Consider the following 55,799-nt stretch of genomic DNA (forward strand, 5'->3'; position numbering starts at 1 on the left):
ATGCGGCCCCCAAGGTGCCGGACACCGGCCACTTCCGGCTGGTGCTGGAGCGCCCGGGCCAGAAGGCCGAGATCATCGACCTCGACGGCGGGCAGACCGAGTTGTGGCTCAACCCGCCCAAGGGCAGCTACAGCGCCCGGCTCGAACTCATGAGCAACACCGCGGCCGGGAACGTGGTCGCACGCGCCAGGCCGGTCGCCTTCACCGTGCCCTGAGCACCGCGGCCGCCACCTCGGCGAAACCGGCGCCACGCTCGCCCTCGGTGACGTAGCGCGGCAGATGCGAAAGGGCGGCCTCGAACCGGCGGACGTTCGCCACGCCGATGCTGTGCGCGAAGTGCTCGAACATCAACGCATCGTTGGTCGAATCGCCGACGTAGGCCCAGCGCTGCATCTCGTCGTCGAGCCGGCGGCCCCAGAGCTCGCGCACGATCCAGCGGGCGCCTTCGAGCTTGTTGTGCGCGCCGTACCAGCCGTTGACGTGGATGCTGCTGACCGTCGCGTGCATGCCTTCGCTGCGCATCAGTGCGACCACCGCGGCGATCTGCGCGTCGTCCAGCTGCGTGAACTCGCTGTGGTCGATCGCGATGTCGCATTCGCGGCCCGGCGAGTCGGTGGCGCGCTGCGCGCCGGGGATCTCGCGTTCGATGCGGGCCAGCACGGCCTGCATGCGTGCGAAGTTGCGCGCGCGCGTGGGCGCGTCCTGCTGGTAGCGCTTCTCGATGCCGCCATGGGGCGCGGGCAGCAGCGCGACAGCGCCGTTCTCGGCCACGATGGCGTCCACTGGCCAGACGCCGGCAAAGGGCTCGCTCCAGCCCACGGGGCGGCCCGTGATGGCGACGCGGTGCAGGCCGGCCGCCCGCAGGTCGGCCAGCCCCGCCAGCGCGTCGGGGCTGATCGCGCCTTCGGTCGTCAGCGTGTCGTCGATGTCGGTGAAGACGCCGACCAGCGCACGCCGCGCCGCCAGCGGCCACTCGCTCAGAGGAGTCATCCTAGTGGCCCACCACGCTGTCGCGTGACCCGCGACACATGAAACCGGCGCAACCCGATACCAGGGATACCGCGGAACCGGCTTTGCCGGGCCGCCGGTATCGCCCCCTTGAGGGGGAGGCGCCGCAGGCGCTTCGGGGGTGTTTCATTTCAGGACGCGGTTTGCAGCGCCAGCCCCGCGTGCTCGCGCAGCGGATGGAAGTGGATCTTCGGAAAGCGTTCCTGCGCCAGCCGCACGTCGTAGGGCGAGGTGCACAGGTAGGCCAGCGTGTTGGCCGCGTCGAGCGCCATCCGCGCCGGATAGGCATCGACGAAGGCGCGCAGCTCGGCCGGCGTATCGGCCGTGATCCAGCGCGCGCCGGTGTACTGGCAACCCTCGAGCCGGACGTCGGCGTCGTATTCGGTCTTCAGGCGGTGCTGCACCACTTCGAACTGCAGCTGCCCGACCGCGCCCAGCAGCATCGGACCGCCGACCTCGGGGCGGAACACCTGGATCGCGCCCTCTTCGCCGAGCTGGGCCAGGCCCTGCTGCAGCTGCTTGGTGCGCAGCGGGTTCTTGAGGATCACGGTCATGAACAGCTCGGGCGCGAAGAAGGGCAGTCCGGTGAACTGCAGCGAGGCGCCGTCGGTGATGGTGTCGCCGAGCTGCACGCCGCCGTGCGTCGTGAAGCCGACGATGTCGCCCGCATAGGCTTCCTCGACCGCCTCGCGCCGCTGGCTCATGAAGGTCACGACGCTGGTCGGACGCAGCTCCTTCGCGGTGCGCTGCACCTTGAGCTTCATGCCCGGCGTGTAGCGCCCCGAGGCCATGCGGACGAAGGCGATGCGGTCGCGGTGGTTGGCGTCCATGTTGGCCTGCACCTTGAACACCACGCCGGCGAAGTCCTTGTGCTCGGGCCGGATCTCCTTGACCACCGGCTGCCGGTTGACCATCGTGGTGCTGACGCGCGGCTGCGGCTGCGGCGCCAGGTCGACCAGCGCGTCGAGCACCTCCATCACGCCGAAGTTGTTGACCCCGGAGCCGAAAAACACCGGCGTCTGCTTGCCGGCCAGGAAGGCCTCGCGGTCCCAGCTGGGCGAGGCACCGGTGGCCAGCTCCATGCTTTCCGTCGCGTGGTCGAACTCGCGGCCGAAGCGCTTGTGCAGCGCCTCGCGGTCGGTCAGCGGGATCGTTTCGAAATCCTGCGGCAGCTTTTCCTGGCCCGACTCGAACACCGTCATCGCCTGGGTGCGCAGGTTGATGATGCCGCCGAAGCTCTTGCCCTGGCCCACCGGCCAGGTCATCGGCACGCAGGGCATGCCGAGTTCGCGCTCGATCTCGTCGAGCAGTTCGAGCGGCTCGCGCACCTCGCGGTCCATCTTGTTGACGAAGGTGATGATCGGCGTGTCGCGCTGGCGGCAGACCTCGATCAGGCGCCGGGTCTGCGCTTCCACGCCGTTGGCGGCATCGATCACCATCAGGGCCGAGTCGACCGCGGTCAGCACGCGGTAGGTGTCCTCGGAGAAGTCCTTGTGGCCCGGCGTGTCGAGCAGGTTGATGACGTGGTCGCGGTAGCTCATCTGCATCACCGACGAGGCGACCGAAATGCCGCGCTGCTTCTCGATCTCCATCCAGTCGGAGGTCGCGTGGCGCGAGGCCTTGCGCGCCTTCACCGAGCCGGCGATCTGGATCGCGCCCGAGAACAGCAGCAGCTTCTCGGTCAGCGTGGTCTTGCCGGCGTCGGGGTGGGAGATGATCGCGAAGGTGCGGCGGCGCTTGGTTTCGGAGGCGAAGGTCATGGGGGTGAACGCGGTGCGCGCTCACGGGCGCGGGCTGCTGAAGGCAAAACCCACGATTTTACCGTTCAGGCATTCACATCGGGGGTGTGAAGCCTTTGCGGCCCACCAGCATGCTCGATGCGGTCGGCCTGCCGTCCTTCACCTGGGCGGTCACCGTGACCTTCGCGCCTTGGACCACCAGCGCCGCCTGGTCGTCCTGGGCTGGCTTGAAGGTGACGATCGGGGTGCCGCGCGGGACGATGACGGTCTTTTCGCCGTCCTTGTACCTGAGCACCAGCTTCTTGCCGCCTGGAACCGTCGCCGGCGCCGCCGCGAGCGCGGAGACGGTCGCGTTGGTCATCGTTCCGTTGGGCATGTAGTCCCAGGGGCGGAAGCCTTCGCCGGTGCCGCGCATGGCTTCCGGAAACACGAGCACCTCGACCGCCCGCTGGGTGCCGTCGGGCTGCGGCAGCGAACCCGCGCCGACGAAGCTGTTGGGCTTGATGGCGGCCATGTCGAGCGGGAGCACTTCGAGCACGCGCATGTCGGCGGGTCGCACCAGGGTGACGATCTCGCCGCTGCGGTCCTTGATCGTGAGCGAGTTCGCGTCGACGTGCGCGATGGCGCCGCGCACGCGCACCGTAGGCTCCGCCGCCGGGGCCTGCGCCGGGGCGGGCAAAGACAGCGTGGTCGACGCGGCCATCGCGAACGAAGTGGCAAGGATCTTTGCTTTGGACATGAGGAGCGGCCGGACGGGGCGTTTTGGGGGTGGGATTGGCAGTCTAGGCCGAACCGAAAGGCGCTGCTTGCGGGCTTGCCTGCGTCACACGCTAAAATACGCCGTTCCGAGGAGCGTTGCAGCGCCGACAGGCGTGAGGCTCGGACCATCATCGCAACCACGCTCACCCGCTGTTCTCGCGGTGAGTCCATTCCCCGAACGCAGTGGCATCTTTCAAGCTTGCTTTGGAGCCAACATGAGCGCAGTTCTCAAACCGTCCCCCGTTTCCACCGTCGACCAGGCGATCGCCGATCTCTCCCTTGCCGCCTGGGGCCGCAAGGAAATCCGCATCGCCGAAACCGAGATGCCCGGCCTGATGGCGATCCGCGAAGAGTTCGCCAAGGGCCAGGCGCTCAAGGGCGCGCGCATCACCGGCTCGCTGCACATGACGATCCAGACCGCCGTGCTGATCGAGACGCTGCAGGCCCTCGGCGCGACCGTGCGCTGGGCCTCGTGCAACATCTTCTCGACCCAGGACCACGCCGCCGCCGCCATTGCCGCCGCCGGCACGCCGGTGTTCGCGATCAAGGGCGAGTCGCTGGAAGACTACTGGGACTACACCCACCGCATCTTCGAATTCGGCCCCAAGGGCTCGGCCGGCGAAGGCCCGAACATGATCCTCGACGACGGCGGCGATGCCACGCTGCTGATGCACCTCGGCCAGCGTGCCGAGAAGGACCAGAGCGTGCTGGCCAACCCGACCAGCGAGGAAGAGCGCATCCTGTACGCGGCGATCAAGGCCAAGCTGGCGGTCGATGCGACCTGGTACACCCGCAAGTCGGCCGAGATCATCGGCGTGACCGAGGAGACCACCACCGGCGTGCACCGCCTGAACGAGATGTCGGCCAAGGGCACGCTGCTGTTCCGCGCCATCAACGTCAACGACTCGGTGACCAAGAGCAAGTTCGACAACCTCTACGGCTGCCGCGAATCGCTGGTCGACGGCATCAAGCGCGCCACCGACGTGATGATCGCCGGCAAGGTGGCCTGCGTGGCCGGCTACGGCGACGTCGGCAAGGGCTCGGCCCAGGCCCTGCGCGCCCTGAGCGCCCAGGTGTGGGTGACCGAGATCGACCCGATCAACGCCCTGCAGGCCGCGATGGAAGGCTACAAGGTCGTGACGATGGAGTACGCCGCCGACAAGGCCGACATCTTCGTGACGACCACCGGCAACAAGGACGTCATCACGCACGACACGATGGCGAAGATGAAGGACCAGGCCATCGTCTGCAACATCGGCCATTTTGACAACGAGATCGACGTCGCCTCGATCGAGAAGTACGAGTGGGAAGAGATCAAGCCGCAGGTCGACCACATCACCTTCCCGGACGGCAAGAAGATCATCCTGCTGGCCAAGGGCCGCCTGGTGAACCTGGGCTGCGGCACGGGCCACCCCAGCTTCGTGATGTCGTCGTCGTTCGCGAACCAGACCATCGCCCAGATCGAGCTGTTCACCAAGCCCGACGCCTACCAGGCCGGCAAGGTCTACGTGCTGCCCAAGCACCTCGACGAGAAGGTCGCTCGCCTGCACCTGAAGAAGGTCGGCGCCATGCTGACCGAGCTCACGGATGCCCAGGCGGCGTACATCGGCGTCGACAAGAACGGCCCGTACAAGCCCGACACCTACCGCTACTGAGTCCCAGGCCTTGCGTGCCGATCAGTTGCTCGTCGAACGCGGCCTCGCCGCTTCGCGCTCGCAGGCCGTCCGCCTGATCGCCGGCGGCTTGCGCTGGCGTGACGGCGCCGACTGGCGCGTCGTCGGAAAGAACCGCGACGAAATCCCCGAAGCGGCCGAGCTCGAACTGCTCGACGCCGCCGAGGCCCGCTACGTCTCGCGCGGCGGCCTCAAGCTGGAAGGCGCGCTGGCCGCCACCGGCATCGACCCGCGCGGCCGGCGTTGCCTCGATGTGGGCCAGTCGACCGGCGGCTTCACCGACTGTCTGTTGCAGCAAGGCGCCGAGCATGTGGTGGGCGTCGACGTCGGACACGGCCAGCTGCATGCGCGCGTGCGCGACGATGCGCGCGTGACCGCGGTCGAGGGCGTCAACGCCCGTACGCTGACGGCGGATGCCTGGGCCTCCGAGTCCGCCGACGATGAAGTCGTCGATCAGGATTTCGGCCTGATCGTCGGCGACCTCTCGTTCATTTCACTCACGCTGGTGCTGCCCGCGCTGGTGCCGCTGCTGGCGCCCGATGGCGACATGCTGATGCTCGTCAAGCCGCAGTTCGAACTGCAGCCGGGCCAGGTCGGCAAGGGCGGCATCGTGCGCGAGCCCGCGCTGTACGCCGTGGTCGAGCAGCGCTTGCGCGATACCTGCGCGGCCCTCGGCCTGCGCGTCGTGCGTTGGCTCGACAGCCCGATCGAGGGCGGCGACGGCAACCACGAGTTCTTCATCCATGCTGTTCATGCGGACGGCCAACCAGGAGCCGGCCGTGCGCCTTCCGCTGAGCTTTGAATTCTTTCCGACCAAGACGCCCGAGGGCGCGGTCAAGCTGCGTGCCGTGCGCCAGCAGCTCTACGCGCAGGAGCCCGAGTTCTGTTCCGTGACCTACGGCGCCGGCGGCTCCACGCACGAAGGCACCTTCGGCGCGGTGCGCGAGATCCTGTCCGAGGGCGTGGATGCAGCCTGCCATTTCTCCTGCATCGGGGCCACCAAGGCGACCGTGCGCGAGCAGCTGGCCGAGCTCAAGGCGATGGGTGTCAAGCGCCTGGTCGCGTTGCGCGGCGACCTGCCCAGCGGCTACGGCCTGGGTGGCGAATTCCACTACGCGAGCGATCTCGTGGCCTTCATCCGCGAAGAGACCGGCCGCGATTTCCACATCGAGGTGGCCTGCTATCCCGAAGTGCACCCGCAGGCGCGCTCGCCCGAGGCCGACCTGCAGGCCTTCGCGGCCAAGGTGCGCGCGGGCGCCGACTCGGCGATCACCCAGTATTTCTTCAGCGCCGAGGCCTATTGGCGCTTCGTCGACGAGGCGCGTGCGCTGGGGCTTTCGACGCCGATCGTGCCCGGCATCATGCCGATCACGAGCTCGACGCAGCTGATGCGCTTCTCGGACGCCTGCGGCGCCGAGATTCCGCGCTGGATCCGCTTGCGGCTGCAGAGCTTCGGCGACGACACGGCATCGATCAAGGCCTTCGGCCTCGACGTCGTCGCGGCCTTGTGCGAACGCCTGTGCGCAGGCGGCGTGCCCGCGCTGCATTTCTACACGATGAACCAGTCGGTGGCCACGCTCGGTGTGCTGCAACGGCTGGGCTGGGCTGCATGACATTGCGCAGCGGCCTGGCGGCGCTGCTCGCGGCCATGCTGCTCGCGGCCTGCGCGGTGCAGCCGGCGTCGCAGGGCGATGCGGCAGGCGGCGCGCCCCAGGGTCGGTTGCGACCGCTGGCGAAGCAGCCGGCCCTGCCGCCGGGCGCGCCGCCGCGCTCCGCGGTGCCGTCGGTGCGCTACGAACTCGCAGTGTCGGGTCGCGGCGAACTGGGGCCCGACGACGGCATTCCGGGCGACGAGGGCGGGCGCGAGATCTTCGAGCGCGGCGGCGCTTCCTGGTACGGCATCCAGTTCCACCAGCGGAAGACCGCGAGCGGCGAGCGCTTCGACATGACTGCGCTCACCGCGGCGCACAAGACGCTGCCGTTCAACACGCGTGTCTGCGTGCGCAGCCTGGTCAACGGGCGCGAGGTGCTGGTGCGCGTCAATGATCGCGGGCCCTACGCCTCGGGCCGCATCATCGACCTGAGCCGCGCCGCGGCCGAGGCCATCGGCATGCTCGGGATGGGCATCAAGACGGTGGCGCTGTCGATCGCGGACCAGGAGACCGACCGCTGCGGCGGCACCGAGGTCGGGCCGGCGGAGGTGCCTCTCCAGGCTGCCCAGGATCCGGCGCCCAGCAAGCCGACGCGAAAAGTCCCGCCCCGCAAACGCCGCTAAATTGCATCGGCCGGCGCAGCCAGGCCCGTTCGTGAAACACCGCGGAACCGGCTTCGCCGGGCCGCTGGTGTTGCCCCCGGCAGGGGGTGGGCGCCCGACACGAAGTGCGGGCAACCTGGGGGCGAGCCCCAGCTACCCGCCGCTGTCGAGCGAAAAAGCGGCGTTCCGGTCCTGCGCCAGCCGCTCGGCCATCTGGGGCAGGGCGGCCGCCAGCAGCGGCTTCAGCGTGTAGGGCGGATTGATCAGGAACATGCCGCTGGCGGGCAGGCCCGGCCGGTGCGTGGCGCCCGCCGCATCGGTCGTGATCTTGCTCGACTTGACCGTCAGCGTGGCGTGCAGCCACGACTTGCCGGCCTTGGTGGCCATGGTCTTGAGCCGGCGCGGCAGGTCGTGCGCTTCCGGCCTCGGGATGATCGGGTACCAGACGGCGTAGGTGCCGGTGGCGAAACGCTTGAGCGCCTCGGCCACGAAGTCGAGCACCCGGGCGTAGTCGCTCTTGATCTCGTAGCTCGGGTCGCACAGCACCAGTGCGCGGCGCGAAGGCGGCGGCAGGAACTTGGTGGCGCTGCCGAAGCCGTCGTCGCGCAGTACCGAGATCTGGCGCCCGGCCTCGAGCTGGGCGATGTTGGCGTCGAGCGTGCGGGCGTCGGTCGGGTGCAGTTCGAACAGCTTGAGCTTGTCGTGCTCGCGCAGCAGGTGATGCACGATGAAGGGCGAGCCCGGGTAGACGCGCGCGCCGCCGTTGGGATTGAAGTCGCGGACCACCTCGAGGTAGCGCGCCAGGGCGTCCGCGAGCGGGGCCTGCGTTTCGGCGGCGGGCTTTTTCGGCGTTTTCCTGGCGGGTGACGCGCCCGGCACGGGTGCCGGTGCGGCCTTGGCGGGCGCCAGCAGCCGCAGGATGCCCTCGGCCGCTTCGCCGCTGGTGCCGGCGTAGTCCCCGTCGAGGCGGTAGAGGCCGGCGCCGGCGTGCGTGTCGACCACGGTGAGCGCTGCCTCTTTTTCGAGCAGATGGTCGAGGGTGGCAATCAGCACCGTGTGCTTGAGCACGTCGGCGTGGTTGCCGGCGTGGAAGGCGTGGCGGTAGCTAAACATCCCTGGATGGTAACGGTCTGGCCGCCCGATATGGGGCCCGATTGCGTCTGAGGGGTGATTCTTCGTATAATCGAGGGCTTCGCAGCGCTTTTGTGGCCCCGCGGCGAAGGAAAAACACCACCTAAGAGATTCCCGCCAGAGGAACGCCGACCGTGGAAAAGGGCCCGCCAAACCCTCTTTCAAAGAGAAACTCATGACCAAAACGTTCAGCGCCAAGCCCGCTGACGTGACGCACGAGTGGTTTGTGATTGACGCGACCGACAAGGTCCTCGGACGAGTAGCCAGCGAAGTTGCTCTCCGTTTGCGCGGCAAACACAAGGCCATTTACACGCCTCACGTCGATACCGGTGACTTCATCGTCATCATCAACGCAGCCCAGCTGCGCGTCACCGGCGCCAAGCCGATCGACAAGGTGTACTACCGTCACTCGGGCTACCCGGGCGGCATCACGGCCACCAACTTCCGCGACATGCAAGCCAAGCACCCGGGGCGCGCCCTGGAAAAGGCCGTCAAGGGCATGCTGCCCAAGGGCCCGCTCGGCTACGCGATGATCAAGAAACTCAAGGTGTACGGCGGTGCAGAGCACCCGCACACCGCCCAACAGCCCAAAGTGCTGGAACTGTAAGGAGCCTTGAGAATGATTGGTGAATGGAACAATGGCACCGGCCGTCGCAAATCCAGCGTCGCCCGCGTGTTCATCAAGAAGGGCACCGGCAAGATCACGGTCAATGGCAAGGACATCCAGGCTTATTTCGGCCGGGAAACCTCCATCATGATCGCCAAGCAGCCGCTGTTTCTGACGAACAATGTCGAAGCTTTCGACATCATGATCAACGTCGCTGGCGGCGGTGAATCGGGTCAGGCCGGCGCGGCGCGCCACGGCATCACCCGCGCGCTGATCGACTACGACGCGACGCTCAAGCCGGTGCTGAGCCAGGCCGGCTTCGTGACGCGCGATGCGCGTGAAGTCGAGCGTAAGAAGGTCGGTCTGCATTCCGCACGCCGCCGCAAGCAGTTCTCGAAGCGCTAAGGCGTTTTGGGCTTACCTCTTGCAATGTCAAGAAACCGCCTTCGGGCGGTTTTTTGTTGGTTGAAGTAGCATTCGTCGATCGGCCGCACTATTCGGCCCCACAGGAGTCCTCTCACAATGAGCGCCGTTGCAGAAACCATCCAGACCCCGGCCATGATGCCCGAGCCGATCGTCTTCACCGACAGCGCGGCCGCCAAGGTCGCCGACCTGATCGCCGAAGAAGGCAATCCCGACCTCAAGCTGCGCGTGTTCGTGCAGGGCGGCGGCTGCTCGGGTTTCCAGTACGGATTCACCTTCGACGAGATCACCAACGAAGACGACACCACCATGACCAAGAACGGTGTGTCGCTCCTGATCGACGCCATGAGCTACCAGTACCTGCTCGGCGCCGAGATCGACTACAAGGAAGACCTGCAGGGCGCCCAGTTCGTGATCAAGAACCCGAACGCCACCAGCACCTGCGGCTGCGGATCGAGCTTCTCGGCCTGATCGCCCGGCGCGTGCCGGCTCCTGCCGTCCGCGCCCCGGCCCCGAAGCCGCCTCCGGGCGGCTTTTTGCTGCCCGCTCCACGCCCCGCATGAATCCTTCCGAATCCCCGCGCAAGAGCCTCCTGTGGCTGGTGGCCGTCGGCTTCTTCATGCAGACGCTGGATGCCACCATCATCAACACCGCGCTGCCGGCGATGGCGGCCAGCCTCGGCGAGAGCCCGCTGCGGATGCAGTCGGTGGTGGTCGCCTATGCGCTCACGATGGCGATGCTGATTCCGGCTTCGGGCTGGATCGCCGACCGCTTCGGGACCCGGCGGGTCTTCTTCTCGGCCATCGTGCTGTTCGTGATCGGCTCGGTGCTGTGCGCGCTGTCGCGCGGCATCGGTCAACTGGTCGCGGCCCGTGTCGTGCAGGGCATGGGCGGGGCGCTGCTGCTGCCGGTCGGGCGGCTGGCGCTGCTGCGTTCCGTGCCGCGGGCCGAGTTCCTGGCGGCGATGAGCTTCGTCGCCATACCGGGGCTGATCGGCCCGCTGATGGGGCCTACGCTCGGGGGCTGGCTGGTGCAGTACGCGTCCTGGCACTGGATCTTCCTGATCAATGTGCCGGTGGGCGTGGCCGGCTGCATCGCCACGCTGTATTTCATGCCCGACCTGCGCGGCGCGCTGCAGAGGCGCTTCGACGGCGTGGGCTACGCGATGCTCGCCTTCGGGATGGTGGCGGTCTCGCTGGCGATCGACGGCGTGTCCGGCCTCGGCCTGCGCGGCGTCGGCGTGATCGTTCTGCTGATCTTCGGTTTTGCCAGCATCACGGGCTACTGGCTGCATGCGGTGCGGCGGCCCGACCCGCTGTTCGAGCCTGCGCTGTTCGGCATTCCGACCTTGAGCATCGGGTTGCTCGGGAACCTGTTCTCGCGCCTGGGCAGCGGCTGCATGCCCTTCCTGGTGCCGCTGCTGCTGCAGGTGTCGATGAACTACTCGCCGCTGAAGGCGGGGCTCATGATGCTGCCGATCGCGCTGGCAGGGATGGCGATGAAGCGCTTTGCGACGCCGCTGATCCTGCGCCATGGCTACCGCCGCGTGCTGGTGGTCAACACGGCGCTGGTGGGCCTGACGATGGCCAGCTTCGGGCTGGCCACGCCGGGCCAGCCGGTGGCGCTGCAGATCCTCCAGTTGCTGGTCTTCGGCGCGGTCAATTCGCTGCAGTTCACCGCCATGAACACGATCACCTTGAAGGACCTCGACGGCAGCATGGCCAGCAGCGGCAACACGCTGCTGTCGATGGTGCAGATGCTCGCGATGAGCATGGGCGTGGCGGCGGCCAGCGCGGTGCTCGGCGGCTACACCGAGGTGTTCGGTCACGCGACCCCGCTGGACACCCTGCACGCATTCGAGGCTACTTTTGCGAGCATGGGCCTGATCACGCTCGCTTCGGCGCTGATCTTCTGGCATCTGCCGCCGGAAGCACGAGCGGTGCAGCCGGCGCAGCCCGAGGTCTCGGGGCAGGGCTGATCAGGCGGGGTAGATGGCGCCGAGCACGCGGGGTCCGCGCGCGCCGGTCACGCTGGCCAGGTTGCCGGCCTCGCCGTTCAGCGTGGCACGCGCCAGCCAGGCGAAGGCGGCCGCCTCGACCTCCTGCGGCGGCAGGCCGCGTTCGGCGGACGACACCACTTCGACCGCCGGCAACAGGGCGCGCAGGCGCGCCAGCAGGTGCAGGTTGAGCGCGCCGCCGCCGCAGACGACCAGCGTCTGGCTGTCGGCGCCGTGGCGCTGCAGGTGCGAGGCGCAGGTGCCGGCCGTGAGTTCGGCCAGCGTCGCCTGGACGTCGGCGGGGCTGGCCTGGGCGGTGCTCAGGTGCGAGGCCAGCCAGTCGGGATGGAACAGGTCGCGGCCGGTGCTCTTGGGCGGCGCCTTGGCGAAATAGGGCTCCGACAGCAGCCGTGCCAGCAGGTCGGGCAGCACCCGGCCGCTCGCCGCCCACTGGCCACCGGCGTCGAAGGGCTGGCCGATGTGGGTCTGGCACCAGTGGTCGAGCAGGGCGTTGCCGGGCCCGCAATCGAAACCCAGCACGGTGCCGCTGCCGGCCGGCAGCAGGCTCAGGTTGGCGATGCCGCCGAGGTTCAGCACCGCCACCGCCTGGTCGTCGCGGGCGAACAGGGCCCGGTGAAAGCCCGGCACCAGCGGAGCGCCCTGGCCGCCGGCCGCCAGGTCGCGGCTGCGGAAATCGGCCACCACCGGGATGCCGCTGAGCTCGGCGATCAGCGAGGCGTTGTTGATCTGAAGGGTGTAGCCGACCTCGTCGAACTCGCCGGGCCGGTGCCGGACCGTCTGGCCGTGGGCGCCGATGGCGGAGACGGCGCTCGCCGGCAGCCCGGCATCCTCCAGCAACTGATGCACCACGCGGGCATAGACCCGGGCCAGCCCGTTGCCGGCCAGGGCGGCGCGGTGCAGTTCGTTGCTGCCGGGCGTATTGAGCGCCATGAGTTCGGCGCGCAAGCCCATCGGGAAAGGTGCGGCCGCGTAGCCCTGCACGGCGATGCCGCCGTTCGAGAAATCCGCCAGCACGCCGTCGACGCCGTCCAGCGAGGTGCCCGACATCAGGCCGATGAACAGTTCAGCCATGGTGCGGGTCGGAAGGAAGCTTGGGCCTTGCCGCCGCGCCGTCAGTCGGCGCTGGCCTGGACCACCGAGAAAGCGGCCGACAGCTCGGTGCGGGTGGCGATCGCGAGCCGCTCGAAGGCGGGACGCGAGGCCGCGGTGATCGGAACGCCGCCGTCCTGCTGAGCGATCTTGGCCGGGTCGTGGTACTCGCCGTTCACCCGGAACTCGAAGTGCAGGTGCGGGCCGGTGGCCCAGCCGGTCGAACCCACGGCACCGACGGCCTGGCTCTGGCTGACGCTCTGGCCGACCTTGACGTCGATGCGGCTCAGGTGCGCGTAGGCGGTTTCCTGGTTGTTGCGGTGCTTCAGGATCACGATGTTGCCGTAGCCGCTCTGCGTGCCGGCGAACTCGACCGTGCCGTCGCCGACCGCGCGCACCGGGGTGCCGGTGGGGGCCGCGAAGTCGATGCCGTGGTGCTGCCGCCAGCTGTTCAGGATCGGGTGCATGCGCATCGCGAAGCCGCTGGTCACGCGCGAGAACTCGACCGGCGAGCTCAGATAGGCGCGGCGCAGGCTGTCGCCGTTGGGGCGGTAGTAGCCGCCCTTCTGGCCGGGCTCCTGGAACCACAGCGCCTGATAGAGCTTGCCGTTGCTCTCGAACTCGGCCGACAGCACGCGCCCGGTGCGCAGCGTCTGGCCATCGGCCTCGAGGGTCTCGTAGACCACCGCGAAGCGGTCGCCCTTGCGCAGCGAGCGGAAGTCGACGTCGCCGGAAAAGATGTCGGCCAGCTGGCCGGCGACCGCATCGGGGATGCGGGCGTCGTCCGTGGCTGCGAACAGGGAGGTGCGCACGATGCCGCTGGCGAGCCGGGAGCCCTGCGCCAGGACGTCGGCTTCGGTGCGAGCCCGGAAGCCGGTGGGGGTCTTTTCGACCACCATCCGCTTGAAGCCGCCGTCGCCGTCGGGAATCCAGCGGGCGCTGAGCTTCTTCAGCGCGTTTTCCTGGGTTGCCTCGGCGGTCACGGTGCGGCCGGGCCGGCTCAGCAGCGCGGCGCGTGCCTCGGCATTGCCGCGCACGAAGGCGGCCGCGTCCGGGTCGGCCAGACCCAGGCGCTGCAGCAGCGCCTCGGCGGTGTCGCTCGAACGGGTGATTTCGGTCCGGAACAGGGTGAAGGTGTGGGCGTCCAGCGCCTCGAGCTGGTCGGCAAAGGAGGTGGCAGGCGCCACGGCCTCGAAGACCTGCTTGACGGGGAGCTCGGCCGCATCGGGGCCGAGGGAGGCGACGGCGAAGGCACCGCCGCCGGCGGACAGCAGCAACGCGGCGATCGCAGCCGTGATCTGCTTGGGGTAGGTCCGGAATGTGTGAGCCACGCGCGAAGCAATCAGCTCCTCGGCGGCAAGAATGCCGTTGATCAAACTTCGAATTCCAGCTCAGGTTCTGCAAATCCGTACTGCGAGGGCCGTGTCGGACGGGCGGCAGGACGGTGCGTTCACAGCGCCGCTTAGAATCCGGCGCTTGGAAAAGTCGGGCTGAGTATAGCTTCGGCCATAGATAAATCAGGCAATAAGCCCAATGAACCCCGCTTTTGTTACAACCACAAGTCTGTCTGACGGCGTAGGACAGGCTCTCGAAATTTCACTCCGTGGAACTGACGAGCTGCTTCCCCAGGACGAGTGGGTGCGCAAGCTCCAGCGGTCCGAAGCGACCGGCGCGCCGCTGCGCATCAAGCTGGGCCTGGACCCGACCGCGCCGGACATCCACATCGGCCACACGGTGGTGCTCAACAAGATGCGCCAGCTGCAGGATCTCGGCCATACCGTGATCTTCCTGATCGGCGACTTCACCACCACCATCGGCGACCCGTCCGGCCGCAACAGCACCCGGCCGCCGCTGACCCGCGAGCAGATCGAGGCCAACGCCCAGACCTACTACAAACAGGCCAGCCTCGTACTCGACCCCTCGAAGACCGAGATCCGTTACAACTCCGAGTGGAGCGACCCGCTGGGCGCGCGCGGAATGATCCAGCTGGCGGCCAAGTACACCGTGGCGCGGATGATGGAGCGCGACGACTTCAACAAGCGCTTCAAGGCCGGCCAGTCGATCTCGGTGCACGAGTTCCTCTATCCGCTGATGCAGGGCTATGACTCGGTGGCGCTCAAGTCCGACCTCGAACTCGGCGGCACCGACCAGAAGTTCAACCTGCTGGTCGGCCGCCACCTTCAGCAGGAATACGGCCAGGAGCCGCAGTGCATACTCACTATGCCGCTGCTGGAAGGGCTCGACGGCGTCGAGAAGATGTCGAAGAGCAAGAACAACTACATCGGCATCAGCGAGGAGCCGAATACCATGTTCGCGAAGGTGCTGTCGATCTCCGACACCCTGATGTGGCGCTGGTACACGCTGCTGAGCTTCAAGTCGCTGGCGGAGATCGCCGCCCTCAAGGCCGAGATCGATGCTGGGCGCAATCCGAAGGATGCCAAGGTGGCGTTGGCCAAGGAGATCACCGCCCGCTTCCACAGCGCCGCGGCGGCCGAGGCGGCCGAGCAGGATTTCATCAACCGCAGCAAGGGCGGCGTCCCCGACGAGATCCCCGAGGTCGCGCTGGCCGGCGCCCCCCTGGGCATCGCCCAGTTGCTCAAGCAGGCCGGCCTCGCCCCGTCGACCTCCGAGGGCAACCGCCTGATCGACGGCGGCGGCGTCCGCGTCGACTCCACCGTGATCAGCGACAAGGCGCTCAAGCTGCCGCAGGGCACCTACGTCGTCCAGGTCGGCAAGCGCAAGTTCGCCAAAGTCACCCTGACCTGAGAGCTGACCGACCGGACAGGGGCCGGCGCAGCCCGGCCCCCGTTGGTGAAACACCGCGGAACCGGCTCCGCCGGGCCGCTGGTGTTGCCCCCGGAAGGGGGTGGGCGGGGCTACACGAAGTGAGCCCCAACCTGGGGGCGAGCAACAGCTACCTTACTTCGATGGTGACCCGGCGGTTGCGCGGCTCGTCGACTTCGTCGGCCGTGCGCACCGCCAACTCGCGTTCGCCGCGGCCCACGGCCTCGATGCGATTCGGCGGGAAGTCGCGCGCCAGGAAGAGCTGCCGCACTTGCAAGGCGCGCGTGAGCGACAGGTTGTCGTTGCGCGCCAGCGTGCCGACCGTGTCGGTATGGCCCGTGACCACGATCTCGCCGCCGCTGCGCGCCAGGGCGGCGGCCAGTGCCTCGTTCATGGCGACCTGCGACGCCGCGGTGAGCACGATGCCGCCGGCTTCGAAATACACGGTGTAGCGCTGCGCCGGCGGCGGCATCAGCTCGAAGAGCAGCTTGTTGTCGCGTTGCAGGCGGTCGGGGTCGACCTTGTCGACCGTCGGCGCACCGTGGGCGCCCCGCTTGGTCGTCGCGCGTTCGTAGGGCTGAGACAGCGTCTCTTCACCGTCCTCGGTGCGCACCAGCACGGCGGACGGCTTGCCGTCGGCCTGGGGCAGCAGCACCACGCGGGTACCGGGGGAGGAGCAGGCTGCAAGGAGGGCGGAAGAAGCAACGGCGAGAAGAAGGAGAAGACGGCGGACTGTCACGGCAGCGGATCCGCCTCGACGATGAAATCGGTGCCGCGGATGCCGATCACCGCGGTTTGCGTCTCGACGCGCACGGCATCGGGGTGGTTCCTGCCGATGAGCCCGGTGACCATCCGCAGGGTCCCGCGCAGCAGCGAGACCAGCATGCCGCCGTCCTGAGTGGTCGAGTCGAAATGGAACTGCTTGAGGTCGAGCCGCGACGACGGGCCGACCACCAGTGTCGTGCCGTCGCGCAGCACCACGCTGGCGCCCGAGTCGGCTCCGGTCTGGAGGCGGTCGATGGGCGCCACGGCGTCGCCGGCGCTCACGGCCCGCTGCTTGCCATCGCCACTGAGCAGCTGGACGTCACCGCGCACCGATTTCACGATGCCGGCGCGTTCCTCGCTTGGCGTGGGCTTGGGCGCTTCGGCCGAAGGGGGGCTGCCTGCACTTGTCTGGGCCGCCGCGCCGGAGACGGCAAGGGCGAGGCCGTACAGGACCATGGTTGACTTTTTATTCACGAACACACTTCCGCAACGATTGGTGACGTTGCGGCCGATGGTACGCGAGGGCGCCGGACCGCGATAATCCCGCAGCGCCGCGTCTGCGCCATTGTTCGCATTTTGCTTTCCCGTTACCTTTCATCCCTTGAAATTCGCCGCGCTGAGTCCTGCCCAACTGCTCCGGGCGTCGATCGGGGTCGCCGTGGTCACGATCCTTCTCAAGGGCGCGGCAGGCTACGTCACCAACTCCATGGGGCTGATCTCGGACGCCATGGAGTCGTTCGTCAACCTTGCCAGCGCGACCTTCGCGCTGGCGATGGTCACGGTCGCCGCGCGGCCGGCCGACGAGGACCATCCCTACGGCCATCACAAGGCGGAGTATTTCTCGTCGGGCTTCGAGGGCATCCTGATCATCGGCGCGGCCATCGCCATCATCTGGGTGGCGGTGCTGCGCCTGCTGTCGCCGCAGCCGCTGGAGCAGCTCGGCTGGGGGCTCGGGCTGTCGATCCTGAGCTCCGCCTTCAATGGCGCGCTGGCCTTCGTGATGTTCCGGGCGGCGCGCACGCACCGCTCGATCGCGCTCGAATCCGATGCCCGGCACCTGGTCACCGATGTCTGGACCTCGGCCGGGGTGGTGGTCGGCATCGTCGCGGTCGGCCTGACCGGCTGGCTCTGGCTCGACCCGGTGCTCGCGATCGGCGTGGCGCTGAACATCGCGCGCGAGGGCGTCAAGCTGGTGTGGCGGTCTTCCCAGGGGCTGATGGACGAGGCGCTTGATCCCGAATCGCTGGCCTTGCTGCATGCGACGCTCGAGCGCTTCGCGGCCGGCGTTCCCGAAGGCGCGCAGCTGCGCTTCGACGACATCGTCACGCGGCGTGCGGGCCAGCGGCGCTTTGCCGACCTGCACATGCATGTGCCGGGCGCCTGGTCGCTGCAGCGCGCCGCGGGCCTGCGCGACGGGCTCGAGAAGGCCTTGATGGACGCTGTGCCCGGTCTGCGCGTGACGATCCAGCTGCTGCCGCTGGGCATGGAAGCGCGCGCCACGCGGAAGGAAGCGACGCCGTGAAGGCGCTGCTGCAGCGCGTGGCGGGCGCCCGGGTCGAGATCGCGGGCCGTACGGTTGGGGCCATCGACGCCGGGCTGCTGGTGCTGCTGTGCGCCGAACGCGGCGATGGCGACGCGCTGGCCGACCGCTTGCTGGCGAAGATCCTGAAGCTGCGGATCTTCGCGGACGATGCCGGCAAGATGAACCGCAGCCTGCAGGACGTCGGCGGTGGCCTGCTGGTGGTCAGCCAGTTCACGCTGGCTGCCGACGCGAGCGGCGGCAACCGCCCGAGCTTCACGCAGGCCGCACCGCCCGACGAAGGGCGGCGGCTCTACGAGTACTTCGTGGCCCGGGCGCGCGATGCGCATCCGGTGGTGGCGACCGGGGAGTTCGGCGCCGACATGCAGGTGCACCTGGTAAATGATGGTCCGGTCACCATCCCGCTGCAGATTCAGTAGGGGTTCCTGATCCCAAGGCGCGCGAGGATCTCGATCTCGTGGGCTTCCATGGCCTCGGCGTCCGCCTCGCCGGTCTCGTGGTCCCAGCCCTGCGCATGCAGCGTGCCGTGCACCAGCAGGTGGGCGTAGTGCGCGGCCAGCGTCTTGCGCTGCTCCTTCGCCTCGCGCGCCACCACCGGCGCGCAGAGCACCAGGTCGGCCATCACGACCGGGGACTGCGCGTAGTCGAAGGTCAGCACGTTGGTCGCGTAGTCCTTGCCCCGGAACTCGCGGTTGAGTTGCTGGCCCTCGTCGGCGTCGACGATGCGCACCGTGATCTCGCCGTCGGCGTCGAGTGCGTGGCGGATCCAGCGGGTGACGCTGTGGCGTGGCAGCGCGGTGCGATGGCGTTCGACGCCCTTGAAGCGGGCGAACTGCAGCGACAGGGAAAGATTCGCGAGCGCCATGTCAGTGGGCCGTGCGTTTGCGCGAGTTGTCGTAGGCGTCGACGATCCGTGCCACCAGCGGGTGCCGCACCACATCGGCGCTCGTGAATCGCGTGATTGCGATGCCGTTGACGCGCTTGAGCACCCGCTCGGCGTCGATCAGCCCGCTGGGCTGGGTCTTCGGCAGGTCGATCTGGCTGACGTCGCCGGTCACCACCGCCTTGGCGCCGAAGCCGATGCGGGTCAGGAACATCTTCATCTGCTCGATCGTGGTGTTCTGTGCCTCGTCGAGGATCACGAAGGCGTTGTTGAGCGTGCGCCCGCGCATGAAGGCCAGCGGCGCGATCTCCAGCGCGTTGCGCTCGAAGGCCTTCTGCACGCGGTCGAAGCCCATCAGGTCGTAGAGCGCGTCGTACAGCGGCCGCAGGTAGGGGTCGACCTTCTGCGTCAGGTCGCCGGGCAGGAAGCCGAGCCGCTCGCCGGCCTCGACCGCGGGCCGGGTCAGCACGATGCGCTGCACCGCGCTGCGCTCCAGTGCGTCGACCGCGCAGGCCACGGCGAGGTAGGTCTTGCCGGTGCCGGCCGGGCCGATGCCCAGCGTGATGTCGTGGTTGGCGATGTTGTCCAGGTAGACGCTCTGGTTCGGCGTGCGCGCGCGCAGGTCGGTGCGCCGCGTGGCCAGCAGGACGGCGCCGTCCTCGGCCTCGGCCATCGCGCCATCGCTGGCCAGGGTGAGCTGGACCACCGCCGGATCGATGGTGCGCTGCGCGATTTCATAGAGCGCCTGCAGCACCTCCAGGGCGCGCTGGGCGTTGACCTTGGGGCCGTCGATCTTGAACTGTTCGTGGCGGTGCGCGATCTTGACGTTGAGGGCTTCCTCGATGCGCCGCAGGTGCGCGTCGAGCGGGCCGCAGAGGTGGCCGAGGCGCGTGTTGTTGGGCGGGGCGAAGGTGTGTCGCAGAATCACGCGGATTTCATTTCAAAAGCGAGAAGGGCACTCATGATAGGCAAACTCACCGGCATCCTGGCCGAACGCAACCCGCCGCAGGTGGTGGTGGACTGCAACGGCGTCGGCTACGAGGTCGATGTGCCGATGAGCACCTTCTACAACCTGCCGGGTGCAGGCGAGCGGGTGTCGCTGCTGACTCATTTCGTGGTGCGCGAGGATGCGCAGATTCTCTACGGCTTCGGCACGGCGCAGGAGCGCGCCGCCTTCCGGCTCCTGATCAAGATCTCGGGCGTGGGGCCGCGCATGGCGCTGGGCGTGCTGAGCGGGCTGAGCGTGGGCGAGCTGGCGCAGGCGATCACGCTGCAGGAGGCCGGCCGGCTGGTGAAGATCCCGGGCATCGGCAAGAAGACCGCCGAGCGGCTGCTGCTCGAGCTCAAGGGCAAGCTGGGCGCGGACATCGCGGTGCCCGCGCATGCCGCCACCGACGCGCAAGCCGACATCCTGCAGGCGCTGGTCGCGCTCGGCTACAGCGACAAGGAAGCCGCGGCCTCGCTCAAGGCGCTGCCGAAGGACGTGGCGGTGGGCGAGGGGATCAAGCTGGCGCTCAGGGCACTGGCGAAGTAGCGCTGCGCGGCCGGCGCCTTCACGGCACCCACCAGTAGCGCAGCGCGTGGAAGTACACGGGCGCGGCGAAAACCACCGAGTCGAGCCGGTCCAGCATGCCGCCGTGGCCTTCGATCATGGTGCCCCAGTCCTTCACGCCGCGGTCGCGCTTGATCGCGGACATCACGAGGCCGCCGAAGAAGCCCATGACGCAGACGGTGAGCGCCATCAGCGCGGCCTGCCAGGGGTTGAAGGGCGTCGCCCAGTACAGCGCCGCGCCCAGCGCGGTGGCACTCAGCACGCCGCCGACCAGGCCCTCCCAGGTCTTCGACGGCGAGAGCTCCGGCGCCACCTTGCGCCGGCCGAAGAGCTTGCCCCAGACGTACTGCAGCACGTCGCTGCCCTGCACCACGATCACGAGGAAGGCGATCAGCAGCAGGTTGCGGCCCTCGAAGCCGGGAATCTGCAGCGTGAGCAGCGCCGGCACATGGCTGATGCAGAACACGCAGACCATCAAGCCCCATTGCACCTTGGACGTGCGTTCCAGGAAGCGCTTGGTGTCGCCGCCGATGGCCGCGAGGATAGGCAGCACGAGAAAGGCGTAGACCGGGATGAAGATCGCGTAGAGCCCGTACCAGTCGATCCAGATCAGCAGGTACTGCACCGGCAGCACGATGAAGAAGGCCGCCGCGATCGCATGGTGGTCGCCGCGCCGGGTGTAGGCCAGGCTCATGAATTCGCGCAGCGCATAGAAGGAGATCAGGTAGAACAGCACGATCACGCCGCCCTTGCCGAAGGCGAAGGCGATGCCGATCACGGCCACCATCACCCACCAGGCGTTCACGCGCGAGTTCAGGTTGTCGATCACCGAATGCGGCTGGCCGTGCGCGACCCGCCACTTGAGCAGCGCGCCGATGGCCGACGCCAGCAGCAGCACGCCCGCGACGCCGCCGAACAGCGTCAGCGTGGTCTGGGAGGAAGGGGATAAGTTCATGGCGCCGGGTCTTCCGCTTTGTCGTATTCGGGGCGCAGGTCGAGCATCGCGGCGCGCGCCCTGGCGATGAAGGCGGCCTTGTCCTCGCCGTCCGCCAGGCGCAGCGGCGTGCCGTAGCGCACCGTGCAGGCCAGCGGGATCGGCACCAGCGTGCCCTTGGGCAGCACGCGCTTGAGGTTCTCGATCCACACCGGCACCAGCCGCACCTGCGGGAAGGCGCGCGCGAGGTGGAAGAGCCCGCTCTTGAGCGGCAGCAGCGTCTCGTCGCCGGTGTTGCGGGTGCCTTCGGGGAACATGATCAGCGAGTCGCCCGAACGCAGCGCCTCGGTCATCTGCTCGACCGGGTTGGGCGTGCCGCCGCCCGCCGCGCCGCCATCCCTGCGGATCATCAGGGCGTTGAAGACGTCCTGGCCGATGAAGCGGCGCAGCGCCGATGCCTCCCAATAGTCCTGTCCGGCCACCGGCCGCGTGAGGGCCCGGAGGTCCGGCGGCAGCGTGGCCCACAGCAGCACGAAATCACCGTGGCTGGTGTGGTTGGCGAAGTAGAGCGTCTGCTCGGCCTTGGGCGTGCTGCCGGCCCAGATGGCGCGCACGCCGGTCAGGAGCCGCGCGAAGACCACGATCAGCCGGGCCGAGGCGATGGCGGCGAGCTTGCGCGGGCCCCCGGAGGGGGAAGAACTCATGGACACTCCTTGGGGATCGGCGGCGCTCGTGCTCAGTCCTGCAGCACGAGCGCCAAGATGAAGACGACCGTCTGCGTGGCCACCACGATGCCGTGGCGCTGCATCAGCTGCCGGGTGCCGAGGACGCGGTCCGGGAGCGGCCGCGTGGCGTCGGCGGCGCGTCGCAGGCCCAGCTTTTCGAGCGCGCCGTCGAGCGCCGGCAGGGTGGCGATGGCGCCGTGCGCCAGCCCCTCGAACAGCGTGGCATCGAGATGCAGGCGCAAGGCCAGGTAGCGTTCGGCCAGCCCGAAGAGGCCGACCAGGGCGAAGGCGGCCCAGGCCACGGCCGGCAGCGAACGCCCGGTCAGGGCCAGCACCACGCCGGAAATCACCGAGAGCGCGAGGCCCCACGACGCGATCGCGGCGCTGGCGCGCAGCAGGCCGGCGGTGGCAACGCACAGGGCGCGGTCGCTGTCATTCATGGCGTGCACGGCCTCCGGCGGACAGTTGTTCGAGCACGGCGATCCAGCCCGCGCGCAGCACGATCTGTGGCCGCGCGCGGCGCACCGCCTCGTGCGCGCCGGCGAGCGTGCCCTCGGCGCCGTGGAGCCCGAGCCAGCCGACCACCGAGGCCGCACTGCGCGAGAACCCGAGCGCGCAGCAGACCCACACCGCCCGGCCGGCGCGGCGTTGTCCCTCGATCACCGCGACCGCCCGGCGCAGGCGCAGCGCCGACGGCACCACCAGGTCCAGCATCGGCACGCAGCGCGCATGCGGCACCTGCGGCAGCTGCAGTTCGGCGCACAGGCTCACGAGCCGGGGTTCGCCGGCGGCGCGCCACTCGGCGACGGTCGGCCGGCGGCCCAGCCGCAAGCCGGGCGCGACCTCGACCGATGCCGGCAGCCGTCGCGTCCAGAGCCGGGCGTTGAGGGCGGCGCCGAGCCGGTAGGGCGCGAACAGCCAGCGTGCCGCCCAGTGCATGCGGCCCTGCCGGTCCATCCGGAAGCCGCGCGCGCCCAGGCCCGCGTAGTTGAGCGCCACCAGGGCCAGCGACAGTGCTGCCCAGCTCAGCCACAGGGCGCTGCCGTGCACGCCCAGCGCGACGGCCAGGCAGAGCAGGGCGCCCGCGGCGTAGAAGCCCGCGAGCTTCCAGCGCTGCGGATCGCGCGCCAGCCGCCACGCGCGCGGCAGTGCGACGACGCGCTCGAGCGGCCACAGCCAGACGCACAGCAGGCCCAGCAGGGCACCGGTCGGGATGTCGATGAAATGATGCTGCCAGGTGGTCAGCACCGAGGCGCAGATCGCGAAGGCCCACAGGTGGAGCACGGCGCGCGCCCAGCGCGAATGGATCAGGCGGCGGTACCAGTCCCACAGGATCACGGCCAGCGCGATGTGCAGCGAGGGGGCCTGGTTGAAGGGCTGGTCGAAACCGCGCAGCGCGTTGAACAGCAGGGCGGGGGCGCCTTCGACCGTGGGCTGTCCGAAGCTGAAGTGCAGCGGCCAGAGCACGAAGCAGCTGACCGCGACCGCCTGCGCGGTGAGCAGCCGCGCCGCGTGCCGGTCCAGCGTGTGGCGGTCTTTCGCGAGAAAGAGCGAGAGCGCGTAGAAGGCGTTGATGGTCCAGTAGGGGAAGATGGTCCACGGCCAGAAGGGCGTGCCCCGCTCCCATTCGAAGACCAGCGCGGGGACGTGCGCGCGCGTCGCGGCCCACCAGTTGGCGAAGCCGTAGCTGATGTAGAAGAGCGGGCCGAGCAGGGCCAGCCACGCGGCGGCGCGTTTCCACAGGCGTGGCCGCGTGCCCGCTTTCATGGCGTCGTGCGCACGGCCAGCGACACCGTGAAGATGCCCCATTCGTCGACCCGCTGGGCGATCTTGCGGAAGCCCGCCTGCGCGACCAGCTGGTCCATTTCGGCCTGCGTGCGGCGGCGCATCACCCAGGCCTCGCCCTGCCGGTGGCTGGTGAGCGCCCGGGCGATCATCTCGAGCTGCGGATGCCAGGGCTGCCCGGTGTAGACCAGGTAGCCGCCTTCCTCGACCGCGTCGCCGACGCCGGCCAGCGAGCGGGTCACCAGCGCGTTGTCGGGGAACAGCTCGTAGAGCCCCGACACCACCGCCAGCGTGGGCCTCGGCCGCACGCCGGCGAGGCTGGCGCGGTCGAAGGCGTCGGCCTGCACGAACTGCGCGACGCCTTCCAGCCCCTTCTCGGCGATCAGCGCGCGGCCGTCGCGCACGTTGATGTCGCTGTAGTCGCGCAGCAGGATCGACGCGGCCTCGACCGGACTGGCCGACACCGCGTCGAGCACGTAGCGGCCATGGCCGGCCGCGATGTCCATCAGGCGCACCTCGCGCTGCTGTCGCGCCAGCAGCGCCATCGCTTCGCGCAGCAGTTCCTCGACATGAAGCTTGCGCTGCCGGATGCCGCGCCAGCCGATCGAATCGAGGTAGGTCCGGTCGATCGAGCGGCCGAGCGGCCCGGCACCCGCGGCCTCGTTGCGATAGACGTAGTCGAGCGTGCTGCCCGAGTCGAAGCCGGTGTCGTGTCCCAGCTTGACGCCGCGCGACAGCAGTCCGCCGAAGCGCAGGCCGGCGCGCGTCAGGGCCCAGTAGGCGCCTCGCGGCGACAGCGGCGACAGCGGCCGGGCCAGCGCCCGCGATTCGTCCGCCGTGTGGCCTTGCAGGTGCGCCGCGCGCAGGTCCACGGGCGGCGCCGGGGCATCGAACAGCTGCAGCACGAAATCGCGGATGGCGCGCACCGCGGGCGCGCGCTCCTTTTCGCCCAGCGTGTCGTGGAAGAAGCCGGGCAGGACCATCTTCGTCTTCACGGCACTGCCGAGGCGCTCGAAGAAGCGGTGCTGCGGCTCGTGGTGCACCACCCAGTCGGCGCCCGAGATCAGCAGCTGCACCGGCAGCGTGATGGCGTTGGCGTCCGCCACCACGCGGTCGGCCGCTTCGTAGAGGCCGAGCAGGATGTTCACCGCGATCGGCCGCGAGATCAGCGGGTCGCTCTCGTAGCTCGCGATGCGTTGCGGGTCGTGCGTGAGGAACTTGGCCTTCACGTAGCTGTTGACGAAGAACAGGCCGCGCAGCTTGTGCATCAGCCCGAGGCCCGCGCGCGCGAAGGGCACGTAGAGCTTGACCTTGAAGGCCGGCGAGGCCAGCGTGAGCCCCCGCACCTGGGGGGCGTAGTCGTGCGCCCAGGTGGCGACCAGCACGGCGCCCACGCTCTGCGCGATCACATGGATGTCCGCCGGCGCGACGCCGTGCGCGCGGCCGATGTGCTCGATGAAGGTCTGCACGTCGCGCACCGAGGTGGCGAAGCTCGGGCTGTAGCCGCGCGGGCCGGGCGACTTGCCGTGGCCGCGCGCGTCCCAGGCGAAGAAGTCGAAGTCGGGCAGCGCGAGTTCGTCGACCAGGTGCGCCATCCGGGCGCCGTGCTCGTGGCCGCGGTGGAACAGCACGATCGCGCCGCGCCGCGCGGCGCCGGTGGCCGGCCAGTGGCGGTAGAACAGCGGGACGCCGTCGTGGGTGCTGAATTGTTCTTCTCGGGGCACGCGCGGGTCGGTCATTCGGATTCCTGGATCAGTGACTGGGTTTGGCGCCGGCTTCCGCGAGGGCGCGGCGGATGCGGTTGCCGATGGTCCATGCCACCCCCGCGGCGAGCAGCGGCATGAGCCACGAAGCCCAGGCCGGCAGCGGCAGGCCCAGCGCCACATAGAGCCCCAGCGCACCGAAGACGAAGGCCCGGTCGCTCTTGCCCAGCGGGCCGTCGTAGCGGCGCGAGGCGCCGACGGTCGGGCCCAGGGCACCGGCGAACTCGCTCATGCCGGCCAGCACGATCACGGTGCCGACCCAGAACGGGCTGAACGGCGCGACCAGGGCGAAGGGAAGATAGAGGGCTGCGTCGGAGATCACGTCGGTCAGCTCGTTGAGGAAGGCGCCGAGGGCGCTTTGCTGGCCGTGCTCGCGCGCCAGCATGCCGTCGACCGCGTTGAAGGCCATGCGCAGCAGCATCCACAGCGGAACCAGCGCGAAGGCCGCAGCGGGCGGGGCGGCGAAGAAGAGCCAGAGCCCCAGCGCCACCGACACCGCGCAGGCCGCGACCGTGACCTGGTTGGCGGTCGCGCCGGCGGCGTGCAGGCGCCCGACCAGCGGCCGCAGCAATGCCTGAAACCTCGGCTTCAATTCATAGATCGACACGCTGGGGGATCCCTCCTGGTCGCGCATTCTGCATGAGCGAGGCGGCTTGCCGCACCGTGGCGGACCCTCGTGCGGCCGTTCGGCCGACTAAACTGTTCCTTCAGCCTATCGCCCCATGACCATCCAGACCGACGACTTCGCCCCGGCCCCGCAACGCGTGGTCTCCGCCGCGCCCGCCTCGCCCAATGAAGAGGCCATCGAACGGGCGCTCCGGCCCAAGCTGCTCGACGAATACGTCGGCCAGGCCAAGGTGCGCGAGCAGCTCGAGATCTTCATCGGCGCGGCGCGCCACCGCGCCGAGGCGCTCGACCACGTGCTGCTGTTCGGCCCGCCCGGGCTCGGCAAGACCACGCTGTCGCACATCATCGCGGCCGAGCTCGGCGTCAACCTGCGCCAGACCTCGGGCCCGGTGCTCGAGAAGCCCAAGGACCTGGCGGCGCTCCTGACCAACCTCGAGCGCAACGACGTGCTCTTCATCGACGAGATCCATCGCCTGTCGCCGGTGGTCGAGGAAATCCTCTACCCGGCGCTGGAGGACTACCAGATCGACATCATGATCGGCGAAGGCCCGGCCGCGCGCAGCATCAAGCTCGACCTGCAGCCCTTCACGCTGGTCGGCGCCACCACGCGCGCCGGCATGCTGACCAATCCGCTGCGCGACCGCTTCGGCATCGTCGCGCGGCTCGAGTTCTACACCGCCGAGGAACTGGCGCGCATCGTGCGGCGCAGCGCCGGCCTGCTGGGCGTGCCGACGGACGACGAAGGCGGCCTCGAGATCGCGCGCCGTTCGCGCGGCACGCCGCGCATCGCCAACCGGCTGCTGCGCAGGGTGCGCGACTATGCCCAGGTGAAGAGCGACGGCCGCATCACGATCGATGTCGCGCACAAGGCGCTGGCGATGCTCGACGTCGATCCGCAGGGCTTCGACCTGATGGACCGCAAGCTGCTCGAGGCCGTGATCCATCGCTTCGACGGTGGCCCGGTCGGGCTCGACAACATCGCCGCCAGCATTGGCGAGGAGTCCGGCACCATCGAGGACGTGATCGAGCCCTACCTGATCCAGCAGGGCTATCTGCAGCGCACGCCGCGCGGGCGCATCGCCACGCTGGCGGCGTACCGGCACCTGGGGGTGGCGCCGCCGCAGCGGGACGGGGACATGTTCGGCAGCTGAGCTTTCTTCAGTCGCCGTTCGCAGCTTCCCAGGCTTCGAAGCGCGGAAGTTCGAACGCCGTGACCCCCGGCGCCGGCCCGGTGAAGGCCTCGATCTCGACCAGGCACGACTGCGCGGCGCAGCCCTGCGACAGGCGCGATGCGCCGATGTCCTGGGTCAGCACGTTCGGGTTGCCATGCTTGTCCAGCGTGTCGGGGTCGCCCGGCGTCACGGGGTCCCACCAGGCGCCGGTGGCCATGCGCACCACGCCGGGCATGACCGCGTCGCTGACCCTGGCGCCGGCCAGGCAGGCGCCGCGCGCATTGAACAACCTCACCAGGGCGCCATCGGCGATGCCGCGCCGGGCCGCATCGTCCGGATGGATCACCACCGGCTCGCGTCCCGCCACCTTGTTCGATCGGCTGTACGACGAGAAGTCGAGCTGGCTGTGCAGCTTGGTGTGCGGTTGATCGGAGATCAGGTGCAGTTGCCAGGGGCTGGCGGTCTTGGCACCCAGCCATTCGCGCGGTTCGCGCCAGACCGGATGGCCGGGGCAATCGTCGTAGTCGAAGCCGGCGATGCGCCGTGACTGGAGCTCGATGCGCCCGCTCGGCGTCGACAGCGGATGGGCCTGCGGGTCGGCCCGGAAGTCCTCCAGCATGACCAGCGGCCTGGACGCCGAGGCGACGCGAAACTCGCCGGCACGCCAGAAGTCGTCGAACGGCGGCAACTCGACGCCCACCTTCCTCGCGCGCGTGGCCGACTCGTCGTACAGATGGCGCAGCCATTCGCCCGCGTTGCGCCCTTCGGTGAACTCGCGTTCGGCGCCGAGCCGCTGCGCGAGTGCGCTGAAGATCGCGTAGTCGTCCCGTGCCTGGCCGGGCGGCGGCAGCACGGCCTTCATTGCCACCAGCAGCGGCTCGCGGGTCGCGAAGCCGATGTCGTCGCGCTCGAGCGTGGAGGTCGCGGGCAGCACGATGTCGGCCATCTTGGCGTGGGCGTTCCAGACCTGTTCGTGCGCCACGATGGTGGCGGGCTTGCGCCAGGCGCGGGCCAGACGGTTCAGGTCCTGGTGGTGATGGAAGGGATTGCCCCCGGCCCAGTAGATCAGTTCGATGTCCGGGTAGACATGGCGCTGGCCGTTGTAGTCGAAGCCCTGGCCCGGGTGCAGCAGCATGTCGGCGATGCGCGCCACCGGGATGAAGGCGCGCACCGCGTTGCTGCCTTGCGGCAGGGTCGGGCCCGGGTACTTGGTGTGCGGGCTGCCCATCGTGTTGGCCGGACCGTAGGCGACGCCGAAGCCGCCGCCGGGCAGGCCGATCTGGCCCAGCACCGAGGCCAGGCCGACCGCGGCCCAGAATGGCTGCTCGCCATGCTCGGCACGCTGCAGCGACCACGCCACGTTGATGAAGGAGCGCGTATCGGCCAGTTCGCCGGCCAGACGGCGCAGGTACTCGGCGGGCACGCCGGTGATCGGCGCGGCCCAGTCGGCGTCCTTCGCGATGCCGTCGCGGCGGCCCAGCAGATCGTCGGCCCAGTGCTCGAATCCGACGCAGTGGCGGCCCAGGAACGACGCGTCGTGGCGGCCCGCGCGCACCAGCTCGCAGGCCAGCGCGAGCAGCGCCGCGGTGTCGGTGTTGGGACGGATCGGCACCCATTCGACGCTGCCCTCGGGCGCGTCGAAGTTGTCTCGTACCGGGCTGAAGTTGACCATCCGGCAACCGGCCGCGGCCAAGCCAGCGAGCCCCGGGCGCAGCCGGTGCTCGGCGGGGCCGCCGGCACTGACCTGCGCGTTCTTTGCCGGGATGCCGCCGAACGAAACCAGGAGCCGGGTGTGCTGCTGCATCACGTCCCAGCCGTGGTGGTGACCCATCAGCTCCTCCATCGACGCGACGATGTGCGGCATCAGCACGCGCGCCGCGCCCAGGCTGTAGCTGTCGACGCTGCGCACATAGCCGCCGATCGTGTTGAGCAGCCGGTGCACCTGGCTCTGCGCATGGTGGAAGCGGCCCGCGCTCGACCAGCCGTAGGAGCCGCCGAATATCGCCTCGTTGCCGTACCGTTCGCGCACGCGCCGCAGTTCGCCGGCGACCAGATCCAGCGCGTGTTCCCATTCGATCTCGACGAAGGCCTCGCGGCCGCGCAGCTCGGGGCGCGCACCGGGGCCCTCGCGCAGCCAGCTGCGGCGCACCGCGGGCCGCTGAACGCGCAGCGGCGAGCGGTAGGCATCCCACATCGCGAGGCCGATCGGCGAGGGATCCGGATCTTCGGCCAGCGCCCTGAGTCCGCTGGGCTGGCCTTCGCATCGCTGCACTTCGTAGACGCCCCAATGCGCCGAGGTCAATTCACGCTTTTGTCTCATCGGGTTGCGGACTCCAAAACATGTCGTTCGGACTCCGATCCTAGAGAGTTCTGCGATTCGGACTCAATGTTCTGATATATGGAAATTCAACGCCAGGCCGGCAATGCGGCGCGAGCGCCCAGCCGCTTCGAGATCTGCGCCGCGGCCTCGACGATCAGCGGCGAGAACACCTTGAGCTGCGCCGGCTTGAAGCGCTCCTTGGGGCCAGACAGTCCCAGTGCCGCCACCACGTTGCCGCTGACGTCCGTGACCGGCGAGGCGATGCCGTACACGTTCTCGTTCCACTCGCCCTTGTTCACCGCGAAACCCTGGATGCGGATGCGCGCCATCTCCTGCAGGAACCTGGCCGGATCGACGACGGTGGTGGCGGTGCTCGGTTCGAGCGACTGCGCCAGACGCTCGAGGGTGGCCGGCGGGCGAAAGGCCAGCATGGCCTTGCCGGTGGCGACGCAGTGCGCCTTGGCCCGGCCGCCGATCTGGGTGTAGGCCCGGACCGGGTTCGGGCTGTCGAGCTTGTGCACGTAGACCACTTCCTCGCCATCGAGGACCGACAGGTGGACCGTCTCCCGGGTCTGCGCGAGCAACTGGTCCATGACCTGCTCCGCATGCAGGCGCAGATCGAGCTTCGACAGGACCGCGGAGCCCAGCTCCCAGAGCTTGATGGCGGCCATGTACCTGCCGCTGCGTTCGTCGCGCACGATGTAGTGCGTGTCGGTCAGGGCCTGCAGCAGCCGGTGCACGTTGCTCTTGGCCAGGTCGAGTGCCGCGGCGATCTCGGTCAGGCCCAGCGCCTTCTCGCTGTGGGCCAGCAGCTCGATGATGGACAAACCTTTGACGAGTGTGTTGTTCATTGTCCTGGGCCCTTGGGACTTGTCCCAATTGGAGTTTCGTAATTTGCAAATTATAAAACCGTAGTTCCATTTCATGGAAACTGTGAAAACATTCGGGTTGAGCCGAGTGCGCCGAACTTCCCGAGGAATCAACTATCTATGACTGCCAGTCTCGTCGTGGGGGCGATCAGCCCCGAAGCAACTCGGTTGGCCGCCGATCGGCTCGGCGCGTTGCTGCACGGCAGCCGCTGCGGCGAAGTGGTGCGCGAACTGGCGCCGCCCGATCCGGGCGGCGAGGATGCGCGGCTGCCGGCGCGGCGCAAGACATCGCTGCTGAACTTCACCAGCCTGCTCGAGATCGCGGCCGTCGAGAGCGGGCGCAGCCACCTGGGCCTGGACATGGCCCAGGCCGACTCGCCGCACGAGACCGGCATCGTGAGCGACCTGTTCGTCTATGCATCGACGGTCGGCCAGGCGCTCGAAGACCTGGTGCGCTTCTTCCCGGTCATCCAGACGGGCACCTCGGTCCGGCTGGTGCGCGAACACGGCATGGCACGCTTCGTCTACGGCATTCAGGACCCCAGCATCGCCGACCGCTTGCAGGACGCGGCATACACACTCGGCAAGGTCTGCCGGTCGCTGCGCCGCGCGACGGGTGACGCCTGGTTCCTCGAGCGCGTCACGATGGGCATGAAGGCGCCGCGCTCGCTGCAGGCCTACACGCTTTTCTTCCGCGCACCCGTGGTCTTCGATGCCCAGGCCACGGCCCTGTGCTTCCCCGAGTCGCTGCTGGCAATGCCGATCCGGACCGCCGACGCCGCGCGCTATGCGCGTTTCTGCGAGCGCATGGCCCGGTCGTTGCCCGCCAGCGAAGACCCTGGCCTGCTGGAGGACGCGCTGCGCGCCTGGATGAAGCATGCGGCGCGCAAATGGGACGCCACGCTGGAGCACGCGGCGGCGGATTTCGGCATCACGCCGCGCACGCTGCAGCGGCGGCTCAAGGACCTGAACATCAGCTTCCTGGACCTGCGCGCGCAGGTCCGCATGGAGACGGCGCGCCGCATGCTGGTCGACAGCCGGCTGCCGGTGACCCGCATCGCCGAGCAACTCGGCTTCAGCGAGCCCAGCGCGTTCACGCGGGCCTTCCGCAGCTATGCGCGGCAGAGCCCGCGCGCGTTCCGCCAGGCGGCGCTCGCGCCGGTGTGAGAAGAGCGCGCGGCGCGGCGGCGCCGATTGTCGTGTCCGGTCAAGTTTTCTCCGGGTCCCGTGGCTACTCTGCCTGCTGGCCTCAAGGAGTCACTTGTGAAGTTCACGTTCTCGCCGTCGCACCAGTTGCATGCGCCCGATGAAATCATCGTGCGCGGCACGGTGGTCCGAAATCTCGAATCGCCTGCGCGTGCCGATGCCTTGCTCGCGGGCCTGCTCGCGAAGGGCCACCGGCAGGTGGCGCCCGGCGAATGGGAGCGGTCGTGGATCTCCGCGGTGCACGACCTGGGCTATCTCGACTTTCTCGAGACCGCCTACGCGCGCTGGCAGGCGCTGCCCAACGCCTCCAGGCTGATCCATGCGCATGCCTTTGCGCACCACAGCGCGAGGGTGCGACCGAGCAGCATCCAGGGCCAGGTCGGCTTCTACCTCGCGGGCGGCTCGAGCCCGATCGCCGACGGCACCTGGCGCGCGGCGCTGGGCTCGGCCCATGCGGCGCTCGAAGCCAGCCGGCTGGTGCTCGAAGGGGAACGCGAGGCCTATGCGCTGTGCCGCCCGCCGGGACACCACGCCTACGCCGATTTCGGCGGCGGCTTCTGCTATCTCAACAACGTGGCGATCGCCGCCAACCATCTCGCACGCCAGCTCGGCCGGGTCGCCATCATCGACATCGACACGCACCACGGCAACGGGACGCAGTCGATCTTCTATCGGCGCGCCGACGTGCATTTCGTGTCGGTGCACGGCGACCCGAACGTGCTGTTCCCGTTCTATGCGGGATACGCGCACGAGCGCGGCGAAGGCGAGGGCGAAGGCCACAACCTGAACCTGCCGCTGCCGCTCAAGTCGGAAGATCCGGCCTGGCTGGCGGCGATCGACCAGGGCATGCGATCGGTGCTGAACTACGCGCCCGCCGCGATGCTCGTGTCGCTGGGATTCGATCCGTTCAAGGGCGACCCGTCGTCCGACCTGGCCGTCAGCACCGAGGGCTTTCGTGCCGCCGGCGAGCGCATCGGCGCCTACCGCGGGCCGGTGGTGCTGGTGCAGGAGGGCGGCTACCTGGTCGACAAGCTCGGCGAGAACCTCGATGCCTTCCTGGACGGCTTCATGCGCGTGCGCAACGCCGCAGCGCACTGAGCCGCACACCCTCCATCAAACCCAACTTCGCGAGACAAGGAACCATGAGCAAAACCGAGAGCGCCGACTGGCACAAGGACATCGCCCACGTGGTGCATCCCTATTCGAACCTGGACGCGCATGCGTCGCGCGGGCCCACGGTCATCACGCGCGGCGAAGGCTGCTATGTCTACGACGAGCACGGCAAGCGCTACCTCGAAGGCATGTCGGGCCTGTGGTGCGCCTCGCTCGGCTTCTCCGAGAAGCGACTGGTGCAGGCGGCGACCGACCAGCTTCATGCGCTGCCGTACTACCACCTGTTCAACCACCGCTCGCACCCGCCCGGCATCGCGCTGGCCGAGGCGCTGACGGCCATCGCGCCCGCGGGGCTGAACCACGTGCTGTTCGCCAACTCGGGCTCCGAAGCCAACGACGCCGCCGTCAAGCTGGTCTGGTACTACAACAACCTGCTGGGGCGGCCGAAGAAGAAAAAGATCATCTCGCGGCTCTACGGCTACCACGGCGTGACGGTGGCCTCGGGCAGCCTCACGGGGCTGGTCCACGTGCATCGCGACTTCGACCTGCCGCTGCCCGGCATCCTGCACACCGATTGCCCGAGCCACTACCACTTCGGCCTGCCTGGCGAAACCGAGGCCGAATTCACGCAGCGCATCACGGACAACCTGGAGCAGATGATCCTGCGCGAAGGCCCGGAGACCGTGGCCGCGTTCATCGCCGAGCCGATCAACGGCTCGGGCGGCGTGATCGTGCCGCCGGCCGGCTACTTCGAGCGCGTGCAGGCGATCCTGAAGAAGTACGACGTGCTGTTCATCGTCGACGAAGTCATCACCGGCTTCGGCCGCACCGGCCGGATGTTCGGCGCCGAGACCTACGACCTGCGGCCGGACATGATGACGGTGGCCAAGGGCCTGTCGGGTGCCTACCAGCCGATCTCGGGCCTCTTGCTGACCGATGCGATCCACGACGCGATGAAGGCCGGCAGCCGCAAGCACGGCGCCTTCGCCCACGGCCTGACCTACGCGGCCCATCCGGTCGCCGCCGCGGTGGCGCTCGAAACGCTCAACATCTATCGCGACCGCGACATCGTCGGCCACGTGCGCGAAGTGTCGCCGCACCTGTTCGAGCGGCTGAACGCGCTCGCGGACCATCCGCTCGTCGGCCAGGTGCGCGGCGCCGGGCTGCTGGCGGCGGTCGAGATCGTGGCCGACAAGGCGGGCAAGAAGCCCTTCGAGCCCGCCGCCGCCATGGGCGCGTGGATCCAGGCCCGGGCCATGGAATACGGCGTGATCGTGCGCGCCATCGCCAACTGCGTCGCGCTGTGTCCGCCGCTGATCGCCGAGCGCGCGCACATCGACGAACTGGTCGACGGTTTCGCGCGCGCACTCGACGACGCGCACCGGCATGCGCGCGAGAACAAGCTCGTCTGACAGCCACCCTGGAGAACGCACCATGAAACGCATCCGACAAATCGCGCTCGTGTTCGGCTGCGCCCTGGCCATGGCCGGCGTGCAAGCCCAGACGCCGAAGCCGGGCGGCACGCTCAACCTGATCGTGCAGCCCGAACCCCCGGGCATCAACCTCGGCAACGCCAAGCTGGGCCCGAGTTCGTTCGTGGGCAGCAAGATCTACGAAGGCCTGATCTCGCTGTCGCCCAAGCTGGAGCCGATCCCCCGCCTGGCCGAGTCGTGGACGATCTCGCCGGACGGCAAGACCTACACCTTCAAGCTGCGGCCCAACGTGAAGTGGCACGACGGCAAGCCCTTCACCTCGGACGACGTGGTGTTCAGCTTCACGAAGTACCTGCCCGCGACCTTCGCGCGGACCAAGCTGATCATGGAGCAGGTCGAAGCGATCACCGCGCCAGACCCCGGCACGGTGGTGTTCAGGCTCAAGCAGCCGTACCCGGCCTTCATGTACATCTTCGAGGCCACCGGCGGGACCATCATGCCGCGCCATCTATACGAAGGCGTGACCGACTACCGCACCACCCCGGTCAACAACACGATCGTCGGCACCGGTCCGTTCAAGCTCGGCGAGTGGCGCCGCGGCGCCTACATCCGGCTGGTGAAGAACCCCGACTACTGGGACAAGGGCAAGCCGCACCTGGACAACCTGTACTTCCACGTGGTGCCCGATGCGGTCGGCCGATCGATCGCCTTCGAGAGCGGCAAGGTCGACGCGATCCGGGCCGGCGACGTCGAGAACTTCGAGATCGCGCGGCTGGCCGCGGCGCCCGGGGTGGCGCTGTCCAAGGCCGGCTGGGAGTTCCTCGAGCCGATGGCCTTCCTGAACATGAACCTGCGCAACAAGCCGATCGACGACAAGCGATTCCGGCAGGCCATCGCCCATGCGCTCGACCGCCAGTTCATTGTCAAGAACATCTTCTCGACCTTCGGCGAGCCGATGAACGGGCCGTTCACCAGCAGCTACGGCTTCAAGGACGCGTCGGTCGAGACCCGCCATGCCTACGATCCCGCCAAGGCGAAGGCCCTGCTCGACGAGATGGGCCTGAAGCCCGGCGCCGACGGCACGCGCGTCGCGCTGCGCCTGCTGCCACTGCCCTACGGCGAGACCTGGCAGCGGCTGGCCGAGTACACGCGCGAGCGGCTCGGCGCGGTCGGCATCAAGGTCAGCATCGTGGCGACCGACGTGCCCGGCTGGTTCTCGCGCCTGTCCTCGGGCGACTTCGACCTGGCCTACAACTTCGTCTACCTGCTCGGCGATCCCGCCATCGGCGTGAACCAGACCTACCTGTCGACCAACCAGCTCAACCGTGGCACGGCGGCCAATGTGGACGGCTACGTCAACCCGCAAGTCGACGCGCTGCTCGTCAAGGCCGAGAACGAGCAGCGGCGCGGCGAGCGCGCCAAGCTGTACTCGCAGGTGCAGAAGACGCTGTCGGAAGACCTGCCGATCCTGTGGACGCACCAGATGGTGATGCCGACCGTGTACCGGGCCAAGGTGAAGAACCTGATCTCCACCGGCCTGGGCATGAACGAAGGCTTCGCCGACGTCTGGATCGACAAATGATGCTCGCGCATTGCGGCTGCGGCAGGTCCTAGATGGAACGCTTCATCTTCTTCGCGCGGCGCTGCGTCAAGGCCGCGCTCGTGATCCTGTTCGTCATCGCGATCAACTTCGCGCTGATCCGCGCGGCCCCCGGCGACCCGGCCACCATCCTGGCGGGCGAGGCCGGTGCGGTCGATGCGGGCTTCGTCGAGCGCGTGCGCAAGGACTACGGGCTCGACCGGCCGCTGCCGGTGCAGCTGCTGACCTACATGAAGCAGCTGCTGAGCTTCGACTTCGGCAACTCCTACCGCGAGAACCGGCCCGTGAAGGAGATCATTCTCGAGAAGCTGCCGGCCACGCTGCTGCTGACATTGAGCGCCTTCGTCTTCTCGATCGCGGTCGGCATCGGCCTGGGCATCGCGGCCGCACGGCGCGCGGGCTCGGCGCTCGATGCGCTGATCACCGCGGGCTCGCTGGTGTTCTTTGCGATGCCGCTGTTCTGGTTCGGGCTGCTGGCGATCGTGCTGTTCTCGGTCAAGCTGGGCTGGCTGCCGCCCTACGGCATGAGCACCGTGGGCGCCGATCTGGCGGGCTGGCGCGCCTGGCTGGATACCGGCCGGCACCTGCTGATGCCGGCGGTCACGCTGGGGCTGTTCTACGTCGCGGTCTACACCCGCGTCACGCGCGCTGCGGCGATCGAGGTCATGGACCAGGACTTCGTCAAGACCGCTCGCGCCAAGGGCGTGCCCGAGGGGCGCATCTGGCGGCGCCACATCCTGCGCAACGCGATCCTTCCGGTGATCACCTTCGTCTCGCTGCAGGCCGGCCACATCCTGGGCGGCTCGGTGCTGGTCGAGACCGTGTTCGCCTGGCCCGGCATCGGCCGGCTGGCCTTCGACGCCCTGTTCCAGCGCGACTACAACCTGCTGCTGGCGGTGTTCTTCGTGAGCTCGGTGATGGTGGTCGTCTTCAACCTGGTCGCGGACCTGCTCTACAGCCTGGCCGACCCTCGCATCGAACTGCAGAAATGAAAGACCTCCTCCTGCGCTTCCTCAAGCAGCCTGCGGGCCTCGCGGGCTGCCTGATGCTCGGCGCCATCCTGGCGCTGGCCTTCGGCGCCGACTGGCTGTACCCGGGCGATCCCTGGGCCATGGTGGCCGATCCCAGCCTGCCGCCGCTGAGCCCGGGCTACCTGTTCGGCACCGACATGCTCGGGCGCGACGTGGCCGCGGGCGTCGCGCACGGCGCCCGCGTGTCGCTCCTGATCGGCGTCATCGCGACCGTGATCGCGGTCGGTGTGGGCACGCTGATCGGCGCCGTGGCCGGCTACTACGGTGGCGTGGTCGACGACCTGGCGATGCGCTTCACCGAGATCTTCCAGACCATCCCGGGCTTCCTGCTGGCGCTGCTGATGGTGGCGATCTTCGGGCCGTCGCTGTACTCGATCGTGTTCGCGATCGGCATCATCTCGTGGCCTTCGGTGGCGCGGCTGGTGCGGGCCGAGTTCCTGTCGATGCGCACGCGCGATTTCGTCAAGGCCGCGGTGCTCGGCGGGCAGTCGGGCCTGCGCATCGTGTTCCGCCAGATCCTGCCGAACACGCTGTCGCCGATCGTGGTCGCGGCCTCGCTGATGATGGCGACCGCGATCCTGCTGGAGTCGGCGATCAGCTTCCTGGGCCTGGGCGATCGCCGCATGATCACCTGGGGCTTCATGATCGGCGCCGGCCGCACCACGCTGCTGCAGAGCTGGTGGCTGTCGGCCCTGCCCGGGGCCGCGATCTTCGTCACGGTGCTCGGGCTCAACTTCCTGGGCGATGCGCTGAACCAGGCGCTGAGTCCGCGGCGCCGGCCTGCAGGAGGACACGCATGAGCGCCGCGCCGGACCGCTCCAAGCAAGCTCGCACCGCAGTGCGCAGCACGGAGGTTGCCCTATGAGCGCGCTGCTCGAGATCCGCGGGCTCAGCGTGGCATTGCCCGCGGGCAGCGAGCGTGCCTACGCGGTGCAGGACGTGTCGCTCGACGTGCAGCGCGGCCAGACCGTCTGCGTGGTCGGCGAGTCGGGGTCGGGCAAGTCGGTGATGGCCAATGCGGTCATGCGCCTACTGCCGCGCAACGTGCTGCGCGTGGCCGCCGGCGGGATCGCACTGGAGGGCCAGGACCTGCTGGCGCTCGACGCCGATGCGATGCGCGCGCTGCGCGGCTCGCGCATCGCGATGATCTTCCAGGAGCCGATGACGGCGCTCAACCCGGTCATGACCGTCGGCGACCAGATCGACGAGGCGCTGCTGGTGCATGGCCGCGGCGACGCGGCCGAGCGCAGCCGGCGGGTCGTCGAGCTGATGGCCGAGATGAATCTGCCCGAGCCCGAGGCGCTGCGCCACCGCTATCCGTTCCAGCTCTCGGGCGGGCAGCGCCAGCGCATCCTGATCGCGATGGCCATGGCGCTCGAGCCGCAGCTGCTGATCGCCGACGAGCCGACCACCGCGCTCGACGTCACGACGCAGGCGCAGATCCTGGCATTGATCCGGCGCCTTCAGGAGCGCCGCGGCCTGGGCGTCCTGTTCATCACGCACGATTTCGGCGTGGTGGCCGATATCGCCGACCAGGTGGTGGTGATGCAGCAGGGGCGCGTGGTCGAGAGCGGGAGCGCCGAGCAGGTGTTGCGGCACCCGCGCCACGTCTACACGCGGCGGCTGATCGATGCCGTGCCGAGGCTGCGCACCGGTGCGCAGCCTGCCGCCGCGGCGCCGGCACCGTTGCTCGAGATCGATGCCGTCTGCAAGAGCTACCGGGCGCGCGGCCTCGGCCTGTTCGGATCGCGCGGGCGCACGCTGGCGCTCGACCGGGTGAGCCTGACGATCGGCCAGGGCGAGACGGTCGGCCTGATCGGCGAGTCGGGCTCGGGCAAGACCACGCTGGGACATTGCGTGATGCGGCTGCTCGACATCGAGCGCGGCAGCCTGCGCTTCGACGGCCAGGCCATCGAAGGCTTGCGCGGGCGCGCGCTGGCGCCGCTGCGGCCGCAGATCCAGATGATCTTCCAGGACCCGTTCGCGTCGCTCAACCCGCGCCACCGCGTGCGCCGCATCATCACCGAGAACGTGATCCTGAGCGGCGTCGCCCCGGCCGAGGCGGAGCGCCGGATGGACGAGGTGCTGCGCCTGGTGGGGCTCGACCGGTCGGCGGCCGAGCGCTATCCGCACGAGTTCAGCGGCGGCCAGCGGCAGCGCATCGGGATCGCGCGTGCGCTGGTGATGCGGCCGCGCCTGATCGTCGCCGACGAGGCCGTCTCGGCGCTCGACGTCTCGGTGCAGCAGCAGGTTCTGGAGCTGCTGCGCGAGGTGCGCGCAAAGCTCGGGTTGTCGATGCTGTTCATCACGCACGACCTGCGCGTGGCCAGCCAGATCTGCGACCGCATCGCCGTGATGCACAAGGGCCGCATCGTCGAAACCGGCACGGTCGAGGCCGTCTCGCGCGCGCCCGCGCATCCCTACACGCGAAGCCTGTTCGAGGCCATGCCGGGGCAGGCCTGGGAGCAGCGCATCGACAGCGCCGAACGCGCCGTGGCCTGACACACGCCGCCATCGCGGCATCACCCAAGGAGATCCCATGTACGAAGAGCTTTCCCTTTACATCGATGGCGAATTCATCCGCGGCGGCGACGGGCGCCCTGAACAGCCGGTGCTCGATCCGGCCACGGGCCAGGAGATCGGCCGGCTGCCGCATGCCACGCGGGCCGATCTCGATCGCGCGCTGGCGGCCGCGCAGCGCGCCTTCGAGAGCTGGCGCTCGGTGTCGCCGATGGAGAAGGGCGCGATCCTGCGCAAGGTCGGCGAGCTGAGCCGGGCGCGGGCGAAGGAGATCGGCCGCAACATCACGCTCGACCAGGGCAAGCCGCTGGCGGAGGCGGTCGGCGAAGTGATGCGCTGCGCCGACCATTGCGACTGGCATGCCGAGGAGTGCCGCCGCATCTACGGCCGCGTGATCCCGCCGCGCCTGCCCAATGTGCGGCAGTTCGTGCTGCGCGAGCCGATCGGGGTCTGCGCCGCCTTCACGCCGTGGAACTTTCCGTACAACCAGGCCATCCGCAAGATCGCGGCGGCGATCGCGGCCGGCTGCACCATCATCCTCAAGGGGCCGGAGGATTCGCCGAGCGCGGTGGTGGCGATCGCGCGCCTGTTCCACGAAGCCGGCCTGCCGCCCGGCGTGCTCAACATCGTCTGGGGCGTGCCGCACGAGGTCTCCGAGTACTTGATCGCGTCGCCCATCGTGCGCAAGGTGTCGTTCACCGGCTCGGTGCCGGTGGGCAAGCAGCTGGCGGCGCTTGCCGGCAGCCACATGAAGCGCATCACGATGGAGCTCGGCGGCCATTCGCCTGTGATCGTCTGCGACGACGCCGAGGTCGAACGCGCGGCCACGATGCTGGCCGCCTTCAAGTTCACCAACGCGGGCCAGGTCTGCGTCTCGCCGACCCGCTTCTACATCCAGGAGAAGGCCTGGGACCGGTTCATGGCGCGCTTCACCGAAGCCAGCCGCGGCATCAAGGTCGGCGCCGGGATCGAGGCCGGCACCACCATGGGCCCGCTGGCGCACGCCCGGCGGGTCGCTGCGATGACCGATTTCGTGCAGGACGCGGCCGAGCGCGGCGCCCGCATCGAGGTCGGCGGCGAACGCATCGGCGAGATCGGCAACTTCTTCGCCCCGACCGTCATCGTCGCGCCGCCCGACGATGCGCGGATCATGCAGTCGGAGCCCTTCGGGCCGGTCGCGGCCTGCGTGCCGTTCAAGGAGCTCGACGAAGCCATCCGGCGCGCCAACAGCCTGCCCTATGGGCTCTCGTCCTATGCGTTCACCACCTCCAGCAAGAGCGCGTTGCGGATCCAGAACGGCATCGAGGCCGGGATGGTCAACATCAACCATTTCGGCCAGGGCCTGCCCGAGATGCCCTTCGGCGGCATCAAGGACAGCGGCATGGGCAGCGAGGGCGGCACCGAGACCTTCGACGGCTACCTGGTCACCAAGTTCGTCACGCAGATGGACTGACCGTCCATGCTTTTCGCCTCTCCCTCCACAAGGAAACCCATGAACTTCTCCATGAAGAACGCCCTCGGGACCGCCGTCTTCTCGGCGCTGATGACACTGGGCGGCGCACAGGCCGCCACGCCCGCGGACACGCTGGTGATCGCGCGCGACATCAGCGCCTTTCTGTCGCTGGACCCGCAGGAGGCCTTCGAGATCGCCTCGGGCGACACGCTGAACAACCTGTACCTGCGGCTGGTGCAGCATGACCCGCTCGACTTCGCGAAGATCGTGCCGGGCGTGGCCGAAAGCTGGGAGGTCGCCCCCGACGGCAAGCAGATCGTGTTCAAGATCAGGCCGGGCCTCAAGTTCCAGTCGGGCAACGCGGTGACGGCCGAGGACGCCGCCTTCTCTCTGCGCCGTGGCGTGCAGATGGGCAAGCCGCCGTCGATCATCCTGCGCCAGTTCGGCTGGACGAAGGACAACGTCGAACAGCATGTGCGGGGCGAAGGCGACAAGCTGGTGCTGACCTTCAGCCAGCCCTATGCGACCGACCTGATGCTGAGTGCGCTGAGCGCCGCGATCGCCTCGGTGGTCGACAAGAAGCTGGTCCTGGCCAACGAGCAGAACGGCGACCTCGGCAACGCCTGGCTCAGGACCCGGTCGGCCGGTGCGGGCCCGTACAAGCTGGTGGAGTGGAAGGCCAAGGACGCGGTGGTGCTCGAGGCCTTCCCGGGCTATGCGGGCGGTACCGCGCCGAAGATCAAGCGGGTGATCGTGCGCCATGTGTCCGAGCCGGCCGCCCAGCGGCTGCTGCTCGAGAAGGGCGATGTCGACGTGGCGGCCGACCTGAACCCGGACCAGATCCAGGCCCTGGCCTCCAAGCCGGAGCTGAAGGTGCTGCAGGTGCCGCGCGGGACCGTGTACTACCTGGCCCTGAACCAGGCCAACCCGAACCTGGCCAAGCCCGAGGTGTGGCAGGCGGTACGCTGGCTGGTCGACTACGAAGGCATCGCCAACCAGCTGTTCCGCGGCCAGTACAAGGTCAACCAGTCGCCCGTCGCCGCGGGCGTCTCCGGCGCCTTGCCCGAGAAACCCTACAAGCTCGACGTCGCGAAGGCCAAGGCGCTGCTCGCCAAGGCCGGCCTCGCGGACGGCTTCAGCATCTCGGTCGATGCGATGGCCGCCAGTCCGTACCGGGAGATCGCGCAGTCGCTGCAATCGACCTTCGGCCAGGCCGGCATCAAGCTCGACCTGCGGGTGGCGGAGCCGTCGCAGGTGCTGACTCGCTACCGCGAACGCCGCCACGACATGATCGTCTTCGTCTGGGCGCCGGACTATTCCGACCCCAGTTCGACCATCGAGTTCTTCACGCGCAATGCCGACAACGCCGACGGCGTCGCGAACAAGAATGCGGCCTGGCGCAGCCGCTGGCTGATCCCGCAACTGACCGCCAAGACCGAGGAAGCCTCGCACGAGGTGAACGCGGAGGCACGCATGCAGCGCTACGGCGAACTGCAGCGCGTGGTGCGCGATGATTCCCCGTTCGTCTTCATGGTGCAGAAGGTCGAGCCGGTCGCGATGCGCAGCAACGTCCAGCGCTATGGCGGCGCCGTGACCTTCGACTCCACCGCCTACCAGGTCATCGAAAAACGATGAGCCGGGCCGAGACGACGGCGCCTTTGGTCGACGACCTCGACGATGCCATTGCGGCACCGAAGGCCGCGGCACGGCCCGCGGCGCTCGCATGGCGCCGCCGGGCGCGCTGGCTCGTGTCGACGCTGCTGACGGTGGCCATCACGCTGGCCGGCCTGCTGCTGGTGACCTTCGTGCTCGGCCGGGTGCTGCCGACCGACCCGGTGCTGCGCATCGTCGGCGACCGCGCACCGCAGGAGCTGTACGACCGGGTGTTTCGAGAGATGGGGCTGCATCGCCCGGTGACCGAGCAGTTCACGCTGTTCGTCGGCGACATGCTGCGCGGCAATTTCGGCCGGTCGCTGGTCACCGGCAATCCGATCGCGGAAGACATCCTGCGCTATTTCCCGGCCACCTTCGAACTGGCGACGCTGGCCATCGCGATCGGCGTGCTGCTGGGGATTCCGCTGGGCGTGCTGTGCGCCCGCTACGCGGGCCGGCTGCCGGATCACATCGCGCGCATCGCATCGCTCGCTGGCCACTCGGTGCCGATCTTCTGGCTCGGCATCGTCGGACTGCTGGTGTTCTATGCCAACCTCGGCTGGGTCGCCGGGCCCGGCCGCCTCGACGTCGCCTACCGCTACTCGGTACCGGCCGTGACGCACCTGATGCTGGTCGACACCGCCCTGGCCGGCGAGTGGGAGGCCTTCGGCAACGCGTTCTCGCACATCGTGCTGCCGGCCGGCCTGCTGGGCCTGGTGGCGCTGGGCTACGTGACGCGCATGACGCGCAGCTTCCTGTTGTGGCAACTGCGCCAGGACTACACGACGGTGCTGCGCCTCAAGGGACTCAGCGAAGCCGCGATCCTGTGGCGGCATTCGCTGCGCAACGCGGCCGGGCCGATTCTCTCGGTGATCGCGCTGACCTACGCCTACCTGCTCGAAGGGGCGGTGCTCACCGAAACGGTCTTCGCCTGGCCGGGGCTCGGCATGTACATCACCGACTCGCTGTTCGCCGCCGACATTCCCGCGGTGCTCACCGCCACCTTGCTGGTCGGGCTGATCTTCATGCTGATCAACATCACGGCCGAGCTGATCCAGTCGGCGCTCGATCCGAGGACGCGTCATTCATGAACCATCTCAGCGCATCCGTTCGCTGGCTGGCGTCGGACACGCCGACGACCCGCACCCAGGCGCGCCTCGGCGCGGCCTACCGATGGCTGCGTCGCCTCGCCGCCCACCCGATCGGGCTCGCTGGCCTCGCGATCGTCGGCCTGATCACCGCGATCGCGCTTTGCGCATCGGTGCTGCCGCTGGCCGACCCGTCCGCGCAGTCGCTCGGCGAGCGCCTGCTCGCACCGTCGGCGGGCCACTGGCTCGGAACCGACACGCTGGGCCGCGACATCCTCTCGCGGCTGGTGTTCGGCGCCCGGCCGACGCTGGCCATCGTCGCGCTGGTGCTGCTGGCCAGCGTGCCCGCGGGGCTCCTGATCGGCGCCGCCGCGGGCTTGTGGGGCGGTTGGGTCGATGCCGTTCTGATGCGCATCGCCGACGTCTTCATGGCCTTCCCGCGCTTGATCCTGGCCATTGCTGTCGCGGCCACGCTGAGCACCGGGCTGTGGACCGCCGTGATCGCGATCGCGCTGACCGGATGGCCGCCCTACGCGCGCGTCGCGCGGGCCGAAGTCGCGGCGGTGCGACAGGCCGAATTCATCCAGTCGGCCCGCGCGCTCGGCGTCTCGCGCCTGCGGCTGCTGCTGCGCCATGCGCTGCCGCTGTGCCTGCCCTCGGCCGTGGTCCGCGCGGCCCTGGACGCGCCGGGCATCGTGCTGATCACCTCGGGCCTGGGCTTCCTGGGGCTCGGCCTGCCGCCGCCCGCGCCCGAGTGGGGTGCCATGGTGGCCGAAGGGCGCGCCATCGTCTTCGAGGCCTGGTGGGTGTCGACGCTGCCGGGCCTGCTGATCCTGGCGCTGAGCCTGGGCTTCAACTTTCTCGGCGACGCGCTGCGCGACGTCGTCGACCCCGGCGTGAAGTGAACACCACATGACATCGACGACGCATCGCGACACGGGCGGCGTTCCACTGCTCGAGATCGACAACCTGCGCATCGCCTTCGCCACGCCGCAGGGGCGCAGCGAGGCCGTGCGCGGCGTGAGCCTGCGCATGGGTCGAGAACGGCTCGCCGTGGTCGGTGAATCGGGCTCCGGAAAATCCATCACCTTTCGCTCGCTGCTGGGCCTGCTGCCCGCCAGCGCGACGGTCAGCGCGCAGCGCATGGCGCTCGACGGCCGCAACCTGCTGGGACTGGACGCGCGCGGGCTGCGCCAGGTGCGCGGGCGGCGCATCGGCATGGTGGTGCAGGACCCGCGGCAGGGCCTGGACCCGCTGATGACCATCGGCCGGCAACTCGCCGAAATGCTCCGGCTGCACGGCAAGGCGCCGCGGCTGGGCGTGCAGCGGCGCGTGCGCGAGCTGCTGGCCGAGGTCCACATCCGCGAGCCCGGCCGCGTGGCGGATCTCTATCCGCACCAGGTTTCGGGTGGCATGGCGCAGCGCGCGATGCTGGCCATGATGCTGTCGGCCGAGCCCGACCTGCTGATCGCCGACGAGGCCACTTCGGCGCTCGACGCCGTGGTGCGCCACCACATGCTGGCGCTGATCGACGAGCAGGTGCGCCTGCGCGGCATGGGGCTGATCCTGATCAGCCACGACCTCGATCTGGTGGCCGGCTACGCGGACCGCGTCATCGTGATGTACGCCGGGCGCGTGATGGAGGAGCTTCCGGCCGGCGGCATGGCGCTGGCGGCGAGCCATCCGTACACGCGCGGCCTCATGGCCTGCCGCCCTTCGCTGGAGCACCCCGGCGCGGATCTTCCGGTACTGAACAGGGACCCCGCATGGCTGAATTGAACTCGCCCCCAGGTTGGCTCACTGCGTGTAGCCGCCCACCCCCGGCCGGGGGCAACACCAGCGGCCCGGCGAAGCCGGCTCCGCGGTGTTCCACCAACGGATCTGGCCGCGCCGGCCGTGGCAATGGCCTTCGCAGTGGAGAACTGAAATGCATGCACCAGCAGCCCTGACGGTCTCCGACCTCGTGATCCGGCGTGGCAGCTCGACGGTCGTCTCGGGCGTGTCCTTCTCGGTGCCGCACGGCGGCAGCCTCGGCATCGTGGGCGAATCGGGCTGCGGCAAGAGCACCATCCTGCGCGCCGTCGCCGGCATCGATCCCGACTGGCAGGGGCGGGTCGCGGTGATGGGGCAGCCGATCGGCCGGCGCCGCAGCCTGGCCGACCGGCGGGTGCTGCAGATGGTGTTCCAGGACCCGCTGGCCGCACTCAATCCGACCCACACGATCGACGAGGCCCTGCGCGAGCCGCTGATCGTGCACGGCATGAACGCGCACGACCGGCGCATCGCCGACGCGCTGCGCACGGTGGCGCTGCCGCCGACGGTGCGCTTCCGCTTTCCGGGCCAGCTCTCGGGCGGGCAGCGCCAGCGCGTGTGCATCGCACGGGCGCTGCTGGTGGAGCCGCGGCTGCTGCTGCTCGACGAGCCGACCTCGGCGCTCGACGTCTCGGTCCAGGCCGAGGTGCTGAACCTGTTGTCGCGGCTGCGGCGCGAACTGCAGCAGGCCTTCGTGATGGTCAGTCACGACCTGCACGTCGTCGCCCACATGTGCGATCACATCGCCTTCATGGTCGGCGGCCGCTTCGTCGAGGTGCTGACGCGCGCCGACCTGGTCGCTGGCCGCGTACGCTCCGACGAGGCGCGCCAGCTCATGGCGGCCGCGGGTGCGCGCTGAAAGCCTCCGTGGGTTGTTTTCTGAAGTTCCATATATCAGAACATTTGTTTTTCATATTGGAACTATTTAGGATCGATCCACTGCGGAAGAACGCCTTGCCCCTCTCTTTCTCGTACCCGTATCCGTCCCCCACGCCATGAAATCTTCCGTGCCAGCCACCTTGCCCTTGTCGGGCGTTCGCGTCGTCGAATTCTGTTCGACGGCCTCCGGCCCGTTCTCGACCATGCTGCTCTCGGACATGGGCGCCGATGTGATCAAGGTCGAGCCGCCCAGCGGCGACGGCCTGCGCCAGTGGCCGCCGCTCAACGAGGGCTACAGCGAGAACTTCGCGGCGCTCAATCGCAACAAGCGCTCGGTGGCGCTGGACCTGAAGGCGCCGGTCGACGTGGCGCTGGCCCGCCGACTGATCCTCGATGCCGACATCGTGGTCGAGAACAACCGGCCCGGCGTGATGGACCGGCTCGGCCTGGGTTACGCGAGCTTCGCCGGAAGCCGGCCGCAGTTGCTCTACTGCTCGATCTCGGCCTATGGACAGAGCGGTCCGCGCTCGGGCGAGGGCGGCTTCGACCTCACGGTCCAGGCGGCGGCCGGGGTCATGAGCATCACCGGCGAGCCGGGCGGCGCGCCGGTCAAGTGCGGCGTGCCGCTGTCGGACTTCGCCTCCGGCCTGTATGCCGCCTTCTCGATTGCGGCGGCGCTGGCGCAGGTGCGCGCGGGCGGGCCCGGCGCGCACATCGACGTGCCGATGTTCGGCTGCACGCTGGGCATCGCGGCGCTGCAGACCAGCGAGTACTTCGGCAACGGCCGCAGCCCGGTGAAGCTCGGTTCGGCCCATCCGCGCAACGCGCCCTACCAGGCCTTCCAGGCCGGCGATGGCTACTTCGCCATTGCCGCCGGCAACCACAAGCTGTGGCTCGATGTCTGCCGCGTGGTCGAGATGCCCGAGCTCGCATCGGACGCGCGCTTTCTCAGCACCACCGACAGGGCGGCGCACCAGGAGGCGCTCAAGCAGATCCTCGAAGAGGTGTTCATGCGGCAGCCCGTGGCGCACTGGATCGAGGCCTTCCACGCCGCGGGCGTGCCACATGCGCGCATCAACGACTACGCCGCTGCGCTGGCCGACCCGCAGACGCTGCACATGGACTGGGTCCAGCCGCTGCAGCTGCCCAACGGCCGGCAGACGCGCACCTTCGCGTCGCCGATCCGGCTCAACGGCCAGGGCTTTCCGATCCGCCGCGCGCCGCCGGCGCTCGGCGAGCACACCGAGGAAATCCGCCGCCAATTCGCCGAAGGGAGTGCCTGATGTCCGATCGATTGCTCGAATTCGTCGCGGCGATGACGCGACTGGTCGACCTGCCGCAGGGCGTGCCGGCCGACGAGGCCACGATGCTCGCCCAGGCGGCGCCATTGATGCGCCACCTGGTCGCGCGGGACGACTGGCTGCCCGATGCGATGGCGGCGAGCCATCCGCAGTACTACCAGCAACATCTGCTGTACGGCGATCCGCTGGACCGCTTCTCGCTCGTGAGCTTCGTCTGGGGCCCGGGCCAGAAGACGCCGGTCCACGACCACACGGTGTGGGGAATCATCGGCATGCTGCGCGGCGCCGAGTGCGCGCAGCGCTACCTGCGCGCGGCGGACGGCCGGCTGCGGGCCGACGGCGACGAGCTGCGGCTCGAGCCCGGCGACATCGACCAGGTGTCGCCGCGCATCGGCGACATCCACGTGGTGCGCAATGCCTTCGCCGACCGGACCTCGATCAGCATCCACCTGTACGGCGGCAACATCGGGCGCATCGCGCGCCACGTCTACGTGCCCGAAACCGGCGAAAGCAAGGCCTTCGTGTCGGGCTACTCGAACGCGCTGGTGCCGAACCTGTGGGCCCGGGGCGCGGCATGACGAGCACCCCTTCCGAACTGCGGATCACGCGCAGCGCCGACGTGATGCACCTGAGCCTGCAGCGCCCCGACAAGGGCAACGCGCTGTCGGCCGCGCTGGTGTCCGAGCTGACGCGGGCCGTCGAGGCCGCCGCCGCCGAGCAGGTGAGCCTGCTGGTGCTCTCGGGCGAAGGCCGCCACTTCTGCACCGGTTTCGACCTGTCCGGGCTCGACCAGGAGACCGACGAAAGCCTGCTGGCGCGCTTCGTCCGCGTCGAGCTGCTGCTGCAGGCGCTGCACGCGGCACCGTTCACGACGCTGGCGCTGGCCCACGGCCGCACCATGGGCGCGGGCGCCGACCTGTTCTGCGCCTGCGCCGAGCGCTGGATCGTCGGCGATGCATCGTTCGCCTTCCCGGGTGCCGCCTTCGGCCTGGTGCTCGGCACCGCGCGGCTGGCCGACACCATCGGCCCGACGCAGGCGCGTGACTGGATCGAGGGCGGTCGCCTGATCGACGGGCCGGCCGCCCTGGCCAGCGGACTGGCCACGCGGCAGCTGCTGCCCGAAGCGCTCGATGAAGAGCTGGCACGGCTCACCGCGCGCACTCGGCGCCTCGATGCCCCGACCCGGCGCGCCGTTCACGCGGCCATCGATTGCGGTCGCCGGCCTCGCGGTGACGCGGGCGACGCGCAGGACCTGCTGCGCCTCGCCCACTCGGCCGCGCGGCCCGGCCTGCGCGACCGCATCGCAGCCTACCGCGCCGCCCAGACAAAGGCCTGAGAGGCGCAGTCGTTCATTTCTCCCGAAGGATTTCAACAGTGACTCCAGTTCCGTCTTCCCGCCCACTTTCGACACTGCTCAATCCCCGCTCGGTGGCGGTCATCGGCGCCTCGGAAGACCAGACCAAATTCGGCGGCCGGCTATACAAGACCTTGCTGCAGCACCGCTACGACGGCGCGGTCTATCCGATCAACCCGGGCCGCGACTCGCTGTTCGGCCTCAAGACCTATGCCAGCGTCGACGCCACGCCGACGGCGCCCGACATGGTCATCATGGCGCTGCCGCGCAACAAGGTGAAGGACGAGATCGCGGCCTGTGCCGCTCGCGGCGCCAAGGCCGGGATCATCATCACCTCGAAGTTTTCCGACGCCGGCCCCGAGGGCCTGGCGCTGGAACGCGAAGTGGTGGCCGCGGCCGCCGCGCACGGCATGCGGCTGATCGGTCCCAATTGCCTCGGGCTGATCAGTCCGGTCAACAAGCTGGTGCTGTGCTCGTCGCCGGCGCTCAATGTCGAGCACCTGATCGAGGCGCCGATCGGCTTCATCAGCCAGAGCGGCGCGCTGATGGGCACCTTGTTCGATCGCTCGCACGGCATGGGAATCGGCTTTTCGCATTGCGTCTCGGTCGGCAACCAGGCCGACCTCGAGCTCACGGACTTCATCGAGTTCCTGATCGAGGACGAGCGCACCCAGGTGATCTGCAGCTACGTGGAGGGCATCAAGTCGCCGCAGCGCTTCGTCGAGCTGGCGCGCCGCGCGCGGGCCGCGGGCAAGCCCTGGCTGATGGTCAAGGCCGGCGCCACCGCGGACGGCAGCCGTGCGGCCTACTCGCACACGGCCAGCCTGGCCGGCGACTTCGCGGCCCTGAAGGCGGTCTGCGAGCGTGAGAACGTGGTCATGCTGGACGACCCGCTCGACATGCTGAGCCTGGCGCGGGCGATGGTCCGCTACCCGAAGCGCGTGGTGCGCAACGTGGCCGTGATCACCACCTCGGGCGGTGGCGGCGCGATCACGGCCGACCAGCTCTCGCATGCCGGCATCCCGCTGGCCCGCTTCGAGCCGGCGACGGTCGAGGGTCTCGCGGAGCACTATTCCGAAGGCCAGGCCGCCAATCCGATCGACGTCGGCGGCCGCAAGCACGACGGCACCGACGAGCTCGGCGTGGTCACGGCCGAGCTGGCGCTGTCCGATCCGAACACCGACCTCGGCCTGATGGTGTTGACCACCGCGCCGGACGTGCCGGGCCTGACGCGGCAGCTGGCCGACGGCGCCGACAAGCCCCGCGCCGGCGGCAAGCCGACGCTCTATGTGATGCTGCCGGGCCGCGTCGCCGTGCCGGCACGCGCCATCCTGGTCGAACGCGGGCTGCCTTACGTCGACACGCTGGCCGAGGCGATGAGTGTGCTGCGCGGCTGGAAGTCGTGGTCCGACTACCGCGAGCCGGCGCCCGCCGCGCGGCCGACCGACAACTACCGTTTCGAGCGGCCCGCGGCCGGTGCGCTCGGCGAGGCGGCCTCGAAGGCGCTGGTGGGCAGCGCGGGGCTGCCGGTCAACCGCGAGCGGCTGGTGCGCAACGCCGACGAGGCGCTGGCGGCCGCCGCGCAACTGGGCTTCCCGCTGGTGCTCAAGGTGGTGTCGCCCGACATCGCCCACAAGTCGGACGTGGGCGGCGTCGCCTTGAACATCGTCGACGCCGCCGACCTGCGAGAGCGCCTGGCGCGGATGCAGGCCCGCATCGCCGAAGCCGCGCCACGGGCCCGCGTGGACGGCTATTCGCTGCAGGCGCAGGAGTCCGGCGAGCTGGAGTTGATCATCGGCGCGCGCCGCGATGCGCAGTTCGGCGCCCAGGTGGTCGTCGGTGCCGGCGGCGTGCTGGTGGAGCTGCTCAAGGACATCGCGGTGCTGCCGGCGCCGGTCGACGCGGCGAGCGCGCGGCGTGCCGTCGAAGGCCTGAAGGTGGCGCCGCTGCTGGCCGCCTACCGTGGGCGCGGCGCGCTCGACGTCGATGCGGTGGTGGACGCCATCGTGCGGCTGGGCTGGCTGGCCCACGACCTGGCGAGCGCGTCGCCGGACGACGATTTCGAGATCGAAGTCAATCCGCTCAAGGTCCGRCTGAAAGGCCAGGGCGCGGTGGCCGTCGACGCCCGCGCGCGCATCGGCAATCACTGATCCTTCATCGATTCATTGGAGACACATCACATGGCACAAATCAAGATCGAACAGCACGGCAAGGTCACGCTGTTCACCATCGACCGCCCGTCGCGCAAGAACGCGATCTGCAAGGACACGGCACTCGAGCTGCAGGCCGGCTTCGCCGAGTTCGACGCCTCGGAGCAGCGCGTGGCGGTGATCACCGGCAGCGGCAACGACGCGTTCTCGTCCGGCGCCGACGTCAGCAACCTGCCCGAACTCTGGCGCTGCATTCCGGGTTCGGGTTTCACGACCGACAAGCCCATCATCGCCGCGACTGCGGGCTGGGTGGTCGGCGGCGCGATGGTGCTGACCATGATGTGCGACCTTCTGGTGGCGGCCGAAAACACGAAGTTCTCCTATCCCGAGGCGCGCCTCGGTTTCACCGGCGGCATGATCGCCGGCCTGGCGGCGCGCATCCCGCACAAGGTCGCGATGGACATCATGCTGCTCGGCCGCAGCGTGGAGGCGCAGCGGGCCTACGACGTCGGACTGGCCACCGACGTGGTGCCGGTCGGCAAGCAGGTCGAGGTGGCGATGCAGCAGGCCGAGACGCTGGCCAAGTCGGCGCCCCTGGTGCTCGCCACCATCAAGCGCTTCGTCAACCAGCACGTGTTGCCGAAGAGCCCGTCGGAGGCCATGGCCGAGACCCTGCGCCAACTCAACGTGGTGCGCGACAGCGCGGACATCCAGGAGGGGATGGCGGCCTTCCGGGAGAAGCGCTCCCCGGTCTACACGGGCCGCTGAGTGCGCCCGCCGTTCGAAGACAACCACAGAAACCCACCATCGCCATGTCCTCACCGCTTCGACACCTGCTGTTGCCGCTCGGCGCAGCCCTGATCGCGCTGAGCGCGTCCTCCGTCCACGCCCAGGCCGCACCGGCGGGCTGGCCGAACAAGCCGATCCGCGTGATCGTGCCGTATCCGGCCGGCGGCAACTCCGACGCCATCGGCCGCTTCATCGCCGACAAGCTCGGCGCGGCGCTGGGGCAATCGATGGTGGTCGACAACCGCGGCGGCGCGGGCGCCACGATCGGTGCCGACCTCGCGGCGCGCGCGCCCGGCGACGGCTACACCTTCATGGTGGCGCCGACGGCGGTGTTCGCGATCACGCCGCATCTGCGCAAGGTGCCCTACAGCCCGTTCGCGGATTTCGTGCCGATCGCCCAGCTGACCGGCAGCTACTCGATCGCGACCGCGCGCAAGGACGCGCCCTTCAACGACGTCAAGGAACTCGTGGCCGCCGCGCGCAAGGCGCCGGGCAAGTACACCTTCGGCTCGGCCGGCCCGGCGACCGCGACCCACCTGGCGGGCGAGATGGTCAACTACAAGGCGGGCATCAGCATGCTGCACGTGCCTTACAAGGGCTCGGCCGAAGCGCTCTCGGACCTGATGGGCGGGCGCATCGACATGATCTACGACCCGGTGAGCCTGACCCAGGTCAAGGCCGGCAAGGTCAAGGCGATCGCGGTGCTGAGCAAGACGCGCCATCCCGAACTGCCGGACGTGCCCACGATCCGGGAGCAGGGCTACGACCTGGATACGCGCAGCTGGTTCGGCCTGTTCGCGCCCAAGGGCACGCCCAAGGCGGTGGTCGACCGGACGGCCGCCGAGGTCGAGAAGATCCTTGCGACCGAAGAGGCGCGGCAGCTGTTGCTGCGCATGAGCCAGTACCCGGAATACGTCGGCCCGGCCGCCTTTGCCGCGCAGATCAAGGACGACAGTACCTTTTTCAAGGACCTGATCGTGCGCGCCGACATCCACGTCGAATAGGGAGCACCGCGTGATGCCTGGACTGCTTGCGAGGGCGCTGATCGCCGTGGCGGCTTGCTGCCTGGCGCCGGCTTCGATGGCTCAGGGCCAGTGGCCCGATCGGCCGATCCGGCTGATCGTGCCGTATCCGCCGGGCGGCACCAGCGACAACCTCGGGCGGCTGGTGGCGCAGCGCCTCGGCGCGAACCTTCACGCGACGGTGATCGTCGACAACAGGCCGGGCGGCACCACGCAGATCGGCACCGAACTGGCCTCGCGCGCCGCCCCGGACGGCTACACGGTGCTGCTTGGCGCCGTGACGGCCTTCACCGTGCTGCCGCACCTGCGCAACAAGCTGCCCTACGACCCGATCAACGGTTTCGAGCCGCTGGGTGGCGTCGCGCAGTACCTGTCGGTGTTGTCGGTGCGCAAGGATCTCGGCGTGGCCAGCCTGCCCGAGCTGGTGAAGATGGCCAAGGCGCGACCCGGGAAACTGAGCTACGGTTCGGCCGGCCAGGCTTCCTTCGGCCACATCGCCGGCGAGATCCTCAAGCGCGAGACCGGCATCGACATGCTGCATGTGCCGTTCAAGGGCTCGGCCGATGCCGTCAATGCGCTGGCGGCGGGGCAGATCGACATGCTGATCGACGGCGCGACCGTCCCGCTGGCCAGGGATGGGCGCGTGCTGCCGCTGGCTGCCTTCGGCGCTGTGCGCCATCCCGAGCTGCCCGAAGTGCCGAGCCTCCCCGAGACCGGCATCCAGGTGAAGCAGCCGGCCGGGCCCGGCTGGGGCCTGTTCGCGCCCAAGGGCACGCCGGCGTCGATCAACCAGCGCTATTCGCAGGCGCTGCAGGCCCTGCTGGCCGAGCCCGACACCCAGGCCAAGCTGCGCCGCATCAGCACGCTGCCCGACTGGCGGTCGCCCGAAGAGCTTCGCCGCGCGATCCAGAGCGACAACCGGCTCTACGGCGAACTGTTGCCCGCCATCGGTCTGCGCGCCGAAGACTGAGCGGCCGCGGGCGACGGCCGTGCGTTCGACGCGATCAGCCACTGCGCCGCGTAGTAGCTCGCCAGCACCCACAGCGAGGCCACCGGCAGCGGCTGCACGAAGCGGTTGGTCGCCAGCAGCGCGTCGCTCACCATGAAGAGGCAGGCGCCCAGCGCCACCTGCCGCGCGCCTGCATCGCCCAGGACGGCCGCGCGGCCGAGGGCCTGGGCCGCCATGCAGGCGATCACCAGCACATAGACCCCGACCGGAATTCGCAGGCCGGCGGGCAGGCCGCCCCACCACAGGAAGGCGTACATCAGGACACCGATCGCGAGCGTGGCGGCCAGCGCGCGGCGGCGCGGAAGGAGCCCCACGCCATCGGCGAAAAGCGCGATGTACGCAAGGTGCGCGAGCAGGAAGGCCACCAGGCCCGGGACGAACAGGCTTGGCCACATCAGCAGCACGTCGCCGGCCAGCGATGCCGCCAGGCCCGCTGCCAGCAGCACGGCGAAGCGCGCCGGCATGGCGCTGGTGCGTGCGCGGCTCACGGCGAAAGCGATCAGGATCGCGAGCGCCAGCGGCTTGAAGACGACGTGGAGGCCGGAGAGCCCGAGGGCGCCGCTCGCGGTCGCCAGCGCGGCGGCATCGACGAACAGCACGCCGATCACCGGCAGCCGGCCCTGCAGCACCGCGCCCGTGGCCCAGAGCCCGGCGGTCAGCGCCCCGAGCCACACCAGCGAGGTGGTGAACGCGAGCGTGTCCGAGAACCACAGGAAGGCGGTGGCGCCGACCAGCAGCAGGGCGAACTGCAGCGCCGCGAAGGCCTGCACGCCGTGCGAGGCCGGCGGCTCGTAGCGCTGCACCTGGCGGACGTCGAAGGGCGGCTTCGGGTCGCTGGCCGCCAGGTCGGCCGGCCGCCAGCCCGGCGGCTTGAACCACAGGCGCAGCTTGTCGCTCCAGCGCCGGGTGCGCCAGCTGTCGCGCGCCAGCGACCAGTAGACCTCGGCATTGGCCCATACCGGATCCCAGCTCCGCAGCGGGCTCCGGGTGCCGTAGACGCAGGGCTCGTCCTCTTCCTTGAAGGTGCCGAACAGGCGGTCCCAGACGATCAGCACGCCGCCGTAGTTGCGGTCGACGTAGCGGTCGTTGACCGCGTGGTGCACCCGGTGGTTGGAGGGCGAGCAGAACCAGCGGTCGAACCAGCCCAGCCTGCCGACCTGCTCGGTGTGGACCCAGAACTGGTAGAGCAGGTCGATCAGCGCGACCACGCCGAAGACCAGCGGCGGCACGCCGGCAATGGCCATCGGCAGATAGAAGATCCAGCCGAACAGCGCGCCGCTGGAGGTCTGGCGCAGAGCGGTCGAGAGGTTGTAGTGCTGGCTCTGGTGATGCACCACGTGCGCCGCCCACAGCACCGCGCTCTCGTGGCCGAAGCGGTGCAGCCAGTAGTAGCAGAAGTCGTAGAAGACCAGCGCCGCCAGCCAGCCGTACCAGCGCATCCAGAAATCCTCGTCGGGAAACAGCGCGAAGGCCGACCAGCAGGCGGTGTAGATGCCGATGCGCAGCAGTCCGGTGAGGACCGCGCTGATCTGGCTCAGCATGCCCAGGCCGATGCTGTTGAGCGTGTCGGGCAGGCGGTAGGTGTCCTGGCCGGTGCCGCGCCGTGCGCGCAGCCGGCCGACCAGGAACTCGATCCCGATCAGCAGGAAGAAGACGGGGGTCGCGAGAACGATGATCTGGCCAGGTCGCATGACAGGGATTCTCGGCGTCACGAGGGAAGAAACGTCCCCATGCTTCCCCTGTCACGGACCCGTCACCGCGGCGCCACCGCCGCGTCACGCGCGACTGCGATCGTGCCCTTCCATGCAACGCGACGACGCCTTTCTTCGCGCATGGCGCGACACGACCGGTCCGGCGGGCGCCGCGGCCGATGACGAAGCCACCCGGCCGCCACAGCGCTACCGCACCCTGTGGATTTCCGATCTGCACCTGGGCACGCCCGGCTGCCAGGCGCGGGCGCTGCTCGA

Annotated in this window: 54 protein-coding genes and 1 riboswitch (2 of these 55 cut by a window edge); of the genes, 35 read left to right on the top strand and 19 right to left on the bottom strand. The window is 69.2% G+C overall.

The window, feature by feature from the left end; all coding sequences use genetic code 11:
* A protein-coding gene (locus AB4Z46_RS11380; protein ID WP_442283604.1) for a DUF4399 domain-containing protein crosses the window boundary here: on the top strand, positions 1-215 show its 3' end. 637 nt of this gene lie to the left of the window's left edge; 215 of the gene's 852 nt are visible here — the last part of the coding sequence; its start codon lies off the left edge, out of view; its stop codon occupies positions 213-215.
* Here AB4Z46_RS11380 and AB4Z46_RS11385 read toward each other — a convergent pair.
* The 3 genes from AB4Z46_RS11385 to AB4Z46_RS11395 form a co-directional block, all read right to left on the bottom strand.
* Entirely contained in the window at positions 202-990 is a 789-nt protein-coding gene (locus tag AB4Z46_RS11385) for an HAD-IIB family hydrolase (protein ID WP_442283605.1), read from the bottom strand. The two genes, AB4Z46_RS11380 and AB4Z46_RS11385, sit on opposite strands and share 14 nt — an antisense overlap.
* A 149-nt stretch (positions 991-1,139) precedes the next feature.
* Positions 1,140-2,768, bottom strand: a complete 1,629-nt coding sequence (locus AB4Z46_RS11390) for a peptide chain release factor 3 (RefSeq protein WP_442283606.1) — start codon at positions 2,766-2,768, stop codon at positions 1,140-1,142.
* A 73-nt stretch (positions 2,769-2,841) separates the two neighbouring features.
* Entirely contained in the window at positions 2,842-3,486 is a 645-nt protein-coding gene (locus AB4Z46_RS11395) for a hypothetical protein (RefSeq protein WP_442283607.1), read from the bottom strand.
* Positions 3,487-3,588: 102 nt separating this feature from the next.
* A riboswitch (S-adenosyl-L-homocysteine riboswitch) is annotated at positions 3,589-3,658 on the top strand.
* 63 nt (positions 3,659-3,721) lie between these two features.
* On the opposite strand from AB4Z46_RS11395, the gene ahcY reads away from it, so the two are divergent.
* Genes ahcY through AB4Z46_RS11415 form a run of 4 tightly spaced genes read left to right on the top strand, consistent with a single transcriptional unit; the run spans position 3,722 to position 7,454 of the window.
* Positions 3,722-5,161, top strand: a complete 1,440-nt coding sequence (gene ahcY / locus AB4Z46_RS11400) for an adenosylhomocysteinase (RefSeq protein ID WP_442283608.1) — start codon at positions 3,722-3,724, stop codon at positions 5,159-5,161.
* A 10-nt stretch (positions 5,162-5,171) separates the two neighbouring features.
* Complete coding sequence (locus AB4Z46_RS11405) at positions 5,172-5,981, top strand: TlyA family RNA methyltransferase (protein ID WP_442283609.1); 810 nt, start codon at positions 5,172-5,174, stop codon at positions 5,979-5,981.
* On the top strand, positions 5,959-6,792 hold the full coding sequence (gene metF / locus AB4Z46_RS11410) for a methylenetetrahydrofolate reductase [NAD(P)H] (RefSeq protein ID WP_442283610.1): 834 nt from the start codon (positions 5,959-5,961) through the stop codon (positions 6,790-6,792). The genes AB4Z46_RS11405 and metF overlap by 23 nt, the downstream gene beginning before the upstream one ends.
* A complete protein-coding gene (locus AB4Z46_RS11415; protein WP_442283611.1) occupies positions 6,789-7,454 on the top strand; it encodes a septal ring lytic transglycosylase RlpA family protein in 666 nt (221 codons plus the stop codon). The genes metF and AB4Z46_RS11415 overlap by 4 nt, the downstream gene beginning before the upstream one ends.
* A gap of 132 nt (positions 7,455-7,586) precedes the next feature.
* Here the strand turns inward: AB4Z46_RS11415 and AB4Z46_RS11420 are convergent, their stop codons facing one another.
* Entirely contained in the window at positions 7,587-8,546 is a 960-nt protein-coding gene (locus tag AB4Z46_RS11420) for a 23S rRNA (adenine(2030)-N(6))-methyltransferase RlmJ (RefSeq protein ID WP_442283612.1), read from the bottom strand.
* A 193-nt stretch (positions 8,547-8,739) separates the two neighbouring features.
* Here AB4Z46_RS11420 and rplM point away from each other — a divergent pair, with 193 nt between their 5' ends.
* From rplM to mdtD, 4 genes are all read left to right on the top strand, one after another.
* Entirely contained in the window at positions 8,740-9,171 is a 432-nt protein-coding gene (gene rplM, locus AB4Z46_RS11425) for a 50S ribosomal protein L13 (RefSeq protein ID WP_015867439.1), read from the top strand.
* Between the two features lie 12 nt (positions 9,172-9,183).
* Positions 9,184-9,576, top strand: coding sequence for a 30S ribosomal protein S9 (gene rpsI / locus AB4Z46_RS11430; protein WP_214681933.1), 393 nt, complete (start codon positions 9,184-9,186; stop codon positions 9,574-9,576).
* A gap of 117 nt (positions 9,577-9,693) precedes the next feature.
* Positions 9,694-10,065 carry an iron-sulfur cluster insertion protein ErpA gene (gene erpA, locus AB4Z46_RS11435; protein WP_442283613.1) on the top strand — a complete coding sequence of 124 codons (372 nt, stop codon included), beginning with the start codon at positions 9,694-9,696 and terminating at the stop codon, positions 10,063-10,065.
* An 88-nt stretch (positions 10,066-10,153) separates the two neighbouring features.
* Complete coding sequence (gene mdtD, locus AB4Z46_RS11440; RefSeq protein ID WP_442283614.1) at positions 10,154-11,572, top strand: multidrug transporter subunit MdtD; 1,419 nt, start codon at positions 10,154-10,156, stop codon at positions 11,570-11,572.
* Here the strand turns inward: mdtD and AB4Z46_RS11445 are convergent, their stop codons facing one another.
* Both AB4Z46_RS11445 and AB4Z46_RS11450 read right to left on the bottom strand, forming a co-directional pair.
* Entirely contained in the window at positions 11,573-12,682 is a 1,110-nt protein-coding gene (locus tag AB4Z46_RS11445; protein WP_442283615.1) for an anhydro-N-acetylmuramic acid kinase, read from the bottom strand.
* Positions 12,683-12,723: 41 nt separating this feature from the next.
* Positions 12,724-14,076, bottom strand: coding sequence for a peptidoglycan DD-metalloendopeptidase family protein (locus AB4Z46_RS11450; protein ID WP_442283616.1), 1,353 nt, complete (start codon positions 14,074-14,076; stop codon positions 12,724-12,726).
* Positions 14,077-14,233: 157 nt separating this feature from the next.
* Between AB4Z46_RS11450 and tyrS the strand changes: the two genes are divergently transcribed.
* Positions 14,234-15,466 (top strand): tyrosine--tRNA ligase, encoded by a 1,233-nt coding sequence (gene tyrS / locus AB4Z46_RS11455; RefSeq protein WP_442283617.1) that lies wholly within the window; start codon positions 14,234-14,236, stop codon positions 15,464-15,466.
* 148 nt (positions 15,467-15,614) lie between these two features.
* On the opposite strand, the gene AB4Z46_RS11460 is transcribed toward tyrS, so the two are convergent.
* Positions 15,615-16,142 (bottom strand): OmpA family protein, encoded by a 528-nt coding sequence (locus AB4Z46_RS11460; protein ID WP_442283618.1) that lies wholly within the window; start codon positions 16,140-16,142, stop codon positions 15,615-15,617.
* 77 nt (positions 16,143-16,219) lie between these two features.
* Entirely contained in the window at positions 16,220-16,723 is a 504-nt protein-coding gene (locus tag AB4Z46_RS11465; protein ID WP_442283619.1) for a FecR family protein, read from the bottom strand.
* A gap of 127 nt (positions 16,724-16,850) precedes the next feature.
* On the opposite strand from AB4Z46_RS11465, the gene AB4Z46_RS11470 reads away from it, so the two are divergent.
* Positions 16,851-17,771, top strand: a complete 921-nt coding sequence (locus AB4Z46_RS11470) for a cation diffusion facilitator family transporter (protein ID WP_442283620.1) — start codon at positions 16,851-16,853, stop codon at positions 17,769-17,771.
* Positions 17,768-18,208 (top strand): D-aminoacyl-tRNA deacylase, encoded by a 441-nt coding sequence (gene dtd, locus AB4Z46_RS11475; RefSeq protein ID WP_442283621.1) that lies wholly within the window; start codon positions 17,768-17,770, stop codon positions 18,206-18,208. Before AB4Z46_RS11470 ends, dtd begins: the two co-directional genes overlap by 4 nt.
* Here dtd and ybeY read toward each other — a convergent pair.
* Positions 18,202-18,654: an rRNA maturation RNase YbeY gene (ybeY, locus tag AB4Z46_RS11480; RefSeq protein WP_442283622.1), complete on the bottom strand. Its 453-nt coding sequence runs from the start codon at positions 18,652-18,654 to the stop codon at positions 18,202-18,204. The two genes, dtd and ybeY, sit on opposite strands and share 7 nt — an antisense overlap.
* Position 18,655: 1 nt before the next feature.
* Entirely contained in the window at positions 18,656-19,600 is a 945-nt protein-coding gene (locus AB4Z46_RS11485; RefSeq protein WP_442283623.1) for a PhoH family protein, read from the bottom strand.
* A 33-nt stretch (positions 19,601-19,633) separates the two neighbouring features.
* On the opposite strand from AB4Z46_RS11485, the gene ruvA reads away from it, so the two are divergent.
* Positions 19,634-20,206: a Holliday junction branch migration protein RuvA gene (gene ruvA, locus AB4Z46_RS11490; RefSeq protein WP_442283624.1), complete on the top strand. Its 573-nt coding sequence runs from the start codon at positions 19,634-19,636 to the stop codon at positions 20,204-20,206.
* Positions 20,207-20,225: 19 nt separating this feature from the next.
* Here ruvA and AB4Z46_RS11495 read toward each other — a convergent pair whose 3' ends face one another.
* From AB4Z46_RS11495 to AB4Z46_RS11520, 6 genes are read right to left on the bottom strand one after another with little or no spacing between them, the layout of a single operon-like run.
* Entirely contained in the window at positions 20,226-21,179 is a 954-nt protein-coding gene (locus AB4Z46_RS11495; RefSeq protein ID WP_442283625.1) for a phosphatidate cytidylyltransferase, read from the bottom strand.
* Positions 21,176-21,862, bottom strand: a complete 687-nt coding sequence (locus tag AB4Z46_RS11500) for a lysophospholipid acyltransferase family protein (protein WP_442283626.1) — start codon at positions 21,860-21,862, stop codon at positions 21,176-21,178. The genes AB4Z46_RS11495 and AB4Z46_RS11500 overlap by 4 nt, the downstream gene beginning before the upstream one ends.
* A gap of 32 nt (positions 21,863-21,894) precedes the next feature.
* On the bottom strand, positions 21,895-22,323 hold the full coding sequence (locus tag AB4Z46_RS11505) for a hypothetical protein (RefSeq protein WP_442283627.1): 429 nt from the start codon (positions 22,321-22,323) through the stop codon (positions 21,895-21,897).
* The gene (locus tag AB4Z46_RS11510) at positions 22,316-23,650 is read right to left on the bottom strand and encodes a phosphatase PAP2/dual specificity phosphatase family protein (RefSeq protein WP_442283628.1); all 1,335 of its coding nucleotides are present in this window, start codon (positions 23,648-23,650) and stop codon (positions 22,316-22,318) included. Before AB4Z46_RS11510 ends, AB4Z46_RS11505 begins: the two co-directional genes overlap by 8 nt.
* Complete coding sequence (locus AB4Z46_RS11515; protein WP_442283629.1) at positions 23,647-25,407, bottom strand: bifunctional alpha/beta hydrolase/class I SAM-dependent methyltransferase; 1,761 nt, start codon at positions 25,405-25,407, stop codon at positions 23,647-23,649. Before AB4Z46_RS11515 ends, AB4Z46_RS11510 begins: the two co-directional genes overlap by 4 nt.
* 13 nt (positions 25,408-25,420) lie before the next feature.
* Complete coding sequence (locus AB4Z46_RS11520) at positions 25,421-26,038, bottom strand: CDP-alcohol phosphatidyltransferase family protein (RefSeq protein WP_442283630.1); 618 nt, start codon at positions 26,036-26,038, stop codon at positions 25,421-25,423.
* Between the two features lie 115 nt (positions 26,039-26,153).
* Here AB4Z46_RS11520 and ruvB point away from each other — a divergent pair, with 115 nt between their 5' ends.
* Positions 26,154-27,209, top strand: coding sequence for a Holliday junction branch migration DNA helicase RuvB (gene ruvB / locus AB4Z46_RS11525; RefSeq protein ID WP_286370084.1), 1,056 nt, complete (start codon positions 26,154-26,156; stop codon positions 27,207-27,209).
* A gap of 7 nt (positions 27,210-27,216) precedes the next feature.
* Here ruvB and AB4Z46_RS11530 read toward each other — a convergent pair whose 3' ends face one another.
* Together AB4Z46_RS11530 and AB4Z46_RS11535 are read right to left on the bottom strand one after the other, a co-directional pair.
* Positions 27,217-29,550, bottom strand: a complete 2,334-nt coding sequence (locus tag AB4Z46_RS11530; protein ID WP_442283631.1) for a molybdopterin guanine dinucleotide-containing S/N-oxide reductase — start codon at positions 29,548-29,550, stop codon at positions 27,217-27,219.
* An 86-nt stretch (positions 29,551-29,636) separates the two neighbouring features.
* Positions 29,637-30,401 (bottom strand): IclR family transcriptional regulator, encoded by a 765-nt coding sequence (locus AB4Z46_RS11535; RefSeq protein ID WP_442283632.1) that lies wholly within the window; start codon positions 30,399-30,401, stop codon positions 29,637-29,639.
* 138 nt (positions 30,402-30,539) lie between these two features.
* On the opposite strand from AB4Z46_RS11535, the gene AB4Z46_RS11540 reads away from it, so the two are divergent.
* From AB4Z46_RS11540 to AB4Z46_RS11635, 20 genes are all read left to right on the top strand, one after another.
* Positions 30,540-31,586 (top strand): AraC family transcriptional regulator ligand-binding domain-containing protein, encoded by a 1,047-nt coding sequence (locus AB4Z46_RS11540; protein WP_442283633.1) that lies wholly within the window; start codon positions 30,540-30,542, stop codon positions 31,584-31,586.
* 96 nt (positions 31,587-31,682) lie between these two features.
* Positions 31,683-32,723: a histone deacetylase family protein gene (locus AB4Z46_RS11545; protein ID WP_442283634.1), complete on the top strand. Its 1,041-nt coding sequence runs from the start codon at positions 31,683-31,685 to the stop codon at positions 32,721-32,723.
* A gap of 44 nt (positions 32,724-32,767) precedes the next feature.
* Positions 32,768-34,150, top strand: coding sequence for an aminotransferase (locus tag AB4Z46_RS11550; protein ID WP_442283635.1), 1,383 nt, complete (start codon positions 32,768-32,770; stop codon positions 34,148-34,150).
* A 22-nt stretch (positions 34,151-34,172) separates the two neighbouring features.
* Positions 34,173-35,753 (top strand): ABC transporter substrate-binding protein, encoded by a 1,581-nt coding sequence (locus AB4Z46_RS11555; RefSeq protein WP_442283636.1) that lies wholly within the window; start codon positions 34,173-34,175, stop codon positions 35,751-35,753.
* 32 nt (positions 35,754-35,785) lie between these two features.
* Complete coding sequence (locus AB4Z46_RS11560; RefSeq protein WP_442283637.1) at positions 35,786-36,763, top strand: ABC transporter permease; 978 nt, start codon at positions 35,786-35,788, stop codon at positions 36,761-36,763.
* A complete protein-coding gene (locus tag AB4Z46_RS11565; RefSeq protein WP_442283638.1) occupies positions 36,760-37,602 on the top strand; it encodes an ABC transporter permease in 843 nt (280 codons plus the stop codon). The genes AB4Z46_RS11560 and AB4Z46_RS11565 overlap by 4 nt, the downstream gene beginning before the upstream one ends.
* Positions 37,603-37,663: 61 nt before the next feature.
* Positions 37,664-39,304, top strand: coding sequence for an ABC transporter ATP-binding protein (locus tag AB4Z46_RS11570; RefSeq protein ID WP_442283639.1), 1,641 nt, complete (start codon positions 37,664-37,666; stop codon positions 39,302-39,304).
* A gap of 37 nt (positions 39,305-39,341) precedes the next feature.
* On the top strand, positions 39,342-40,775 hold the full coding sequence (locus tag AB4Z46_RS11575) for an NAD-dependent succinate-semialdehyde dehydrogenase (RefSeq protein WP_442283640.1): 1,434 nt from the start codon (positions 39,342-39,344) through the stop codon (positions 40,773-40,775).
* 39 nt (positions 40,776-40,814) lie between these two features.
* Positions 40,815-42,410, top strand: a complete 1,596-nt coding sequence (locus tag AB4Z46_RS11580; RefSeq protein ID WP_442283641.1) for an ABC transporter substrate-binding protein — start codon at positions 40,815-40,817, stop codon at positions 42,408-42,410.
* Positions 42,407-43,519 (top strand): ABC transporter permease, encoded by a 1,113-nt coding sequence (locus AB4Z46_RS11585; RefSeq protein WP_442283642.1) that lies wholly within the window; start codon positions 42,407-42,409, stop codon positions 43,517-43,519. Before AB4Z46_RS11580 ends, AB4Z46_RS11585 begins: the two co-directional genes overlap by 4 nt.
* Positions 43,516-44,421 (top strand): ABC transporter permease, encoded by a 906-nt coding sequence (locus tag AB4Z46_RS11590; RefSeq protein ID WP_442283643.1) that lies wholly within the window; start codon positions 43,516-43,518, stop codon positions 44,419-44,421. Before AB4Z46_RS11585 ends, AB4Z46_RS11590 begins: the two co-directional genes overlap by 4 nt.
* 7 nt (positions 44,422-44,428) lie before the next feature.
* Complete coding sequence (locus tag AB4Z46_RS11595; RefSeq protein WP_442283644.1) at positions 44,429-45,295, top strand: ABC transporter ATP-binding protein; 867 nt, start codon at positions 44,429-44,431, stop codon at positions 45,293-45,295.
* Between the two features lie 148 nt (positions 45,296-45,443).
* The gene (locus AB4Z46_RS11600; protein ID WP_442283645.1) at positions 45,444-46,187 is read left to right on the top strand and encodes an ABC transporter ATP-binding protein; all 744 of its coding nucleotides are present in this window, start codon (positions 45,444-45,446) and stop codon (positions 46,185-46,187) included.
* A 136-nt stretch (positions 46,188-46,323) separates the two neighbouring features.
* Positions 46,324-47,490 carry a CaiB/BaiF CoA transferase family protein gene (locus AB4Z46_RS11605; protein ID WP_442283646.1) on the top strand — a complete coding sequence of 389 codons (1,167 nt, stop codon included), beginning with the start codon at positions 46,324-46,326 and terminating at the stop codon, positions 47,488-47,490.
* On the top strand, positions 47,490-48,086 hold the full coding sequence (locus tag AB4Z46_RS11610) for a cysteine dioxygenase (RefSeq protein WP_442283647.1): 597 nt from the start codon (positions 47,490-47,492) through the stop codon (positions 48,084-48,086). The genes AB4Z46_RS11605 and AB4Z46_RS11610 overlap by 1 nt, the downstream gene beginning before the upstream one ends.
* Entirely contained in the window at positions 48,083-48,844 is a 762-nt protein-coding gene (locus tag AB4Z46_RS11615) for an enoyl-CoA hydratase/isomerase family protein (RefSeq protein ID WP_442283648.1), read from the top strand. The genes AB4Z46_RS11610 and AB4Z46_RS11615 overlap by 4 nt, the downstream gene beginning before the upstream one ends.
* A gap of 38 nt (positions 48,845-48,882) precedes the next feature.
* Entirely contained in the window at positions 48,883-51,012 is a 2,130-nt protein-coding gene (locus AB4Z46_RS11620) for an acetate--CoA ligase family protein (RefSeq protein ID WP_442283649.1), read from the top strand.
* A gap of 30 nt (positions 51,013-51,042) precedes the next feature.
* Entirely contained in the window at positions 51,043-51,780 is a 738-nt protein-coding gene (locus AB4Z46_RS11625; RefSeq protein WP_442283650.1) for an enoyl-CoA hydratase/isomerase family protein, read from the top strand.
* A 44-nt stretch (positions 51,781-51,824) separates the two neighbouring features.
* Positions 51,825-52,805 (top strand): Bug family tripartite tricarboxylate transporter substrate binding protein, encoded by a 981-nt coding sequence (locus AB4Z46_RS11630; RefSeq protein WP_442283651.1) that lies wholly within the window; start codon positions 51,825-51,827, stop codon positions 52,803-52,805.
* Between the two features lie 13 nt (positions 52,806-52,818).
* On the top strand, positions 52,819-53,793 hold the full coding sequence (locus AB4Z46_RS11635) for a Bug family tripartite tricarboxylate transporter substrate binding protein (protein ID WP_442283652.1): 975 nt from the start codon (positions 52,819-52,821) through the stop codon (positions 53,791-53,793).
* Here AB4Z46_RS11635 and AB4Z46_RS11640 read toward each other — a convergent pair.
* Positions 53,748-55,523, bottom strand: a complete 1,776-nt coding sequence (locus tag AB4Z46_RS11640) for a lysoplasmalogenase family protein (RefSeq protein WP_442283653.1) — start codon at positions 55,521-55,523, stop codon at positions 53,748-53,750. The two genes, AB4Z46_RS11635 and AB4Z46_RS11640, sit on opposite strands and share 46 nt — an antisense overlap.
* 112 nt (positions 55,524-55,635) lie before the next feature.
* Between AB4Z46_RS11640 and AB4Z46_RS11645 the strand changes: the two genes are divergently transcribed.
* A protein-coding gene (locus AB4Z46_RS11645) for a UDP-2,3-diacylglucosamine diphosphatase (RefSeq protein WP_442283654.1) crosses the window boundary here: on the top strand, positions 55,636-55,799 show its 5' portion. 715 nt of this gene lie beyond the right edge of the window; only the first 164 of its 879 coding nucleotides appear in the window; the start codon lies at positions 55,636-55,638; the stop codon falls past the right edge of the window.

Source organism: Variovorax sp. M-6, assembly GCF_052114385.1.
Lineage (GTDB): Bacteria > Pseudomonadota > Gammaproteobacteria > Burkholderiales > Burkholderiaceae_C > Variovorax.

Bases quoted from the DNA above. Each gene is read 5' to 3' on its own strand.
- AB4Z46_RS11580 (WP_442283641.1), top strand. From the start codon at position 40,815: ATGAACTTCTCCATGAAGAACGCCCTCGGGACCGCCGTCTTCTCGGCG.
- AB4Z46_RS11385 (WP_442283605.1), bottom strand. From the start codon at position 990: ATGACTCCTCTGAGCGAGTGGCCGCTGGCGGCGCGGCGTGCGCTGGTC.
- AB4Z46_RS11635 (WP_442283652.1), top strand. From the start codon at position 52,819: ATGCCTGGACTGCTTGCGAGGGCGCTGATCGCCGTGGCGGCTTGCTGC.
- ybeY (WP_442283622.1), bottom strand. From the start codon at position 18,654: ATGGCGCTCGCGAATCTTTCCCTGTCGCTGCAGTTCGCCCGCTTCAAG.
- ahcY (WP_442283608.1), top strand. From the start codon at position 3,722: ATGAGCGCAGTTCTCAAACCGTCCCCCGTTTCCACCGTCGACCAGGCG.
- AB4Z46_RS11495 (WP_442283625.1), bottom strand. From the start codon at position 21,179: ATGAACTTATCCCCTTCCTCCCAGACCACGCTGACGCTGTTCGGCGGC.
- AB4Z46_RS11515 (WP_442283629.1), bottom strand. From the start codon at position 25,407: ATGACCGACCCGCGCGTGCCCCGAGAAGAACAATTCAGCACCCACGAC.
- AB4Z46_RS11600 (WP_442283645.1), top strand. From the start codon at position 45,444: ATGCATGCACCAGCAGCCCTGACGGTCTCCGACCTCGTGATCCGGCGT.
- AB4Z46_RS11420 (WP_442283612.1), bottom strand. From the start codon at position 8,546: ATGTTTAGCTACCGCCACGCCTTCCACGCCGGCAACCACGCCGACGTG.
- tyrS (WP_442283617.1), top strand. From the start codon at position 14,234: ATGAACCCCGCTTTTGTTACAACCACAAGTCTGTCTGACGGCGTAGGA.
- rplM (WP_015867439.1), top strand. From the start codon at position 8,740: ATGACCAAAACGTTCAGCGCCAAGCCCGCTGACGTGACGCACGAGTGG.
- AB4Z46_RS11610 (WP_442283647.1), top strand. From the start codon at position 47,490: ATGTCCGATCGATTGCTCGAATTCGTCGCGGCGATGACGCGACTGGTC.
- AB4Z46_RS11625 (WP_442283650.1), top strand. From the start codon at position 51,043: ATGGCACAAATCAAGATCGAACAGCACGGCAAGGTCACGCTGTTCACC.
- AB4Z46_RS11640 (WP_442283653.1), bottom strand. From the start codon at position 55,523: ATGCGACCTGGCCAGATCATCGTTCTCGCGACCCCCGTCTTCTTCCTG.
- AB4Z46_RS11415 (WP_442283611.1), top strand. From the start codon at position 6,789: ATGACATTGCGCAGCGGCCTGGCGGCGCTGCTCGCGGCCATGCTGCTC.
- AB4Z46_RS11550 (WP_442283635.1), top strand. From the start codon at position 32,768: ATGAGCAAAACCGAGAGCGCCGACTGGCACAAGGACATCGCCCACGTG.
- AB4Z46_RS11390 (WP_442283606.1), bottom strand. From the start codon at position 2,768: ATGACCTTCGCCTCCGAAACCAAGCGCCGCCGCACCTTCGCGATCATC.
- AB4Z46_RS11555 (WP_442283636.1), top strand. From the start codon at position 34,173: ATGAAACGCATCCGACAAATCGCGCTCGTGTTCGGCTGCGCCCTGGCC.
- erpA (WP_442283613.1), top strand. From the start codon at position 9,694: ATGAGCGCCGTTGCAGAAACCATCCAGACCCCGGCCATGATGCCCGAG.
- AB4Z46_RS11540 (WP_442283633.1), top strand. From the start codon at position 30,540: ATGACTGCCAGTCTCGTCGTGGGGGCGATCAGCCCCGAAGCAACTCGG.
- AB4Z46_RS11530 (WP_442283631.1), bottom strand. From the start codon at position 29,550: ATGAGACAAAAGCGTGAATTGACCTCGGCGCATTGGGGCGTCTACGAA.
- ruvA (WP_442283624.1), top strand. From the start codon at position 19,634: ATGATAGGCAAACTCACCGGCATCCTGGCCGAACGCAACCCGCCGCAG.
- AB4Z46_RS11560 (WP_442283637.1), top strand. From the start codon at position 35,786: ATGGAACGCTTCATCTTCTTCGCGCGGCGCTGCGTCAAGGCCGCGCTC.
- AB4Z46_RS11585 (WP_442283642.1), top strand. From the start codon at position 42,407: ATGAGCCGGGCCGAGACGACGGCGCCTTTGGTCGACGACCTCGACGAT.
- AB4Z46_RS11565 (WP_442283638.1), top strand. From the start codon at position 36,760: ATGAAAGACCTCCTCCTGCGCTTCCTCAAGCAGCCTGCGGGCCTCGCG.
- AB4Z46_RS11395 (WP_442283607.1), bottom strand. From the start codon at position 3,486: ATGTCCAAAGCAAAGATCCTTGCCACTTCGTTCGCGATGGCCGCGTCG.
- mdtD (WP_442283614.1), top strand. From the start codon at position 10,154: ATGAATCCTTCCGAATCCCCGCGCAAGAGCCTCCTGTGGCTGGTGGCC.
- AB4Z46_RS11535 (WP_442283632.1), bottom strand. From the start codon at position 30,401: ATGAACAACACACTCGTCAAAGGTTTGTCCATCATCGAGCTGCTGGCC.
- AB4Z46_RS11445 (WP_442283615.1), bottom strand. From the start codon at position 12,682: ATGGCTGAACTGTTCATCGGCCTGATGTCGGGCACCTCGCTGGACGGC.
- ruvB (WP_286370084.1), top strand. From the start codon at position 26,154: ATGACCATCCAGACCGACGACTTCGCCCCGGCCCCGCAACGCGTGGTC.
- AB4Z46_RS11500 (WP_442283626.1), bottom strand. From the start codon at position 21,862: ATGAGTTCTTCCCCCTCCGGGGGCCCGCGCAAGCTCGCCGCCATCGCC.
- rpsI (WP_214681933.1), top strand. From the start codon at position 9,184: ATGATTGGTGAATGGAACAATGGCACCGGCCGTCGCAAATCCAGCGTC.
- AB4Z46_RS11505 (WP_442283627.1), bottom strand. From the start codon at position 22,323: ATGAATGACAGCGACCGCGCCCTGTGCGTTGCCACCGCCGGCCTGCTG.
- AB4Z46_RS11630 (WP_442283651.1), top strand. From the start codon at position 51,825: ATGTCCTCACCGCTTCGACACCTGCTGTTGCCGCTCGGCGCAGCCCTG.
- AB4Z46_RS11595 (WP_442283644.1), top strand. From the start codon at position 44,429: ATGACATCGACGACGCATCGCGACACGGGCGGCGTTCCACTGCTCGAG.
- AB4Z46_RS11590 (WP_442283643.1), top strand. From the start codon at position 43,516: ATGAACCATCTCAGCGCATCCGTTCGCTGGCTGGCGTCGGACACGCCG.
- AB4Z46_RS11510 (WP_442283628.1), bottom strand. From the start codon at position 23,650: ATGAAAGCGGGCACGCGGCCACGCCTGTGGAAACGCGCCGCCGCGTGG.
- AB4Z46_RS11570 (WP_442283639.1), top strand. From the start codon at position 37,664: ATGAGCGCGCTGCTCGAGATCCGCGGGCTCAGCGTGGCATTGCCCGCG.
- AB4Z46_RS11615 (WP_442283648.1), top strand. From the start codon at position 48,083: ATGACGAGCACCCCTTCCGAACTGCGGATCACGCGCAGCGCCGACGTG.
- AB4Z46_RS11605 (WP_442283646.1), top strand. From the start codon at position 46,324: ATGAAATCTTCCGTGCCAGCCACCTTGCCCTTGTCGGGCGTTCGCGTC.
- AB4Z46_RS11575 (WP_442283640.1), top strand. From the start codon at position 39,342: ATGTACGAAGAGCTTTCCCTTTACATCGATGGCGAATTCATCCGCGGC.